This is a genomic window from Mycobacterium sp. RTGN6 (assembly GCF_033804605.1).
In the GTDB taxonomy this organism is placed as follows: domain Bacteria; phylum Actinomycetota; class Actinomycetes; order Mycobacteriales; family Mycobacteriaceae; genus Mycobacterium.
In genome coordinates, this window is the sequence record NZ_JAPZKZ010000005.1 from 1 (window position 1) to 55,546 (window position 55,546).

The window sequence follows — 55,546 nt, forward strand, 5'->3', positions numbered from 1 at the left end:
TGGCACTGCTGGCAAGACCACACCACCTACGACCCCACCCAGCATCGCGCCCTCCAAGCACTGCTCGACAGACCCCAACCGGGAGCGGCTTGACACAGGGCAACTCATGCGGTCGCACCCTTCGGCGCCAGCCCGATCAGCGTGTCGAGACCGGTGCGCACCGCACCCGCAAGCGGCCCGGGCACCAGGCCGAGCAGCCCGAGCGCGGGCCGCACCAGCGCGGGCGTGACGAGGGTGGCCAGCCGGCGGATGCGCAGCACGTCGCCACCTGCCCAGCCGGGATCGGTATCCGCCAAGTGATGCGGGTCGGCCAACCCGTCGACGGGACGCGGCTTGCCGCCCGACAACGACAGGGCGATGGCATGGTCGATGCCGACCAATCCGTCGGTCGGGTCAGGCACCAACGCGTGCAGCCCGTCGGCCGAGGCCATCATCGGATGATCAAGCGACTCAACGAGATCGGCAGTCAGGCCGCCTGGAACCGGCAACGCCGCCGCGGCGACACGCGAGAGCACCGACATGTCGACGCCGGGCACGGGAAGTCCGTGGCGCCACTTCCCCGACAGCCGAGCGTAGCTCAGCATCAGCTGACCGTACGTCGTCCGCTCCGGGCCGTGGATGTCGTAAGCGCCCGCGGGCACGCGCTCGTCGAGGGCCGCGACGAGGTAGTACAGCACGTCACGGATCGAGATCGGATCCATCGAGTTGGCCGTCCAAGGTGGCATGGGGATCACCAGGAACCGGTCGCCGACGTAGCGCAGCATCTCGAAGGACGTCGACCCCGCACCGAGGATCATCGCGGCCCCCAGCCAAACCACCTCGGGGCCACCGTCCACGGTCAACGCGTGCGCGACCTCGGCCCTGCTGGTGAGGTGTTCGGACAGCTCGCCGACGTCGGGCACGAAGCCGCCCAGGTACACGATCCGGCGGACTGCCGCGTCGCGCGCCGCCGACGCGACGTTGGCCGCGGCGCGGTTGTCGGCATCGCGGAAGTCCGGCTGCCCGATCCCGTGGACGAGGTAGTAGACGACGTCGACGGGACCTGCCACGCCGAACGCGCTGGAGACGGAATCCTCGTCGGCCGCATCGAGGTACACCGGTGTGACGCGGTCGAACCAGCCGAAGTCGGCGAGCCGGGCGACGTTGCGGCTGGCGACGACGACCTCGTGCCCTTCGCCGAGAAGTGTGCCAACGAGCCGCGAGCCGACATAACCCGTTGCCCCGGTCACCAGTATCCGCATCGACGTCACCGTACGGCTGTACCCGGAGCCGTTCCAGTGGAACCAGTGTGTCGCCGACCTCGCACGGTGAAGACTCCCGCGTATAGCGCAGCGAGGGCCGCGTCGGCGGCGCGGGTGGCATCCCGCCTCGTTAGCGGAGTCCGGCTGGTAAGCAACTGGTAGTAGAGCGGGGCCGACACCGAGCGAATGACGGCACACGCATCGATCCGACCCGACACCTCTTGGCGCGCAATTGCGGCGTCGATACACCTGGCCCACTCGGCGACGCGGCGCTCGTAGAACCCGGCCAACGCCTCGGCCGTGCGCGGGTCGAACGTCGCGGCGGCGATGATCGCCTTGAAGAGCGGCCCCTGGCGCGGGTCGGACAGAGTGTCGCGGACGAGTTGCGCACTGGCCCGCAGGTCGGTGCGCAGCGACCCGGTGTCGGCCCGCGCAACCGACTGGTCCGCCATGTCGGTGAGCAGGTCGGCGACGACCGCAGGCACTGAGCCCCATCGGCGGTAGACGGTGGACTTGCCAACTCCTGCCCGCTCGGCGATGACCGTGAGTTCCAATCCTGCGAGCCCGGATTCGACGAGCAACTCCTCGGTGGCCCGAAGCACTGCGCGGTGCACCTCGGCGGTACGACCACCGGGGCGAGCGGCGCCGGGACTCATCACGTCCACATCCTATCGGGAATATCATCCCGTTAAAGGCGTTGTGTCAGGAGATCAGTTAACGGGAAGATGATCCCAACAAGGAGGCGCACGTGGAGTATCGACGGGTTGGCGATTCAGGTCTGGTGGTGTCCGAACTGGGTTTTGGCGCAGCGACGTTCGGCGGAGTCGGTGACTTCTTCGGAGCGTGGGGCGACACAGACGTCGCCGCCGCGCGACGCATCGTCGACGTCTGTCTCGACGCGGGCGTCACGCTGTTCGACACCGCGGACGTGTACTCCGAGGGCGCATCGGAGGTAGTGCTTGGTGCCGCCCTGAAGGGCCGCCGCGACGACGTGCTCATCTCGACGAAGGCCGCGCTGCCGACCGGACCCGAGGACTGGGGTACCTCGCGCACCCGACTGCTGCGGTCCGTCGACGCGGCGCTGCGTCGCCTGAACACGGACCGCATCGATCTGTTCCAGCTTCACGGCTACGACGCCGCCACACCCATTGACGAGGTCGTCCACACGCTGGAAACCCTTGTCGCCCAGGGCAAGATCCGCTATCTCGGGGTGTCCAACTTCAGCGGCTGGCAATTGATGAAGTCACTGGCCATCGCCGACCGGCAGCATCGCACGCGGTACATCGCGCACCAGGTCTACTACTCGCTGGTCGGCCGGGACTACGAGTGGGAACTCATGCCGCTGGGCGCCGCCGAGGGCGTCGGCGCCCTGGTCTGGAGCCCGTTGGGTTGGGGCAGGCTGACCGGTCGCGTCCGCCGCGACACCCCGCTGCCGGCGCGCAGCAGGCTGCACACCACCGCAGAGGCCGGACCTCCCGTCGACGATGACCGCATGTTCGCGATCCTCGACGTGCTCGACGCACTCGCGGAGGAGACGGGCCGCACGGTGCCCCAATTGGCGTTGAACTGGCTCCTTACCCGCCCGACGGTGTCGTCGGTGATCGTCGGGGCGCGCGACGAGCGCCAACTCGTCGAGAACCTTGGCGCCGTCGGCTGGCGCCTCGACGACGCGCAGCGTGCGCGACTGGACGAGGTCAGCTCGACCGACGCGCCCTACCCGTACTTTCCGTACCACCGTCAGGAGGGTTTCGCCATGCTGAATCCGCCGCTGACGTAACGCGTTTCAGGAGTCGGCGGCGTTGCGGTGCATTTCACTCAGATGCTCGTAGACCAGCGCATTGGTGCGGTTGCCCGCCACCTCGTCATCGCTCAGCTCGCGCCGCACCTTTCCCGGCACGCCTGCGACCAGCGACCGTGGCGGAATGACGGCGCCTTGCGGGACCACCGCACCCGCGGCGACCAGCGACCCGGTCCCGATGACCGCGCCGTTGAGCACTATCGCGCCCATACCGATGAGGCAGTCGTCCTCGACCGTGCATCCGTGGAGCACCGCGTTGTGTCCGACGCTGACGCCGGATCCGATCCGCGCGGGGAAGCCGGGGTCGACGTGGATGGTCGAGCCGTCCTGAATGTTGGTTCCGTAGCCGATGTCGATGGGTTCGAACTCGGCCCGCAGCGTGACGGCGTACCAGACGCTGGCCTTCGCGGCGAGCCTGACGTCACCGAGCACGCTGGCGTTCGGCGCGACCCAGGATTCCGTGTGCAGTTGCGGGGCACGGCCGTTCACGGCCTTGATGAGTGGCTCGGGCATGGGCGCGATCTTAACCGCGGCCATCAACTGCCTTGATAGGTCTTGCGGTAACTCGACGGCGACATCCCCAGCCCGCGGCGCAGATGGTGTCGCAGGTTGCCGCCGGTGCCAAGGCCGCTGCGACGGGCCACCTCGTCGACGGGGAGGTCACGCGACTCGAGCAACTCGCGCGCCCGATCGACGCGCCGGTTGCGGATCCAGGTCCCCGGCGCCTGTCCGGTTTCCTCACGGAAGCGCCGATTGAACGTGCGCGGGCTCATGTTCGCGTGCCGCGCCAGCCGCTCGACGGTCAGCTCCTCGTCGAGGTGGCGCAACGCAAACTCACGAGTGGCCGCCGTCGAGGCGTCGTCGGCAGCAGGCACGTGCCGATCGATGAACTGGGCCTGGCCGCCCTCGCGCCACGGCGGAACGACGCAGTACTTGGCCACCGCGTTGGCCACCTGCGCCCCATGATCATTGCGAATGATGTGCAGGCACAAGTCGATTCCGGCCGCAAGGCCCGCGGAGGTAAGCACGTCGCCGTCGTCGACGAACAACACCTTCTCGTCGACGCGCACCGCGGGATGCAACCGTCGCAACGCGTCGGCGAACTTCCAGTGAGTGGTGGCGCGCCGCCCGTCGAGCAGGCCCGCCGCGGCGAGCACGAATGCGCCGGTGCAGATCGACACCAGTCGGGTGCCTGGCCGGATGGAGTCGAGCGCGGCGCGAACGTCCGGTGCAAGCACTCCGTCACGGCGCGCGGGCGCGTAGCGCGTGCCGGGGATGACGACGGTGTCGGCGGTGGCGAGCACCTCCGGTCCGGCCGCGGGGACGATGCCGAAGCCGCTGGTGGCCGGAACGGTGTCACGGGTCAGCGCAGCGGTGACGACGTCGTAGAGCGGATTGCCGTCGTCGTCCTCGGCGGAGCCCAGCAGCATCGGGGCGATCGCGGCGTCGAATCCGACGACGGGCGGAATAAGGAGGACCACGACGCGGTGCACGAGACCAGTTTGGCATGTTTTTGACGATTGGTGTCATTCATGCCACTGGCGCCGCGGGTGCTCGACACGCGATCGTGATTGGGTGACCGTCACCGGCGACACCGAGACCACGCGCACGCCCCGTCTTCACTGGGCCTGGGTGGTGGCCGCGGTCAGCTTCATCGCGATCCTCGGCGCCGCGGCCTTCCGCTCGGTGCCCGGCGTGATGATGAACCCGCTGCACCACGAGTTCGGCTGGTCGCACGGCACCGTCGGCCTCGCGATGTCGGTCAACATGACGCTGTTCGGACTCACCGCGCCATTCGCGGCCGCTCTGATGGACCGCTTCGGCGTACGCCGGGTGTTGGCCGTGGCGCTGGTGCTGATCGCGTCGGGTTCGGCGCTGTCGACGACGATGACCGCCAGTTGGCAGCTGGTCCTGTTCTGGGGCGTGCTGGTCGGGATCGGCACGGGCTCGATCTCGATGGGCTTCGTCGCGACGGTGTCGACCCGGTGGTTCGAGCAGCGTCGCGGCCTTGTCACCGGGGTACTGACCGCGGCGAGCGCGACGGGTCAGTTGATCTTCCTGCCCGTCGTCGCCGAGCTCACCACCCGGCACGGCTGGCGCTGGGCGTCGCTGGTCGTCGCGGCGGCCGCCCTGTGCGTGGTGCCGCTCGTCGTCGCGTTCATGCGCGACCGCCCGCAGGACGTCGGGTTGACCGCCTACGGTGCGACGACGTCGCAGCCGGAGGCCATCCCGACGGGCAGCTTCCGCGCGGCCTTCGACGGGCTGCGGATCGGCGCGCGGGTGCCCGCGTTCTGGCTGTTGGCGGGGAGCTTCGCCATCTGCGGGGCGACCACCAACGGGCTGATCGGAACCCATTTCATACCCGCGGCCAACGACCACGGCATGCCGACGACGGTCGCCGCCGGCCTGCTCGCCACCATTGGCATCCTCGACGTCGCGGGCACGGTGTGCTCGGGTTGGCTGACCGACCGCGTCGACCCGAAGCTGCTGCTCGTCGTGTACTACGCGGGCCGCGGGATCTCGTTGCTCCTGCTGCCGTCGCTACTTGCGCCCCACACGGAGCCGGGCACCTGGGTGTTCGTCATCTTCTACGGGCTGGACTGGGTGGCCACGGTGCCGCCGACGATCGTGTTGTGCCGCAACTACTTCGGCGCGAGGGCTCCGGTGGTGTTCGGCTGGGTATTCGCATCGCACCAGTTGGGCGCGGCCGTCGCCGCAGCGGCGGCGGGTTGGCTTCGCGATCGCAACGGCGACTACGACCTGGCGTTCTACCTCGCGGCCGGGCTCTGCGGTATCGCGGCGGTGTTGTGTCTGAGCGTGCGGAAGGCACCGGCCGAGGCCGTGTCAGCCTCCGCGTGAAGGTGTGGCCCACGTCACTGCGATTGGGGTAACTCCGTGCCCTGCACTTACCATTTCGGGGGCGCCGTGTCGGGGCGGACGCAAGGAGCAGATTTGCACCTGTATTTCGCCAATCCAGAAAGACGACACGTCGTTGAGAGAGCTGAGGAGCCGAACGTGAAGACTCGCACCAGCAAGACCTTGGGAGTTTCCGCCGCGATCGCTGCGATCGCCGTGTCACTCCCGCTGGCGATCACCGCCCAGGCCGACCCACCGCCCCCGGAACCCACCGCGATCAAGCCGCCGCCGGATCCGCAGGGCCCGGGCTGCGACCCGATCAAGGCCGACCTGGCCACCGCGGGCCTGACCTGGACGAACCTGGACACCATGCCCGTCGGCGCCGCGCTGGCGAAGATCCCGGCGATCAGCACGTTCACTGCGGCCGTCTCGGGCGGACTGAACCCCGCGGTCAACATCGTGCCGGTGCTGGAGAACGGTCCCTACGTGGTGTTCGCCCCGACGAACGACGCGTTCGCGGCACTGGATCCCGCTCAGCTCGAGGCGCTCAAGGCCGACCCCGCCGCGCTGACGAGCCTGGACTACTACCACGTCTTCCTCGGCCTGCTGGCCAACGACGACGTGCAGGGCACCCGCCCCTCCCAGCAGGGCACCGAGTTGACGGTCAAGGGCAAGGGCGGCGACATCAAGGTCAACGACTCGGCCAAAATGATCTGCGGTGCCATCCAGGCCAGCAACGCCAGGATCTACGTCATCGACACCGTGCTGGACAAGACCACCGGTGCTGAGGCGGCCGCTGCCGCGCGCGCCGGCACGACGCTGTCCAGCACTGCGACCACGACCACCACGACGAGCGCCCCGGCCCCGGCCCCCGCGGGCTAGTTCTTCAGCGATTTCGGCGCGCTTTCGGTCTCCTAGCGACCGGAAGCGCGCCGAAGCCGCTACAGGCCTAGGTCGCGGCCGATGATCTCCTTCATGATCTCGGTGGTGCCACCGAAGATGGTCTGGATGCGCACGTCGACGTAGTCACGGGCGACCTTGTACTCGTTCATGTAGCCGTAGCCGCCGTGCAGCTGCACGCAGTTGTCGACGACCTTCTTGCCGAGCTCGGTGCACCACCACTTGGCCTTGGAGGCCTGCACGGCCGTCAGCTCACCGTCGACGACGGCGCGCAGGCACCGGTCGACGTACTGCTCGGCGATCTCGAGCTCGGTGTCCATCTCGGCCATCAGGAACCGGTTGTGCTGGAACGTGCCAATCGGCTGCCCGAAGGCCTTGCGGTCCTTGACGTATTGCAGCGTCTCGTTGAACGTCGCACGCGCCCCCGCGACCGCCGCGATGGCTATGGAGAGCCGTTCCGAGGGCAGGTTCGTCATCAGGTGGTAGAAGCCCTTGCCCTCCTCCCCCAGCAGGTTCGCGCCGGGCACCCGCACGTTCTCGAAGTGCAGTTCGGAGGTGTCGGCGGCGTGCAGACCCATCTTGTCGAGCTTGCGACCGCGGCTGAAGCCTTCCATGCCGCGCTCGACGACCAGCAGCGAGAAGCCCTTGTGGCCGGCCTCGGGGTCGGTGCGGGCCACCACGATGACGAGGTCGGAGTTGATGCCCGCCGAGATGAATGTCTTGGAGCCGTTGAGGATCCAGTCGTCACCGTCGCGCACCGCGGAGGTCTTGATGCCTGCCAGGTCGCTACCTGCGCCGGGCTCGGTCATGGCGATGGCGCCGATCAGCTCGCCGGTGATGTAGCCGGGCAGCCAGCGTTCCTGCTGTTCGTCGTTGGCCAGGTTCGCGAAGTAGGGGCCGACGATGTCGTTCTGCAGACTCACTCCCGGCGTGGCCGGGCCGAACTTGCTGAACTCCTCGACGATCACCGCGTTGAACCGGAAGTCGTCGACGCCTCCGCCGCCAAACTTCTCCGGCAGGTTGAAGCCGATCAGGCCGTACTTCCCTGCGGCGACATACGATTCGCGGTCGACGAGCCGCTCGCTCTCCCACTTCTCGGCGTGCGGCGCGCACTCCTTCTCGAGGAACTGGCGCGCGGTCTCGCGCAGCTGCTCGTGCTCGGGCTCGAATACCAGTCGCTTCATCTTCTCTCCCTCACTTGGCCTGCCATACGGGCTCGCGCTTCTCGGCGAAGGCGCGTGGCCCCTCCTTGGCGTCCTCGGAGCGCAACACACCTCCGATCTCACGCATGGTCCTGCTCCAGCCGGGTTCGTCGCCGGTGATCACGCCGTCGTCGACGCCATAGGCGACACGCTTGCTCGCCCAAACGGCAAGCGGCGCATTGCCGGTGATGCGCTCGGCGAGCGCGAGCGCCGCGTCCACCACGGTGCCGTCGGGCACCACCTGGTTGACGAGGCCCCACTTCAGCGCGTCCGCCGACGACATCGGCTCACCGGTGAACAACAACTCCATCGCGACCTTGCGCGGCAGGTGATCAACGATGCGGAACACGCCCCCGGCCGCGGCGATGAGTCCGCGCTTCACTTCCGGTAGCCCAAACTTGGTGCGCTCCTCGGCGACGACGAGGTCGCTGGCCAACGCCAACTCGGTACCGCCGCCCAGCGCGGTGCCGTTGACGGCCGCGATGGTCGGCTTGTCGATGTAGTGCTGGACGTAGCCCGCAAAGCCCCACTCGCCGTGCTCGGGGTGAAACAGGTTCTCCCGACGTGATATCGCCTTGAGATCGGCTCCGGCGCAAAATGATTGGCCCGCACCGGTGATGACGACGGCACGCACTTCCGGATCGCGCTGCGCCGCGTCCAGCGCGTCGCCGACGGCGGTGCTGACCGCGGCATTGACGGCGTTGCGGGCCTCGGGCCGATTGATGGTGATGAGCGCGACGTTGCCCCGCCGCTCGACGAGAGCGGCGGGGGCGGTCGCGGTGTCCGGCTCCGTCACAGCAGTTCGAGGATGGTGGCGTTGGCCTGCCCGCCGCCCTCACACATGGTTTGCAGGCCGTACTGAATTCCGTTGTCCCGCATGTGATACAGCATGGTCGTCATGATGCGGGCTCCCGAACCACCGAGCGGGTGGCCCAGCGCGATGGCGCCGCCGTTGGGGTTGAGCTTCTTCTCGTCGGCGCCAATGTCCTTCAGCCAGGCCAGCGGCACGGGGGCGAACGCCTCGTTGACCTCGAACACCCCGATCTCGTCGAGCGAGAGGCCGGAGCGCTTGAGTGCCTTCTGCGTCGCCGGGATCGGCGCGGTCAGCATGATCACCGGATCCGCACCCGCCAGGACCGCGGTGTGCACCTTGGCAAGCGGCTTGAGCCCCAACGACTTAGCCTTCTCGGCGGACATGAACAACAGCGCCGCCGAGCCGTCGGAGATCTGACTGGAGTTGCCGGCGTGGATCACCCCGTCCTCCTTGAAGGCGGGCTTGATCTTGCCGATCGACTCGATGGTGCCGCCACGGCGGATGCCCTCGTCCTTCAGCACCGGGTTTCCGTCCTGGTCCTTGATGCCGACGATCTGGGCGTCGAACGCACCGGAATCCTGTGCGGTGGCGGCCTTTTCGTGCGACCCGAGGGAGAACTGGTCGAGGTCGGTGCGGCTGAAGCCCCACTGGTCGGCGATCATCTCTGCGCCAGTGCCCTGGTTGGGGGTCTGGGTGTAGCGGGCGCGGAACGCCTCGGGGTACGGATGCCCGCCGTTGGCCAGCGAGGCGCCCATCGGGGTGCGCGACATCGACTCGACGCCGCCCGCGACGACGACGTCGTAGTGGCCGGCCACCACGCCTGCCGCGGCGAAGTGCACCGACTGCTGGCTGGATCCGCACTGCCGGTCGACCGTCACCCCTGGCACGCTCTCCGGCCACCCGGCGGCGAGCACGGCGGTGCGCGCAATGTCGAGCGCCTGCTCACCGGCCTGCATCACGCAACCCCAGATGACGTCGTCGACGAGCGCCGGGTCGACGCCGGCCCGCTCGACCAGACCGTTGAGGACCTGGGCGGACAGTTCACCGGGGTGAACGCCCGACAGGCCGCCGTTGCGCTTGCCGACCGGGGACCGGACGGCCTCGACGATGACGGCTTCAGCCATGGGACTCTCCTTTGAATGTGATGTCCCCCGAAGGTAGAGGAACAAAGTTTACTAGGTCAACCTACTGGTTGGTAGGCTGGCGCCGGATGTTCGAGCCCGGCTCAGTCCATCCGACATGGTTTACTGAGTTGCATAGCTCGGGAAAACACTGTTTGGGAGATGTTGTGACGCGAAGCACACCGCTGGCTCCGATGATCGGGCCGGAAGGTGTCGCATCGCTGGCGGGCACGCAAATCCGCTCACCCAAGACCGCCGAGCTCGTCGCGGGCACGCTGCGCCGCATGGTCGTCGACGGCCAACTCACCGACGGCGACTTCCTGCCCAATGAAGCCGAGCTCATGGCCCACTTCGGTGTCAGCAGGCCCACGCTTCGGGAAGCCGTCCGCGTGTTGGAGTCCGAACGGCTCGTCGAGGTGCGCCGCGGCTCGCGCACCGGTGCCCGCGTGCGGGTGCCAGGGCCAGAGATCGTCGCGCGGCCCGCTGGTCTGCTGCTCGAGTTGTCGGGCGCGACCATCGCCGACGTCATGGTCGCGCGCGCAGGCATCGAACCGATGGCCGCGCGGCTGCTTGCCGAATCCGGCACGTCTGAGGCGTTCGACGAGCTGGAAAAGATGGTCGCCGAACACATCCCCGTCGGCTGGCAGTCCGATCGGCTGGCCCAGACGACGGGGGATTTTCACCGTCGCATGGTGGAGTTGTCGGGCAACGCCACGCTCGCGATCATCGCGGGCATGCTGCACGAGATCACCGTGCGGCACACCGCATTCGTCTTCAAGGAAGGCCGCCCAGTCTCGAAGGCGGACTACGACAAACTGATGCGGTCCTATGGTCGCCTGATGAAATTGCTGCGCGCGGGCGACGGCGCGGCGGCCGAGGCGCATTGGCGCAAGCACCTTGACGTCGCTCGAGAACTGTCGCTTCAGGGACTCGAGGACGTCAAGGTCCGCGACGTCATGGGCTGATCGTCGTCGCCGACCACGTCACGTGAACCGGCACGGTGTCGTCCCACGGCTGGCGCGTCACCATGTCGGCGACGTTGACGTAGCCGCGTTCGAACTCTCCGGTGGCCGCGTCGACGAGGCGATACTGCTGACGCTGCTTGTGGATTGGTTGCGCGTCGAGCAATAGCACCCGCACCTCACCGGGTTCGAAGTGGCATCGCTCGTGCAAGGCGGCGATGAGCTGCTCGTTGTGCATGTGCCCGTCCCCGAAGTTCCAGCCGATCGCGGTGCTGCAGATCCGCTCGCCGTCGGTGAGCGTGTAGTCGGCCTCGTGCTGCCCCGCCATCGCCCGGTGGGCGAGCGTGAACATCGCGCGGCCGTGCGTGTTGAACGAACGGAACGCATACCCCATGTACTGGTACATCTCCGCGGTTTCCTTGCTGCCGTAGAACTTCTCCATCTGTGCGGCGGGCATGCTGGCGATCGCGACGATGCCCTCGGCGATCTTCTGCTCGGCCGACGGCTTGAGGCACCACAGTGTGGTGTCCCAGTTGCCTGCGTAGTACCGCATCCCCGGCAGGAAGGAGACCTTGCGCGGGAACAGGTTTCCCAGTACCACGGTGCCCGCGACGACGGCGAACAACACGATCGGCCACGGACTCGCCACGTCGCCCAGCCCAACCCCGGCGTGCCCGACGAACAACGCCAGCACGCTGAACATCATGAAGACGTTCCACTCCAGCGGCACTCCCATCGGGATCGACGACAGGATGCCGAAGTGGAAGCACACCATCACGAATGCGGCGACGTACGTCGGCCAGCCGCCGCTGGAGAAGAACAGTACGAGCGGCACCAACCCCTCGATCGCCGTGCTGAAATGCGCCAGCCACCGGGACGCCCGGCCGGGGCGAAGATCGTCTGGGAAGTGCTCGAAGAAGCGACGCTTGATCCACCGTGGCCGGAACACGGGGTTGTTGCTCATCATCGTCGAGATGACGAACGGGAAGTGCTTGTTGAGCTTGGACGTCGCGGCGCCAATCCAGATGACGAGGCAGACGAGCTTGGCGGCGATGATGATGTCCTCGCCACTGAACAGGAAGCACGCCGCAAGCGCGGCGTACACCTCGCCGCGAGCGGCCAGGAAGATCACCTTGTCGCGCAGGCCGGCGACCGCCAGCAGACCGAGGATGGTCGCGGTCTGCCACACCGGCAGCACGCCCACCTCGGTGCCGAGTTCGGGAATGGGGCCGGTGCCGTCGGAGAAGATCGCGACGATCAGCATGACCAGCAGCGCCGCGTAGAGCAGCACGTCGAGCGGGGTGCGCGCGTCGCCCTTGGTCAGCGGAACCCGGTTGGGCCACGGTGGCAGCCGAATCGTCTTGGGCCGCAACCAGTACAGGACGGATCCCATCGGCGGGAAGAACCTGTTGTTCAGCGGCCCGAACCCGCAGCCCAGCCCGACGACCTCGAACAGCATCGTGTAGAGCACGACCTTCTGATAGACGATCGGCTCGGCGTACCAGGACGCCACGTTTGTGAAGCCGTCGATGTCCGTAGTGCTCAGCACGATCAGCCACGCGACGAGCACGTACAGCAGGATCTTCACCACGTAGAAGAGGTGCATGACGACGGGTGTTCCGAAGCCGACCTCGGCCCAGTGCCGGGCCATGGGGACGATCCGCTCGGCGCGCGTGCCCTTGCTCCACTCTTCGTAGTCGACGACGGGCGCGTCCTGCTTCAGAAATCCCATGCGGGCCAGACTAGAACGTGTTCTAGTCTGGCGGATTCACTTCCGGTTTCTCACCGCGAGCAGATGGAACTAGGCGGCTTCCTTGGGCGCGGGCGGGCGGAAGAAGATCAGTACCTGGCCGATGCCGCCCGCGAGTCCGAGGCCAACCGCGATGAGCAGGCCCCACCAGCCGTGCAGGTACTCGTACAGCGACGAGGTACCGAACAGCGCGTGGTCGAGGCTGAGCTTGCCCGCGCCGACGCCTGCGATCGCCACCGCGGTCACGGCGAGGACCAGGTTGTACTCCCAGCCCTCCTTGACAATGAAGAAGCCGTTCTTCCGGTGCACGGTCCAAGCCGCGGTGAACATCAGCGCCACGAACCCGGCGGCCGGGATCGGGGTGAGCAGTCCGACGGCCAGGCCCAGGCCAGCGGCCATCTCGGTGGTCGCCGCGGCGCGCGCGTGGAACATGCCCGGCTTCATGCCGATGCTGTCGAACCAGCCCGCGGTCCCGGCCAGCCCGCCTTTGCCGAAGAACTTGTTGTAACCGTGGGCGGCCATGGTCAGGCCAAGCACGACGCGAAGCACGAGGAGGGCGAAATCGTAGGCAGTCACGCAACAGAATCTAGGCCATCTGTTAAGTCGCTGCCCACCCCCTAGCCGAGCGCCGCCTCGAGCCGCTCGACGTAGGCGTCGAGTCCATCAACACCGACCGCCGACTCCGCGGCGTGCACGCTGATCGAAATCGTGTCGCCGACCCCGCACACGCAGTGCGTCAGCCCCATCATCGGTGACAAGCCGGGGAACGCCGCGAGTACGGCGACGGGGGCGCCACCGAACGCGAAGTCCGCCGCGCCGCCGTTCACGCTGGAGACCACGGTATTGCCGTTGACCGAGGCCAGTTGTACGTCGGGATCGAATTGCGTTATCCCCCATCGCAACAACGGTGCGGGAGTGGCCGCGAAGGCCATGTCCGCCGCACGCATCGCGGGGTGGTCGGCCCGTCGGCGGCGGACGTCGATGTCCCCGGCGATCCGATCGGACCGGGCCGAACCGTCCAGCTCCGGATAGAGCCCGATGCCCGCCGCGCCGAAGTGGTTGTACGACCGCCGCGGCGCCGACTTCGCCATCATCAGCTCCGCCCCCAGCGTGGCCGCATCGTCGCCGAGTGCGCGGAGGTGCTCGGAGAGCGCCGCCGATATCCCGGACAGGGCGGCCACCGTCACCGTCGGCGTCGACAACGCGGTGCGCGGACGGACGACGGTCCGCAGGCCACGCGTTCCCGTCGGACGGGTGTTGGTGCGCAGCGCCGGATATGGTGTGGCGGGCTGCGGCAAGTCGCCGGCCGCGGTTTCGGCGACGATCCGACGATGTGCCCGCGCCGCGCGAAACCCCAACAGCGGCAGCTGAATCGGCCCGACATTCCACGGCGTCACCTCGGGCATCGAACCGACTCGGCCGAACATCAGCGCGGCCGACACCGACGTGCGTCCACCGCCACCGAGCGCGTGCGAGATCTGCAGCACCGCCACCGAGCCCGGCCCCGATACCGTTGGCACTCCATCGACCGCCGGAAACACGTGCAGCCGCCAGGCCACCTCGGTCGCGTCCAGCTGATCGTCGATCAAGGGAATCGTCGCGGCCAGACAGCCCGCCCACGTGGTGTTCTCGAGGCGGTGCACCACGAACTGCGCGGCTTCGACGCCACGATCGGCCCACACCGGGTACCCCAGCCCGCCGAGATCGTCGACGCGCACGCACAGTTCCGCGCACCGCCCGGCCCGCTGCCGGACCTCGTCGAGCGCGTCGTCGAGGTCGTCTGGGACGCCCGCGAATCCGAACAACAGGAACGTGTCGTTTGGGATCTTCGCCGCAGTCCAGAACGTCTGCGCGTCGACCGGCGTCAGGCGATGCGCACTCATGGGCCAAGGTTAAGCTGCGGGCCATGCTTCCATCGGCGAGTAGCAACGGGGTGGTACTCGTCACCGGGGCGTCGTCGGGGATCGGCGAAGAACTCGTACGGGAGTTCGCGCGCCGCGGACGCGACGTCGTGCTCGTTGCGCGCAGCGCCGACAAGTTGACCGCGCTCGCCGCCGCGCTTGGCACGGTGGCGCACGTGCTGCCCGGGGACCTCTCCAAGCCTGCCGAGCGCGCCGGCCTGCCCGACCGGGTGGCCGAGCTCGGGCTCGTCGTCGACGTGCTGGTGAACAACGCCGGGCTCAGCACGCTCGGCCCGGTGGCCGAGTCGGATCCGGTGGCCGAGCTCAACCTCGTCGAAGTCGACGTCAGTGCGGTCGTCGACCTCTGCAGCCGCTTCGTCCCCGGAATGGTCGCGCGCGGGCGCGGCGCCGTGCTGAACGTCGGGTCGGTCGGCGCGTTCGGCCCGCTGCCCGGCCAGGCCGCCTACGGCGCGGCCAAGGCGTTCGTGCTGTCGTACACCCATGCGCTCCGGCAGGATCTGCGCGGCACCGGCGTCACCGCGTCGACGGTGTGCCCGGGCCCCGTGAAGACAGGCTTCGGCGAACTGGCGGGCTTCTCGGACGAGGAAGCCGAGGCGGCGTTACCGAAGCCGATGTGGGTCGCCGCCGACGAGGTCGCCAGGATCGCCGTCGACGGCCTCGCGGCAGGCAAGGCGGTCATCGTGCCTGGCATGTTCAACAGGGTCGGCGCTGCCGCGAATCACCTGCTGCCGCGCCGCCTGCTGCTTCCGATGGTCGCCCGCAGCCACCCAGGGCTGAAGAAGCGCTAGCTGGTCGTTACACCGGCTCGAACTTGGAGATCAGCCACTTGCCGTCGACCCTCTCCAATTCGACGCGCACGCTCGATGCGGTGGCCGACGGTGCGTCGGCACCAACGACGACGGTCTGGTTCACGAACACCAGCACCACCGCCTTCTTCTGATCGGCCGAGACCGACGCAGCGCGTGGCACGGTCGCGACCGCGGAGATCTGCTTCTGCTGAGCGCCAGGGATCACCACGTCGGCGATCAGCTTCTTGTAGTCATCCTTGAAGGTTCCGGTCAGCAGTGCCTGGGCGTCGGTCAGCTGCTGCTGGACCTTGTCGGGTTGGTACGACAACAGGGCGATCGTGCTGTCCTTGGCGACCTGGATGGACTCGATGCGCGCGTTGACGTCGTCGCTCGCCGAGTTGTCGACGAACTTGAGCCATCCGGCAGCCAACGCGAGGATCAGCGCGAGCGCCGGAATCACGCCGAATGCCGCGATCTTCGCCCAGTCGATGCGCTTGCGGTCGGGCTGCGCGGCGGCCGCGGTCTCGTCGCCAGGGGCGGGCTCGGTCGCCTCGTCGGGTTCGGTCGCGTCGTCGGCCTCAGCCGTCTCGACGTCCGTCGCCGTGCTGGCCTCGGCCAGCTCGGTCTCCTCGATCGCTGTCGACTTCTCGTCAGCGGTCGACTTCTCGTCAGGGGTATCTGTCACGGTACGAACTCCACGTTGGAAACCTTGGCCCCGTCGTCAACCTGCTCGACCCGAATGCGCATGCGCCAGGCGCGGGGGGCCTGCTCGGGCTGCCCGGCGACGGACGTGTTGACCGTGACGGCCACTAGCACCTCGGCGTCGGTCGGGATCTTCGACTCCTGCTGCGCGTCCGTCACCTCCAGCCCCGCTTCGGTCACCGTGCCGACGGACTTCGACTTGACCTGCTTGACCACCTCGGCGAACGGCTGAGCTCGCTGCTGGAACTCGTCGTAGAACGATCCGGTGGCGGAGTCGAGGATGCGCTTGACGTCGTCGTCGACGTGCTCGAAGTCGATCGTGGTCAGGTTCACCGCACCCTGCCTGCCGACCTGAAGGAACAGGCCGCGCTGGTCCTTCGCGACCTGCGCCTGGTGGGCGCGATACCCGAGCCAGCCGACGAGTCCCGACAAGGCCAGCACCGCGACGAGCCCGAGGATCAATGCCAGGCGGACCGGTGACATCGACCGTTTGGTCGCGACCGGGGCGTCACCGTCCTCGTCCTCGTTGGTTGCCTCCTCGTCGGCTGCGTCCTCGTCGTCGACGGTCGCATCGTCGGAAGCCTCGGTGTCGGACGCGTCAGCCTCGTCCGCCGGTTCGATGGGTTCGGCCGCGGTGTCCTCCGCGACGTCGCTCAACCCCCCGGCGGGGGCAGCAGCATCGTCTCCCATGTTTGCTCCTCTTTGGCATTACGGGCCAGATTGGACTGTGTGTACACATGTCCGTCGGGTCCAACGTACGTGCCAGTGGCTGGGTCGTATTCGGCGGCTGCGATTGGCGGCGCCGCCGGAGGGGGCGGTGGAGCGGCTTGCGCAGGTGGTGACCCCGGCAGCAACTGCGGAACGTCCTGCCCGGACAGCGTGGCGTTCGGATCGCCCTTCCAGTTGTAGCCGTCGTTGAGCGGCACGTAAGTCTCGTTGCTCTCGCACATCTGCCAGGTCGGGGCGCGTTTGCCCGGGACGGTCATGCAGGGGATGTTGCGCGCACCGCGGACGTTGAACGGCGCGTCTTGCGGGACTCGGCAGTAGACGTTGCCCGGTGGCCGGTCGGGGTAGTCCTCGAAGGTGGGCACCCGCTGCTGCTGGGCCGGCAGGAAGCCGGTGGTGCAGGGCGGCGGCAGCTGCTGCGGTGGCAACGGGATCGGCGCCGGGAAATTGGGGATCATCAGGTTCAGGTTGAAGACCAAGGCATCGCCTTCGTAGTCCTGTTTGGTGTTCCGCTTGTGCACGCCGACGGCCTGCGTGACGGCGGTGCCCTGCGGCAACAGCACCAGCAGCTGCTCGAGGCTCGGCTGGTAGGTGACGGCCACCTCGCCGATGCTGACCAGATTGGCCAGCACGATCGGCAGCGTTGGCCGCACCCGATCGAACAAGGCCTGCACCTCATCGGCGGCGCCCGGGCCCTTCTGCAGGATGCCGGCCACGGCTGGGTCCTGGCTCTGCAGCTGGCCGGTGATGCTCGCCAGGTTCGCCGCCCATGCCTGGATCGAGCCTGCAGTGTCGGTCTGGCTGTCCAGCACGGGTTTGGACTGGTCGATCAGGGTGGTCAGCGGGTCGAGGTTCTGGCGAGCGTCGATGGCCAGCGCGGTGCTGCCATTGACCAGCCGGCGAAGCTCCGGCCCGAGCCCGCCGACCGCGATGTAGGCCTCGTCGATGACCGTCTTCAGGTTCTCCCGAGGGATCGCCTCGAGACCGCGCGTCGTGTCTTCCAAGACCGCGTTGACATCCGTCGGAACCGTGGTGCGGTCCCGAGGGATCACATCGCCGTCCCTCAACTCCGGCCCCTGCCCACTACGGGGCACCAGCATGACGTACTGCTCGCCGACGGAGGACTGGCTGTGCACTTCGGCTTCGACGTCGGCGGGAATCTTGACGTCCGAGTTCAGCGACAGCACTGCCGCCACACCGCCATCCGTCAGCTCAACGCTATCGACCATGCCGACCTGCGCGCCGCGGTAGGTGACGTTGCCGCGTGGGTAGAGGCCACCGGTTTCGGGTAGCTCCACGGTGACGCGATACTCCCCGATTCCCATCATCGCCGGCAGCCGCATGTATCCGAACAACATGACTGCAAGCGCCGTGGTCGACACGACGGCGAAGATCGCCATCTGAATCAGGATCTGTCTCGTCAAAATCATGTCAGGGCCCCTGATCCAAGTGATACAGAGCGACCAACGGGTTGCCGGCGCCGTTCGGCGGGGCGCTCCCCGTGCACGGGCTGGGGAATTGGCCTATGGTGCGGCCCCACTGAAGCTCCAGCCACGTCAGATCGCACTCCCACCGCGATCCGGTGAAGAATCCGGAGTCGATGCGGCTCAACGTCAGATCGAGGATCAACGACAGGTTGGCGTAGTCGCCACGCATCCAGTTGGTCAGCGTCTCCTTGGGGAACGGGAACGTGGGCAGGAAGCTCAGCGCGCGGGTCAGCGCCGGGCCGGCGTCGGCCAGTGATTGCAGCACCGGGCCAAGATCTTTGAGCTCTTGGACGAGCGCTTCCTTGGTCTGGTCGACCGAGTCGGCAGCCAGCGCGCTGAACTTACCCAGCTGCGAGAGCGCCTCGGAGAGGTTGTCGCGCTGATCCCGCAGCACTGCCAGCGCATCGGGTATCGTCCGTAATGCCCTGTCCACCACGGGTTTCTGCTCAGCGATCTGACCGAACAGGTTGTTCAGGCTTTCCGACGCGGCGATGATGTCGCCCTTTTGGTCATTGAGATAGCCGATCGCCTTGTCGAGTTGCTCGATCAGGCTGCGCAAGTCGTTCTCACGGCCGGCGAAGGCGGTGCTCAATGCCTCGGTGATGTCTTGAATGTTGCCAATGCCACCGCCGTTGAGCACCACCGCAATCGCGGCCAACGCCTGCTCGGTGGTCGGATATGCGCCCGCCGAGCCCAACGGAATGACCGAACCCTCAACCAACTTGCCTTCGGGTGCAACGTCGACCGGTGGCTTCAGCTCGATGTGTTGTGACCCGAGCAGGCTGGTCTGTCCGACCTTGGCCGTCGCATTGGCCGGCAACTCCACGTTGCGGTTGAGTGTCATCGTCACCAGCGCATGCCAGCCCTGACGCTCGATCTTGCTCACCGTGCCGACATTCACATCGCCGACCCGCACGCGGGAATTCTGTTCGACGTTGTCGACGTCGGGCATCTGCGCCTGGATGGTGAACGAGCCGGGGCCCACACCCTGCACCCCGGGCAGTGGAACCGAGTTCAGCCCTTGCCAGCCGCACCCGGACACCGCGAGACCAAGCACCAGCATTCCCGCCGCGACGCGTTTCCACCTGGCCCACATCATGGTCCGACTCCCGGGGGCACCATGATCCCCGGCAGGCCGTCTGCCGGATTGGTCTCGATCGGCGCCTCTGCTTCAAGTGGCGGCCCGCTCGGTGCCGGCGCAGGAGCCTGCGCCTGCAGAGGCACTGCGCCGGGTGGTGGCTGTGGCGGTATGTAATCCGGCCGCATCCAGTCCTCGCTGTACGTGAGCTCATTCGGCCGCGTCGTGGCACCGACGAAGATGTTCTGCGTGAGGGGCAGGAAGTTGTATTGGCGGTTCTTGAAGACCGGCGCCAGGTACTGCACGCACAGCTTCGCCGACTGCTCGGCGCCAAGCCGTGACGCCGCCTGAATCGCGCCGCACATAAAGGAAATCGGATTGGCGAAGTTGTTGAGCATCGGCACGCTGCTCGCAGCGCCCTGGGCGGGTTGCCAGATGTTCACATAGTTCTGCAACGTGTTGGGCGCCACGTGCAAGAACTGCTTGACATCGGCGAGGCTGTCGTTCAGTGCCTGCGTCACCCCTGCCAACTTGTCCGACGTGGTGCCCAGCGCTTCGCGGTTCTCGGCCACGAACGTCTGGACCTCGGGAACGACAGCGTTGAGGTCGCGCACGGCGTTCGCGACTTCATCCGGGTTGTCCGCGAGCAGCCCCGTCACCGACGCCAGGTTCTGGTTGAGCTGGCGCATCAAGTCGGTGCTGTCCTGAAGCGCCGACACCAGAATCGCCAGATTCTTGATGGTCGAGAAGATGTCGGTGCTGTGATCGCCGAGAGCCGAAAACGCCTGCGACAACTTGATGACGGTATCGCGGATATTGGCGCCCTGGCCGCGCAGGTTGTCGGCGGTGGTGTTGATGACCGAACCAAGCGGGCTCACCCCGCCGGGCTCGGTCGGCTGCAACGTGTCGGCAATCTTCTCCAGCTGCTGACGGACCTCGTCCCACTCGACCGGCACCGCGGTTCGTTCGCGCGGGATGACCGCGTCGTCCTTCATCACTGGCCCAGTCGTGTAGACGGGGGTGAGCTGAAGGGCGCGTGCGGTCACCAGCGTCGGCGACAGGATCGCGGCCTTCGCGTCGGCGGGTACGTCGTATTTGTCGTCGTACCAGAAGGAGACCTTCACCTGGTCGGGCTGTGGCTCGATCGACGTGATTCTGCCGACCGGCACACCGAGGATGCGAACGTCGTCGCCGACATAGATGCCGTTGGTGTTCTGAAAGTAGGCAACGACATTCGTGCGGTTGATCGTTTCCGTGGTGCGAAGCAACACCACGACTCCCGCCACCAACAGAAGTGCCAGCGCGGCGGCTACCCACGTTCTCGCGTTGCGGATCATTGCCCGCCCTCCACTGGCGCGAGGGGCGGCGCCTCACCCGGTGCCGGCTCGAAAACGGGCTTCGGCGTAGGCGACGGTGTGGAATCCAACCCGGGTGGCGCCAGGTCCGGAGGTCCGGGCGGCGGACCGCCGGGCGGGGGCGCGGGCAGCGGCTCGCGGTAGGGATAGCAGCCAGTGGGCCCGGGCAACGGCAAGCCGGGCGGTCCGCATCCCTGATCGCCCGGGTTGCCGGTGATGGCGTCGGGAATAGTCAGATTCGGATCGCCGCCCTGCCCCGTCCGGGGGTAGGGCACCGGCAATGGCGGTGTCCCCCGCTGGCCGATCTGTGGGTCGCTACGTTCCGAAGGCAGCAGCACGTTGGGATCCAGACCGAGGTCGGAGAACGCTGCGTCGATGAACGGCTGCAGGAACTGTCCCGGCAGCAGATTCGCGACATAGGTCTTGAAGAAGGGCCCGGATGCGACCGATTCGCCGAGCGACATCGAGTATTGGGTGAGCAGGTTGAGCGACTTCTGCAGGCGTTCCTTGCGGTTGTCGAGGACCGTCAGCACGCCGTTGAGCTTGTCGAGTGCGGGTTTCATCGTCGCGCGGTTCTCGCCTATGAAGCCTTGCAACTGCTGACTAAGCGCCGAGACGTTGCCGGAGATCTGATCCAGTGCGGCGCTTTGGCTTTCGAGCGCCATCAGCAGCGCATTGGTGTTGGAGACGAGGCCGACGATCTGGTTGCTTCGCTCGGCCAGCACCGTCGTCGTCTTGTTGGCGTCGGTCAGCAGACCGCGCAGCTCTGCGTCGCGCTCATTGAGCGTTTCTGAGAACCGGGCCACTCCTTCGACCGCGATCCGTAGCTCCGGCGGAGTGTCGGAGAACGTCTCCGACAACACCCTCAAGGAGTCCGACAGTTGATCGGTGTTCAGACCGCTGATCGTGGTCGCCAACTCGCCCAGCGCATCCGGCAGCTGATACGGCGACGTGGTGCGATCCAATGGGATCGTGCCTTCCTGTTGGCCGTCGCCACGGGAATAGACCTCCAGGATCTTGGTGCCCAACAGCCCCTTTGTCTTGATGGCCGCCTCGGTGCGATCCCCCAGCCGGATGTTCTTTTTGACGGTGAACTTGATCAGCACCTGCGGACCGTCCAGCTCGATCGAGGTCACCTTGCCCACCTGGAAACCCGAAACCTGTACGCCCGCATCACCTGTGAGGCCGCCTGCCTCGGCGAAGTAGGCCGAGTACTCCTTGCCCTGATTGAGGAAGGGCAGCTTGTCGTATTGCAGTGCCCCCACCACGATGACGAAGGTGACCGCCAGCCCGATGGCGCCGATGATGAAGTGACTGCGTTCGCTGAAGGGCTTCACCTTGGCGCGCACCTCCCAGTGCTCTGGCCCGCGACCTTGACGTACACCGGCTGGCCACCTTTTCCGTTCAGCTTGAGCACGATGTCGCACAAGTAGAAGGAGAAGAAGTCGCCGTAAATGCCTTGGCGCGCAAGTGTTTGATACGCCTCCGGCAACGTGTTGAGCAGATTGTCGAAGTAATCGTGATCGGCCACCACGATGCCGGCGGCCCGGTCGGTTTCGGTAATCGTCTTCGCAAACGGTGGACGGGCCTGCGCGAGTAGGTCGGTGATGCTTCCGGCGGCGGCGTTGGTGTACGCCAGGCCGTTACTGATGTCCTCCTTGCGGGACGCGAGCCCCTTCACCAGTTCGGCGAGCGCGTCGACAGCCTTTGCGAATTGGTCGTTTTGGCCGCCCAGCGATCCCAGCACGACGTTGAGGTTGACGATGACCTGCCCGATCAGCTGATCCCGGTCGGCCAACGTATTGGTCAGCGCCGCGGTCTGAGCAAGGAACGAGTTGATGGTCCCGCCCTGGCCTTCCAAGGCGGTAATCAACTGGCCGGACAACGCATTTACCTGATCGGGATCGAGCGCCCGAAACAGCGGCCGGAAGCCGCCGATCAAGGCATCCAAGTCCAACGCCGGCGACGTGCGGGCCAGCGGGATCGTGTCACCCGCATTGAGCTTCTTGGTGCCGCCCGTACCTTCTTCCAGCGCCAGATACCGGCCGCCGATCAAGTCGTCGTAGCGGATGACGGCTCGGCTGCCCTCCGTCAAGACCACCGAATCGTCGGCGGTGAATTGAACCGCCGCCGTGGTGTCGGGTTGGATCTCAACCTTCTTCACCTGGCCAACCTCGACGCCCGCGATGCGGACGAAGTCGCCGTTCTCCAACCCGGTCACGTTGACGAACTCGGCGTTGTAGCTCTTGGCTTTCTCGCCGAATCGCAGCTGCCCGAAGACCGCGTAGAGCCCGAACACGCCCAGCAGGCAAACAGCCAGAAAGACGGCCAGGCGCAACGCGACGCCTCCCAGGCTTTCTCTCATGACTGGTTACCTTTCGTTGCTGTCGAGCTGCGAGCGGTCATGGTGCCGGGACCACCGCCGGCGGAAGAGGTATCGGCGGCAGTGGCGTCGGCTGCATCTCCGCGGGATGCGGGACCACGAACGGCTCCGTGCCCGGTGTCCGACCTGGGTCCCGTGGCGCCATCGGCGGAAGCGCCGGTGGTAGACCCGGCCACAATGGCGTGCCGTCCGGCGCGTAGAGGTCGGCTCCGTACGCGGGGGCGCCTGGATATGGAATCGGTCCCGGCGCAGGCCCGCCGAACAGGTTGCGAATGCTCGGCGGCTCGGGTATCGCACGGGTGGTGGGTAGGTAGTTGGCCCAGGCCGGGAAGCCGATGCCGGGGTTCGGCCGCCAATCCATGCCGGTGCCGAATCCGGTGTTGGTGACGAGATTGCGCACCGGCCAGTTCTGCGCGACATCCGGCAGCGAGCCGCAGCTTGGTTTGCCGCCCGGTCCGCCCCTGGCGCCGACGACCGGCAGGTTGTCCGGATAGTGGTACGGGTCGTCCCCGAGCGACAGGCCGGTGTCGAGCACGAGTGATCGGCCATTGCCGCCGGGCGCTTCGTAACCTCCGGTATCCAGCAGGGTTTTCGCGCCCACCAGCAGGCAGGTGTACTCCGGGTTGTACTTGTACAGCAGGTTGGTCGTCGGCTCCAGCACGTTGATGGCCTTGATCAGGTTGGCCTGATTCGGCGCGAGCAGACTGATACCGCTGTTGGAAAGTCCAATGGTGGCCAGCAGCAACGCATCCACCTGGCCGGCCTGCTTGACGACGGTGGTACTCGTTGTGCTGGCCGCATCCAGCGTGGCCAAAATATCTTGTGCCGCACCGCTATAGGCGTCGTTGAAATCCTTGAGCGCACGCCAGTCGGCTCGTATCGTCTCATTGCGCGGGTTCAGTTCGAGCAGAACCTGGTTGGCGTCGGTGGTGGCCTGACCGATCTTGTCGCCCTGTCCACGGACGCCTTCCGCGAGTGCGGACAGGGTGCTGTTGAGCTTGGCCGGGTCGATCGTGTCCAGCACGAGCACAACGTTCTCGAACACCGTGTTGACCTCGGTGGTGACGTTGCGCGACTTCAGTACCTGACCGGCCGCCAGCCGCTGCTGGCTGGGATCGCTGGGGTACACCAGATCGACGAACTTCGCACCGAACACCGTCGTGGCCCGAATCTGCGCCTCGACGTTAGCGGGAATGTGCTCGATCTGGTCCCGGTCAATCTCCAACTTCAAGGTCACCGGGTCCCCACCGCCGGTGATCGCGGCGACCCGGCCAACCTGTACGCCGCGCAGCTTGACCTTGGCGTTGGTCTCCATCACCAAGCCGGCCCGATCGGAGCTCAACGTGACCGGCACGGACCTCCGGAACGTCCCGCTGAACAACGCATACGTCAGCCAGATCAACGCGGCGACCACTAGCACCAGGCTGAGCGTCGCCCATCCGGGATGCAGTCCTTCGTCTCTGTCGTCCATTGCACTAACCAGCCAGATTGAAGTTGCCGGATTGGCCGTAGATGGCGAGCGACATCATCACGAGAACGAACGCGGCAATGATGAGTGACATGCGCACTGCGCGGCCGACGGCCTCGCCAACGCCGGCGGGACCGCCGCGTGCGGTAAAGCCGTAATAGGTGTGCACGAGCATGATTACCACGGCGAGGACCACGCATTGGAGGAACGACCAGACCAGATCGGTAGGGTTCAGGAACGTCCTGAAGTAATGGTCGTAAACGCCCGTGGACTGACCGTAGAGCACCGTCGTGCCGAACCGCGCCGCCCAAAATGCCGCCAGCACACCAATGCAATAGAGCGGGATCACGACAAGTAGGCCGGCCACCACCCGGGTGGAAGCGAGGTAGGCGACGCTGCGGATGCCCATCACCTCGAGCGCGTCGATCTCCTCGTTGATCCGCATGGCGCCGAGTTGCGCTGTGGCACCGGCCCCGATCGTCGCCGAAAGCGCGACCGCGGTCGTCGCGGGCGCGATCAGTCGCACGTTGAAGAACGCCGACGCGAATCCCGTCAAGGCCTCGACACCGATCTCGGAGAAGTCGGTGTACCCCTGCACGGCCACCAGCGCGCCGGTGGTGACGGTCAGGAATCCGACGATTGCGACCGTTCCGCCGATGATGATGAGCGCGCCTGCGCCAAGGCCCATTTGGGCGATCAGTCGGATCAGCTCGACGCGATATTCGGTGAACGCGTAGTGGATCGACCCCAGCGTGCGGCCGTAGAACTTGGTCTGCCTCCCAACGCGATTCCAGCCGTCGACCCAGGGGCGGGCCCGGCCTTTCAGCCACGGGAACTGGGAATGGGGTCTCGAGACGGTCACATCGTCACCTTTACGGCGACGGCGGTGGCGACGACGTTGATTGCGAACAGCGCCATGAAGGTGAACACCACGGTTTCGTTCACGGCGTTACCGACACCCGCCGGGCCGCCTCGCACGGAAATGCCCTTGTAGCAGGCGATCAGCCCGGCGGAGAGTCCGAACAACGCCGCCTTCAGCAGCGCGATCGTAACGTCGGCAGCGCCGATGATCAGGGTCAAACCGGATGCGAACGCGCCCGGTGAGACGTTCTGAATGTAGACGGTGAAGAAATAGGCGCCCGCGAGGCCGACGAGGATCACCGACGCGGACAGCGCCAGGGACACCAGCGTGGCGGCGAGCACGCGGGGAACCACAAGGGCCTGAATGGGATTGACGCCCATCACCCGCAGCGCGTCGAGTTCCTCCCGAATCGTCCGCGCACCGAGGTCGGCACACATGGCGGTGGCGCCGGCGCCGGCGACCACCAGCACCGTGACGATCGGCCCGATCTGACGCACCGTGCCGAGCGCAGCGCCGGTGCCGGAGAAGTCCGCGGCGCCGAACTCCGTCAGCAGGATGTTGAAGGTAAACGTGAGCAACACCGTGTACGGAATCGTCAGCATCAGCGTCGGCAGAATCGACACCCGTGCGACGAACCACGACTGCGAGATGAACTCCCGCCAGGCGAACGGTGGCTTGAACATCAACACGAAGGTGTCGAGCGCCATCGCGAAGAATCCGCCGGCCGCGCTGATCGGTTTGGCCGCATTCGTGGCGAGGGTGCCGGGCGCAACCATCAGCAGACCTCCTCTGCGCTGCACCTCAATGGCATGGGCCGATGGTCCCCTCCGACTAAACCCGATCGCTGGGCGAACCCCGTGATTGGTGACACAGGAACTCCGTGATGGTTACACAGGAAGAAGTCGAAGAACCGTACAACAGCGATTTCCACGCCAGCAACAGGAAGGCCGGGGCGTGACGTCCGTCACCGTCACCACGACCGAGGGTTCGGCGTCAGCAAAGCATCAACGAGTCGGCACTGCGCCAGGATCACGCACTACCGACTGCCGCCTCGAGCTCGGCGACCACGATCTTGCGCATGTCCATCATCGCGGCCGTAGCGGCTGACGCCCGCGCCGGATCGGGGTCCTCCACCAGTTCGTACAGCCGCTTGGGCACGATTTGCCAGCTCAATCCGTAGCGATCCTTGAGCCAGCCACACTGCGACTCCTCGCCGCCGTCGACGAGCTTGGACCAGTAGTAGTCGACTTCGTCCTGGTCCACGCAGAGCACTTCGAACGACACCGCCTCGGTGAACGGAAACTGTGCACCGCCGTTGATGCCGAGGAACCGGTGTCCGTCCAGGACGAAGGTGCCGTAGACCACCTCACCTGGGGTACCGGGACCGGCGTCGGTGTAGCGGACGAACGATCCGACGGACGAATTGGGGAAGACCGACGTGTAGAAGGCGGCGGCTTCTTCTAGAAGGTTGCCGTCGAACCAGAGACAGGGCGTGATGTTGGGCATGGCATGTCGACTCGGCCAAGCTCGGAAACTCATCGGGCGCAGTCTCGCGGAAGTCCCAAGCCAGCCCGGGGCCGGTTACGAACAGGCAAACCGCCTGGGTAACGTGCAGTGAGACGGCCGAGAGGATCCATGTGAGCACTGCGCACAGCACACCGCAGACCGTGACGTTCCGGGGCGTCGACGACCTCGCGCTGGTCGCCGACGAATGGAACCGCGACGACGAAGCGGCCCGGGAACGTCCGACCATCCTGATGCTGCATGGCGGCGGCCAGAACCGATTCTCCTGGAAGAACACCGGGCAGATCCTCGCTGACGGCGGCTATCACGTCGTCGCACTGGACAGCCGCGGCCACGGCGACAGCGACCGTGCCCCGGCGGCGGACTACTCGGTGGAGTCGCTGTGCGGCGACACGTTGCAGGTGCTGTATCAGATCGGCAAGCCGGTGGTGTTGATCGGCGCAAGCATGGGCGGGCTGACGGGAATCCAGGCCGCTCACGAAGCGGGCCCGGACTTAGTCGCCAAATTGGTGCTCGTCGACGTCGTGCCGCGGTTCGAGAAGGACGGCAGCGCGCGCATCCGCGACTTCATGTCCAGCGGTCTGCACGGCTTCGAGTCGCTGGACGAGGCTGCGGAGGCCGTCGCCGCGTACCTTCCGCACCGCACCAAGCCACGAAGCTCCGAGGGGTTGAAGAAGAACCTCCGGCTGCGCGACGGCCGCTGGTACTGGCACTGGGATCCGGCGTTCCTCACCAAGCCGCAGGACGACCCATTCGCGCGGATGGACAAGCTGGAGCAGGCGGCGATCAACTTGGAGATCCCGATCCTGCTCATCCGCGGCAAGCTCTCCGACGTGGTGAGCGACGACGGCGTCAAGGACTTCCTCGCCAAGGTGCCGCACGCGGAGTTCGCCGAGTTGGCCGATGCGGGCCACACCGCAGCCGGTGACGACAATGACGCGTTCAGCGAAGTCGTGGTGCAGTTCGTCTCCCGATGAGCGTGTGCGGCTTCAACTTCCTCGAACAACCCGAGCTGCCCGCCCCTGCGGTTTCCGCGGCGCAGGCCGAGCAATTGCTGGCCACCCACTACGGCATCACCGCGCGGGCGGAATCGCTTGGGAGCCAACAGGACAAGAACTTCCTGGTCTTCGACGCGAGCGGCGCGCATGTCGGCGTGCTGAAGATCGCGAACCCGGCGTTCAGCACCGTCGAACTGGAGGCCCAGGACGCGGCGGCGCAGCTGATCGCCAATGCCGAGCCAACGGCCCGCGTCTCGGTCCCCCTGCCGAACCTGTCCGGGCAGCCCTACACCGCGGTGGCGGGCCTGCTCGACGGCACGGCCCACGTCAGACTCCTGCGGTACCTGCCCGGGGGCACGTTGGTCGACGACGGCTACCTGTCTCCCGACGTCGTCGCGGGCATGGGTGAACTGGCCGGCCGGGTGAGCCGCGCGCTGGCCGACTTCGCCCACCCCGGCCTCGACCGCATTCTGCAATGGGACCTGCGCTACGGCAAAGCCGTTGTCGACGAACTCATTTCGCACGTCGCCGACACCGCCGCGCGTGGCGCGATCGCCGAGGCGGCCGCCGAGGCGTGGGCGCGGATCGAACCGCTGGCCGCCGCGCTGCCCCGTCAGGCCGTGCACCTCGACCTCACCGACGCCAACATCGTGGTATCCCGGTCGGACTCCGGCGCGCGGCATCCGGACGGGATCATCGACTTCGGCGACCTGTCCGATACGTGGGCGGTCAGCGAGCTGGCCATCACCATCTCGTCGGTGCTGGGCCACCCCGGCACCGGGCCGACCTCGATCCTCCCGGGCATCAAGGCATTTCACGCGGCCCGCCCCTTGACCGATGACGAGGCGCGGGCCGTGTGGCCGATGATCGTGCTGCGCACCGCGGTGCTGCTCGTCAGCGATGCCCAGCAGGCCGCACTCGACCCAGACAACGAGTACGTCACCGAGCAGACCGACGCTCAGTGGCGCATGTTCGAGCAGGCCACCTCGCTGCCGATCGACGTGATGACCGAGCTGATCTGCGGCGCACTCGGATTCGGCCAGGCGGTGGAGCCCCTCGGTGGCGCGATGCTCACCGGGTCGAACCCCGCATCCGTCGTCACGCTGGACCTGTCCCCCACCTCCTCGATGTTCGACGACGGGGTCTTCGGCGTGGCGGCCGAGGACGACGCCGCACGACGCGCCGTGCGGGCTGGGGCGGCGCTGGTGGTGACGCGCTTCGGCGAGCCGCGGCTGACGCGTGCCCCGTTCCTCAGCGAGCACGCCCCCGACGTCGTGGCGACCGGGGTCGGGCTGTGGCCCGCGCACTCCACCACGCTCGCCGCGCCGTGGCCGGGCGAGGTGATCCGCGACGGCGACACCGTGACGATCCGCGGCGATCATCACGTCGTGTCGGTGACCGACTCCGTCGCGGTGTCCGGCGACCGCGTCGAGGCAGGCGCGCCATTCGCGACCATCGACGAGGATCGGTGGGCGACCGTGACGGTGCGTCCCGTCGACGCCCCTGTGGCGCCGGCGTTCAGCCCGCCCGAACTGGCCGCGGGTTGGCTGGCGGTGGTACGCGACCCACGCCCGCTGCTCGGGCTGCCCGCAGTGGGAGCCACGGAAGAGCGAGACCTGTTGGTGCGCCGCGACAACAGCTTCGCGCGCGTGCAGGAGCACTACTACCGCGAGCCGCCCCAGATCGAGCGCGGCTGGCGGCACTACCTGATGTCGACTACCGGTCGGGTGTACCTCGACATGGTCAACAACGTGACGGTGCTCGGTCACGCGCATCCACGCGTGGCCGACGCGGCGAATCGTCAGCTGCGCAGGCTCAACACGAACTCACGCTTCAACTACGAGGCGGTGGTCGAATTCAGCGAGCGCCTGGCCGCCACGCTGCCCGCGCCGCTGGATACCGTGTTCCTGGTGAACTCCGGTTCGGAGGCAAGCGATTTGGCGCTGCGGCTGGCCATGGCGACGACGGACCGTCGCGACGTGCTCGCGGTCCGCGAGGCCTATCACGGCTGGACGTATGCCACCGACGCGGTCTCCACGTCGACGGCGGACAACCCCAACGCGCTCACCACCCGGCCGGACTGGGTGCACACGGTGGAGTCCCCCAACAGCTTTCGCGGAAAGTACCGCGGCGGTGACGTCGGTGGGTATGCGGCCGACGCCGTGCGGCAGGTCGACGACATGGCCGCGGCGGGTCGCGCGCCTGCGGCCTTCATCTGCGAGCCGGTGTACGGCAACGCCGGTGGGATGGCCCTGCCCGACGGCTACCTCGCCGACGTGTACGCCGCGGTGCGGGCCCATGGCGGACTGGCCGTCGCGGACGAGGTGCAGGTCGGTTACGGGCGTTTGGGCCACTGGTTCTGGGGTTTTCACCAGCAGGGCGTCGTACCGGACATCGTGTCGGTGGCCAAGTCGACCGGCAACGGCTATCCGCTGGGCGCCGTCATCACCAGCCGCGCCATCGCCGAGGCGTTCAGCGCCCAGGGGTACTTCTTCTCGTCGACCGGCGGCAGTCCGCTGTCGTGCGCCATCGGGTTGACGGTGCTCGACGTGCTCGCCGACGAGGACTTGCAGGGCAACGCATTACGGGCCGGTGAGCACCTCAAGGCCCGGCTGCTCGGGCTGCGCGAACGCCACCCGCTCGTCGGCACCGTCCACGGGACGGGGCTGTATCTCGGCGTCGAGCTCGTCCGCGACGTGGACACGCTGACTCCGGCGTCCGCGGAAACGGCGGCGATCTGCGACCGCATGCTCGACCTCGGCGTCGTCATCCAGCCCACCGGCGATCACCTGAACATCCTGAAGACCAAGCCGCCCTTGTGCATCGACGTCGCCGGCGCGGACTTCTACGTCGACGCGCTGGACCGGGTGCTCACCGAGGGCTGGTAATTGGCCTAATCTCGTCGAAGCTTGGCCTGATTCGTGCGGCGGCGCATGCGCGGGGTGCCCTACTGTCGACTCCGATGTCCGCCGTCCTGCTCATCGTTCACGTCATCGTGGCGATCCTCGCCGTCGGCCCGATTGCCGTCGCGGCGAGCATCTTTCCGCGCTACGTCGAGGCGCCCGACGTCGCAGGCGTCCTGCACCGGATCTGCGTCACCTATGCGGCGGTCGGCGTCGCGGTACCCGCGCTTGGCATCGCGACGGCGGTGTCGATGGGCGTAATCACCGACGCGTGGGTGCTGGTGTCGATTGCACTGACCATCGGTGCGGCGCTTGTCCTGGTGGCCGCGATCCTGCCCGAGCAGCGTGCGTCGCTCGCCGGTGGAGGTGTCGGCAAGCTCGCGATGACGACGGGCATCTTCAACCTGTTGTGGGTCGCAGTGACGATCCTGATGATCGTGCGGCCGGGTTCGACGACGGGCGTCTAGGCCAGGAAACGCAGCACTCGTGCCACCACGGCATCAGGTTGTTCGTCGACCAGGAAGTGCGACGCCCCTGGCAGTTCCTCCACCGTGAGCTCGTCGGCGTAGGCCTGGTGACCGTCGAGCAGCGCTGCGTTCATGTTGGGGTCGTCGCCACCGAAGATGATCAACGTCGGCGTAGTCAAGCGCATGGAGCGGTACCGGCCCGCCAGCACGCGGCCGAAGATCGGCACGATGAAGTTTCGGTAGAGCGCCGAACCCGCTCTGGCCCGGTCACGTTCGCGGTACTGGCCGACGAACAGCTCGCGGTCGCCGGGACTGAACGCCGTGGGGTCCGAGGTGTAGTTGTCGAGCAGGTGGTGCGCCAGCGGTTGGCGGCCGCGGCGCAGCAGCGCGGGACCGAGCACCGGGGTCGCGATGGCGTACTGGAACCAGAGCCGCGGAAACGCCGCAAGCAGGCGTGGCTGAAACCGCACGAACGGATGCGGAATCGCAAGGGACACATACCGTTCCACGCGCTCCGGATGCTGTAGACACAGCAAGAATCCAACGAGTGCACCCCAGTCGTGGCCGATCACTCGCACGCGGTCGAGTTCGAGCGCGTCGAGTAGCGCGACCACGTCGGCAACCAGTTGATCGGCGCCGTATCCCGTCCTCGGCGCGTCGGTCCAGCCCGCGCCACGCAGGTCGGGGGCGATCACGCGGTAGTGCTCGGCCAGCGCGGGCAGCACCTTCGACCAGCCCCACCAGTGCTGAGGGAATCCGTGCAGCAGAAGCAGAGGCTCGCCATCGCCGGCCTCTGCGACGTGCATTCTGAGGCCGGGCAGTTCGACGAAGCGATGGGTGACGCCGTCCAGATCGGGCGGCGTCGACGCGGTCATGGCGTCGAATCTGCCACGCCGAGCTCGAAGGCGAAATAGGCCCGCGCGATGTGCTTGAGCTCGTCGGTCGGCACGTCCCGGATGACCTTCTGCGCGCCGAGCCCGTCGATCATGATGAGCAGTCGCCGGGCGGCGACGTCCGAATCGGTCACCGCGAACTCCCCCGACTCGCGTCCGGCGCGGACGACGTCGCCGATGCACGCCAACCAGTCGTCGGTCAGGGTGGCCGCCTCGGCGGCGAGGGTGGGATTGCGCCTGCCGAGGCTCCACGCGTCCAGCCACAGCGCGCTGGCCTCGTCGCTGACGTCGTCCAGCACGTAGTCCATCAGCGCGCCGATCTTGTCGGTGGCAGTGGCGGGAGGCCCCATCCTGACGCGGGCCTCGTCGAGATCGGCGACGGCGGCCGTGCGGAACGCGGCGGCGATCAGCTGCTCGGCGGACGAGAAGTAGTGGCTGACCAAGCCCGGAGTGACGCCGAGGTCGGTCGCGACGCGGCGCAGCGTGACGGCGGACAGGCCTTCGGTGCGGCTGATCTCCACGGCCTTGGCCAGCAGTTCTTCGTGGCGTTCAGCGGGCAGCTTGCGCTTCGCGTCCCGTGCGGCGGCTGCATCGATGGTCAAAGGTCGCTCCTGCTCTTGACGAATCCCGATTCTTATTGAACACTACATCAACACTATTGAACTCCCCATCAACAAGGCGAATCGAGCAGACATGACCGCCATCGCAACCCAGCCCGCCGAGGTGTCGGCCGACGACCACGTCGGCGCCATCGAGACCGCAGGCGTCGAGTACCTCCCCGAAGCCGCCCGCGACTCGCGGCCGCGCAATCTCGGGGCCGTGTTCCTCGGCGCCAACCTGACGTGGACGAACGTCGTGTTCGGCGCGTTCGCGATCCTGTTCGGTCTGTCGTTCTGGCAGACCGTCACGTCGATGGCGGTGGGTACCGCGGTCGGCACGCTCGCCGTGCTCCCGACGGCCGTCATCGGCCCCCGAACGGGCACCAACATGACGGTCTCCAGCGGCGCGTTCTTCGGCATCCGCGGCCGGTTCATCGGGTCGGGTCTGGCGCTGGCCATCGCCCTTGGCTTCGCGGCGGTGACGGTGTGGACGAGCGGCGACGCGATCGTCGCGGCCGCTCACCGACTGTTGGGCACGCCCGCCACCCACCTCGTGCACGCGGTCGCCTACGCGGTGGTGGCGGCGCTCATGGTGACGGTTGCGCTGTACGGGCACGCCACGATCGTCGCGATGCAGAAGCTCGTCGTGCCCATCGTGGGCGGGCTGATGGTGCTCGGCTTCTTCGCCTTCGCGGGCGCGGTCGACGTCAACGCACCGGGCGGCGAATACGCGCTCGGCGGGTTCTGGCAGACGTGGACGTTGTCGGCGGTGCTCTTCGCGGCGGCGCCGATCTCGTACGGCCCGACGATCGGCGACTACACCCGACGCATCTCGTCGATCCGGTTCAGCGACAAGCAGATCTGCGTGGCGCTCGGCATCGGCATGTTCGTCGGCGTGATGCTGCCGAGCCTGTTCGGTGCCGTCACGGCGTTGAGCTTCACCAACCCGACGGACTCGTATCTCGACGATCTGGTCAACGCGTCGCCGGGGTGGTTCGTACTGCCGATCATCGTGATGTCGGTGTTGGGCGGGCTGAGCCAGGGCGTGCTGTGCATCTACGCGAGCGGCCTCGACCTGGAGGGGGTGGCGCCACGGCTGAAGCGCACGCAGACCACCGTCATCACCGCGGCCGTCGCCATCGTGCTGCTGTACCTCGGCGTGTTCGTCTTCGACGCGGTCGAGTCGGTCACCGCGATGACCGTTGCGCTCAACGCCGTCCTGGTGCCGTGGGTGGCGATCCTCGCGATCGGCGCGCTGACCACGCGCTCCTACGATCCCCTCGATCTGCAGGCCTTCGCCGACGGGCGTCGCGGCGGCCGCTACTGGTTCTCCTCCGGCTGGAACGTGCCAGCCGTGACCGCATGGGCCGTCGGTGCGACGTTCGGCGTGCTGACCGTGAACACCGAGCTGTACGTGGGGCCACTGGCCGAACTCGCTGGGGGCGTTGACCTCAGCACGGTGGGCTCGGCGGCGTTGGCGGGCTTGATTTACGTGACGTCGGTGCGTTTCATCAAGGGATGACATCGCCCAACGAGCTCGTCACCGAATTCTGCAAGCTGTGGGCGGCCCCCGACCCCGACCAGATCGCAAGCTACTTCACCGATGACGGCGTCTACCACAACATTCCGATGCCGCCCGCGGAGGGACGCGAGGCCATAAGGGAGGTTCTGGACGTGATGCTGAACGGATTCGACGGCATCGACTTCCAGGTGCACCGTCAACTCAGCCACGGCAACGTCGTGATGAATGAGCGGACCGACAGGATGCGGCGCACGGGCGGTGGCGAGATCGCCCTGCCCGTAATGGGCGTGTTCGAAGTGCGCGACGGCAAGATCGCAGTGTGGCGCGACTATTTCGACCTGGCGACGGTCACCGCCGCCCTCAGCTGAGCCGACTACCCAACAGGACGGGCTCGGCTAATCCCACGGCCATTCCGGTGGTGCGGGGCCGCCGGGTTCACCAATAGCGTTGTCCCGCGGGCATTTCGGGTCGTCGGGGGGTCGGAGGAGTCGTTCGGGGCGGTGGTAGTAGTTGACTCGGGCTTGGCCGGTGTCGAGTTGTGGTGGGGGTGTCCATTCGACTTCGCCGCGGGAGTTGATCGTGGTGCTCCAGCCCCCGGGCCCGACCATGCGATTGTCAGGTCCGCAGGCCAGGGCGAGTTCGTCGACGTTGGTGTTGCCGCCCTCGGACCAGTCGCGTAGCGCGTGGTGGACCTGGCTGCCGTAGGCGCCGACGGCGCAGCACGGTTTGGTGCAGCCCCCGTCGCGGCCGATGAGCATGATCCGCTGCGCTGGGGAGGCGACGCGTTTGGCACGGAACAGATTCAGGGCCTGTTCGGTGGCGCCGTCGAATACCGCCAGCCAATGATGGGCGTGGGAGGCCAGTCGGATCACGTCACCGATGGGCAACATGGTGCCGCCGCCGGTGACACCGACACCGGCGCGAGATTCCAGGTCTTGCAGGGTGGTTCGGATGATGATCGAGGTCGGTAGCCCGTTGTGTTGGCCGAGTTCGCCGCTCTCGAGCGCGTTGCGTCCGACGGCGACCAGGGCGTCGTGTTGGCGCTGCTCGCGGGTGCGGTGGTCGGTGTCGATCTGCTGCTGCGACGGGGTCCCGCTGACACAGGGTTGGGGGTCCTCGGGGTTGCACATGCCCGGTGCCGCTGATTTGGCGAAGATGGCCTCGTAGGTCGCCCACGCTTCGGGAGTGAGGTTTCCCGTCACCTGGCGCAGGCCGTCGCGGCCCTGGGGGCCGACCTTGAACCCGCGTTTGCGGGCGCGTTCGGTGTCGTCGGGTTCGGGTCCGTCCTGATCGAGCAGGAACAGCACCCGGTCGGCGGCCTTCTTCAGCTCGGCAGGACCGACGCCGACGGCGAGGCGGACCAGATCGGTCTCGATCTGCTCACGGGTGGGTGCGTCGACGAACGCCGGGATCCGGCCCATGGCGTCGCGGATCTTGTCCACGTGTTCGGCGTTGATCAGCCCCGCTCCCTGCGCTGCCGCAGTCGCCTCCAATACGGGTGCCAGCGGTTGTCCGGTCAGCGCCTGGCGCGGGCCCAACACCGCCGCTTCGGCGAGCCGGCGGCCGGCTTCGGCGGTGGAGAGGCGCCACCGGATCCGCAGTACCTCGTTCCAGGACTTGGCGCCCATCGCCTTGGCAGTGGTCTCGGTCTGCAGTCGGGCCAGCCCACGGTGCCATTGGGTCGGCAACTCGCACGACAGCGTCTCGATCTCGTCGAGGAATTCGAGCAGTTCAGCGTCGGTCTGGCGCTCGAGGTCGCAGTCGGCCAGTGCGGCACGCAACGCTGCCACCGCTTCCCGGACTGCTGTCCCCGACATGATTCGAACATACGTTCGCACACCGACAAGAATTCGCCGAATGTGACTACTGAAACTGAAGTGACAGAAGAGTTTTCGCCGATCATCGACACTGCGGTGAGATCGTCGCGCTGGCCGAAAGTGCGATCTCCCCGCAGTATCGGCGGAGCCGTGGATCCTCGGCCGCCAGACCGAGCGGTTGCGTCGCAGCACCGCGGGCCGCTTGGCAGGACCAAGTAGTCGCGACCCGAGCTTGTCGAGAAAGCAAGTAGTTCCCTACGGGTCGGATTGGGTGCGGAATCAATCAGTGTCGTAGCGCCAGATCAATCGAGCTCGAGGAGATCCCGTGCCCAGTGAGGCTCGCAGTTCAACGGTTACCCGCAGGGTCCGGGCGGCAGCGGCCCTGGATCACTAGATCCGAGCGACGGTGATGAATCCCGACGAGTACGAGGCGGCGCTACGCCGCCTGCCCGAAGCGCACTCGCTGGCGCTACGCCTGCACGACGCCGGAGTGACTTGCGACGTGATCTCCAGCTATTTGCACATAGAACCCGAAGGCTTCGCCACCCTGCTCGACCTGGCTCGAAGAAAACTGGACACGGCGCTCAGCAAACCGCCGCACCCAAAACCCTCGTCGCCCCGCCCTTAAAGGAGTGCCGCGACGCGAAAGACACCCTTGGCGCGTGCAGAGCCGGTCGGACAGCCCGAAGCGTCTGCACCACACCGGTGCGTTGAGCGCGGCGAGTTGATTGCCCGTCGAAACCAAGTAGTCGCGCGCGTTGACGGGCCGAAATCCAAGTAGTGCCCTACGGGGCAGTTCCCGCACAGTTGCGGCGACCATTCCGGGTGTCGATAGCGATGTTTGCCACATTGGAGGTCATTCATGAGCCCGCACCGGATCCGAAACCGTGCCAAGGCCGAGCAAGCGCGGGCCACCGCGCGCCGACGCCGCGAATCGAACGGACATCCCCGCGTCACGACATGGCTCGGGGTGGGCGCATTCACGCTCGGGGTGGGTGCGGCATTGACCTGCGGAGCGGGCGTCGCACACGCCGACGAATCGAGCGCGGGCGCCAGCAGCAGTGACACCACTTCGGAGTCGGCGAGCTCGAACACCGGGTCGACCGGCACCGCGCACAACGCGACCGACACCACCCAGCCGCCGACATCGGTGACGGCGACTACCAATACCGACACCGACTCGACCGGTTCGGCGCCGAAGGCCGGCGGCGCTACCGCCGCGGCCACGAACACGACTACCACGACCGGTGCAACGTCGGTGTCGGTTAGCACGAACACCGGGTCGATCGACAACTCTCCCTCCGACACCAACGACACCGATTCGGCTCCGGCGACGCCGACCCACAACGACTCGTCAACGCCCTCGGTCCCGGCGACGGTGACCGCATCGAGCACGCCAAGTACCGCGGCGTCGGCGCTGATCGTCACGCCGAGCACGCCGCCGAACACCACCACGACGGAGTCCGGACTGGTAGTCCCGACGGAGTCCGGACTGGTGGTCCCGACGACTCCCGCACCGGTGGTGGTCGAGTTGCCGTTCGCCGCGTTCATGTCGTTCACGCAGCGCGAGCTGGATTCGACGACCGCCAATCGCGTTGCGGCCGCGACGGTGGCACAAGCCACTCCTACCGCCGCCGGGTTGCCGTTTGATCCCGTGCCGTTGTTCGGCGCGGTCATCTATCAGCCGATCCACACCGTGGGGCAGCTGTTCATCGCCAGCCCGTTCGGGGTGGCCTTCGACGTCTTCGTCAACCCCTTCTCCCAGGCGCTGATCGGTCAGAAGTTGATCGGCAACGGCGCCGCCGGCGTGTCGGGCGGAACCCTGATCCAGGCCAGTGGCGGTGCCGGCGGGCTGTTGTTCGGCGACGGCGGGGCGGGCGCGACCGACGCCACCGGGGTGGGCGGCGCTGGTGGAGCCGGCGGCTGGTTCTTCGGCAACGGCGGCGCGGGTGGGCTCGGCGTCAACGGCGGCGCCGGCGGGGCCGGTGGCGCCGGGGCGGTGCTGATGGGCTACGGCGGCGCAGGCGGCGACGGCGGAGCGGGTACCGCGGTTGCTCCAGGTGGGGCGGGCGGAGCCGGCGGAGCGACGGGTTTGCTGTTCGGTATCGGGGGTGCGGGTGGGGCCGGTGGAGCCGGTAGTGCTGGCGCCCAAGGACTTTCGGGTGCCGTCGACGGCGGGAACGGCCAGGCTGGCGGGGCGGGCGGAGCCGGCGGGGCCGGTGGGGCCGGCGCGCTGTTCCTCGGCAGCGGCGGGGCCGGCGGAATCGGCGGGATCGGCGGAGTCGGTGGGGCCGGCGCCAACGGCACCAGCGGGGTGGCCACCGGCGTGGCCGGCGGAACTGGAGGGAACGGCGGGGCCGCCGGTAACGGCGGGGGCGGCGGACAAGGCGGACAGGGCGGCTGGTTCGGCCTGCAGGGTATGGGCGGGGTCGGTGGCGCCGGCGGCAACGGCGGGGCGCCCGGTGACGGCGGCAACGGGGCGCAGTCGGCGATTTCTGGCGTTGCCGGCGCCGACGGCGGCGACGGCGGAAACCCCGGCGCGGGAGGGATCGGCGGGATCGGCGGGGCCGGCCTCATCGCGGGGGCCGACGGCGCGGCTGGGAGTACACCCACCAGCGGCGGCAACGGCGGCAACGGCGGTCACGGCGGTCACGGCTTCGTCTTCAGCGGCCAGGCCGGCGGGGCCGGCGGTAAGGGCGGCGACGGCGGGGCGGTCGGCAACGGCGGATCCGGCGGCAACGGTGGGTTCGGCGCCCACGGCGTCTACCCGTCGTCAGAGCCTGGGCAGGACGGCGGCTCCGGTGGCGCCGGCGGTGACGGCGGCGCCGGCGGCAAGGGCGGAACCCAAGCCGGTGACGGCGGAGTCGGCGGCAAGGGCGGCAACGGCGGCTACGGCCAGAACGGCACCGCGGGCACCAACGGCGCTGACGCCACCTTTGGCGGCGGTACCGGCGAGGACGGGACCGACGGCGGGGCCGGCGGTGACGGCGGCGGCGGCGGCGAGGGCGGAGCCGGCGGCGCCGCACCGGCAGGTCAGGCCGGCGCACAAGGTGACGGCGGGGCCGGCGGAGCTGGCGGCAAGGGCGCGGCCGGCGGTGACGGCGGCAACGGCGGCGACAACCCGGGCTCCTTCGGCGGGGCCGGCGGCAAGGGCGGCGATGGCGGCGACCCCGGCGCCCAAGGCCTTGGCGGCAAGGGCGGGGTGGGATCGATCACGGGTCTGGATGGCACCAACGGCGGCACCGCGACCAGCGGCGGCAACGGCGGCAACGGCGGCGCGGGCGGACCGGGTTACTCCTTCAACGACACCGTCTTCCCCGGGGGCAGTGGTGGGGCCGGCGGCAACGGCGGTTCGGTCGGTAACGGCGGTGACGGCGGTGTCGGCGGTGGTGGCGTCATCGGCCTCACCGGTGCCACTGGAGCCACCCCGGGGGCTACCGGCGGAGTCGGCGGCGACGGTGGACTGGCCGGCAACGGCGGAGCCGGCGGCAACGGCGGCGCGCTGGCCGGTGACGGCGGCGACGGCGGACAAGGCGGTACCGGCGGACAGGGCGGTACCGGCGGCACCGGCGCGGCTGGCGCGACCGGCGCCACCCCAGGTGCCGACGGCACCGACGGCGGCGACGGCGGCCAAGGCGGTACCGGAGGACAAGGCGGCAACGGTGGAGCCGGAGGCACTGCAGCTGCGGGCGTGGCCGGCAGCACCGGGGCCGGCGGGGACGGCGGCCAAGGCGGCACCAGCGGCGAAGGCGGCACCGGTGGCACCGGCGCCACCGGCACCTTCACCGGCGACCCCACCGGGGCTGGCGGTGACGGCGGCGACGGCGGCGACCCAGGACAAGGCGGCGCCGGCGGAACCGGCGGAACCGGATCCACCACCGGAAGTACCGGCGCCGGCGGCAGCAGTGCGACCAGCGGAGGCAACGGCGGAACCGGCGGCAAAGGCGCTGACGCCGTCACCCCCGGCGGCAGCGGCGCGGCCGGTGGCGACGGCGGCGACGGCGGAGCGGTCGGCAACGGCGGCACTGGCGGAACCGGAGGCAAGGGCGGCATCGGCACCACCGATTCATCCACGCCAGGCGCGGCCGGCGGCCAGGGCGGCATCGGCGGCATCGGCGGGGTCGGCGGCAACGGCGGCAGCACCTCCGGTAACGCCGGCAATGGCGGCACCGGCGGAGTCGGCGGAACCGGTGGAGCCGGGACGACGGGCGCCTCCGGCGGCACCGGTGTCGAAGGCCTCGATGGTGGGCTCGGCGGCGGCGGCGGCACGGGCGGCCAAGGCGGAGCCGGCGGCAACGCAACCAACGGGCAAGCCGGCGCACAAGGCGCCGGTGGGGCCGGCGGCACCGGCGGAACCGGAGGCGACGGCGGCAACGGCGGCAACGGCGCCGACGGCACCAACTCGCCCAATCCATCCGACAAGAACGGTAAGGGCGGTATGAACGGCGGGGACGGCGCAGAGGGCGGCGGCGGCGGCGCCGGCGGCCAAGGGTCCAGCACCGGGGCAACCGGTGCAGCCGGCTCCATGGGCAACGGCGGCAACGGCGGCAACGGCGGCAACGGCGGCTCGTTCATATCCGGCGGCAGCGGCAACGGCGGCGGCTTCGGCGGCTCCGGCGCCATCGGGGGCAGGGGCGGCAACGGCGGCAACGGCGGCGATAGCACCATCGGCGGCTTCGGCATCGGTTTCGTCGGCGGCGGCGGCGGCAACGGCGGCCAGGGCGGTAGTGGCTACGTCGGCGCAGGTGGCGCAGGCGGTAGCGGCGGCAACGGCGGCCGTGGCTCAACCCTCAACCTTACGAGTTCCGGTGGCGGTGGCGATGGCGGTGCGGCCGGCAAGGGCGGCAAGGGCGGCGACAGTAGCGGCACCGCGGGCGGCGCCGGCGGTGCGGGCGGTACCGGCGGCCAGGGCGGCGACGGTGTCTTCGCGCCGGGCGGATCGAGCACCGTCGGCGGCGTAGGTGGAGCGGGCGGGAACGGTGGCGGGGGCGGGACCCGATACGTCGACCTCGTGCCCTTCCCCGGCCAGGGTGGCGTGCCCGGCGCTCCCGGTAACGACCCGACCGGCGTCTTTGGAGTCATCGGCGGCGACGGTGGAAGCGGCGGAACGGGCGGAGCCGGCGGTGTCTAGGCCGTCGCCAGGCTCGAGACGGTGAGTTAGGCCGCTAGACCGATCGCGCCAAGCCAGGCGCAAAGGGTTCGGCAGTTCGGGCAGGCCGTCGAAACCAGGTAGTGGCTCGCATTCGCGGGCCGAAACCCAAGTAGTGCCCTACGGGGAACTTCCCGCGCAGCGGCGACAACCATTCCGGGTGTCGATAGCGATGTTTGCCACACATTGGAGGTCATTGATGAGCCCGCACCGGATTCGAAACCGTGCCAAGGCCGAGCAAGCGCGGGCCACGGCGCGGCGGCGGCGCAACTCGGGCAGCGATCCCCGCGTCCTGATCTGGCTGGGAGCGGGTGCGGTCACGCTCGGGGTCGGCGCGGCACTGGTCAGTGGCGCGGGCGTGGCGCACGCCGATTCGAGCGAGGGCGCGACGAGCAGCGGCAGCACTTCGGAGCCGGCGAGCACCAAGACCGAGTCGAGCGACTCGACCAAGAACAGCACCGACACCGACAGCACGAACAGCAGCCCCTCGGCCGCCTCCGCGAGTGCGAACACCGCGTCGACCAACTCCCCGAGTAGCACCAACACGACCAGCGGCGCCACCTCCGTGTCGGCGACGACGACCACCGGATCAACCAGAAGCTCGACCGAAAGCACGTCGAACGAGTCCGCTGCCGCGTCAACGACCAGCAACACGAGTACGTCGGGTTCGGCAACATCCACCGCCAGTAGCACTTCGACGGCCACTGCCGACATCACGGCAGGCGCGGATGCCACCGCCGGGTCGACAAGCGATACCGACACGCCCGATCAAGACGCGCTGACGCCCTTTGTCACTGCGGCCGACGGCACGACGGGATCGGCCACACCGAGCGCGCCGACGGTCAGTGCGCCGCCACCGTTGATCGTCGTGCCGCCGGCCTCGTCGACGATCCACACTGGACTGCTGGTCCCGACCGCACCCGTGGATCCGGTGGTACCCCTGCCGTTCGAGGTGTTCACGTCGTTCACCCAGCGCGACCTGGACTCGACGACCGCCAATCGGTTGGCGGCGGCGAACGTGGCACCGGCCAGCCCCGTCGTCGGATTGCCCTTCGATCCGGTGACGTTGTTCGGGGCGGTCATCTATCAGCCGGTCCACACCGTTGGGCAACTGTTCATCGCCAGCCCGTTCGGGGTGGCCTTCGACATGTTCATCGACCCGATCTCCGTGGCGCTGATCGGCCGGGAGCTCATCGGCAACGGCGCCGCCGGAGTCGCGGGCGGAACCCTGATCCAGGCCAACGGCGGTGCCGGCGGATTGTTGTTCGGCGACGGCGGTGCAGGCGCGACCGACGCCACCGGTGCGGGCGGCGCGGGTGGAGCCGGCGGCTGGTTCTTCGGCAACGGCGGCGCCGGTGGGCTCGGCGCGAACGGCGGCGCCGGCGGAGCCGGTGGTGCGAGCGCGTCGCTCATGGGCTACGGCGGGACGGGCGGCAACGGCGCGAGCGCCGTCACCGCGGGTGCTGCCGGCGGTGCGGGCGGGGCCGGTGGAGCGACGGGCTTCCTGTTCGGCATCGGAGGCGCGGGCGGTGACGGCGGAGCCGGTGCTGCTGGCTCCCAAGGACTTTCGGGTGCCCTCGACGGTGGCAACGGCCAGGCTGGCGGGGCAGGCGGAGCAGGCGGGGCCGGTGGGGCCGGCGCGCTGTTCATCGGCAACGGCGGCAAGGGCGGGACCGGCGGGATCGGCGGAGCAGGCGGCAACGGCGGATTCGCCAAGTACGGCGTCGACGCAACGGCCGCGGGCGAAGCGGGTGGCGCTGGCGGAAACGGCGGGAACGGAGCGGCCGGCGGCAAGGGCGGGTCCGGCGGAAACGGCGGCAGGAGTGGCCTTTTCGGTATCTCGGGCCTCAACGGAAGCGGCAGTAGCGGCGGCGACGGCGGGAACGCCGGGGCACCCGGTGATGGTGGCGACGGAGCTGTCGGCGACAGCACGCACCTCGACGGCGGCGCCGGCGGCAGCGGCGGGAATCCCGGCGAGGCTGGAGCAGGTGGGCTCGGCGGTGCGGCAGGCATCGGTGGTACCGGAGGCAGCCTTGGCGCCGACGGCATCACAGGCCTCGCGATTACCCGCGGCGGCAACGGCGGCAACGGCGCACGCGGCGCACGCGCCACCACCCCGGGTGTGAATGGCGGAGCCGGCGGGGCGGGCGGCAACGGCGGCGCCGTCGGCAATGGCGGCAACGGTGGACGCGGCGCTGACGGCGCAGCCGGTGATGACGGAACCAACGGTGATGTCGCGGGCTCTTCGGGAACCGCGGGCAAGGACGGTGGCGCCGGCGGTGTCGGCGGTGCCGGTGGTCAGGGCGGCTCGACCTCCGGTAACGGCGGGGCTGGAGGGTTCGGCGGTGCCGGGGCGGTTGGTGGCAAGGGCGGCAACGGGATTGACGGCGCGGGGGGCCTGTCCGGTGTCAATGACGGCGCGGGCCAAGCCGGCGGCGACGGGGCCAACGGCGGACACGGCGGGGCAGGCGGGGCGGGCGGCAACGGCGGCACTGCGCTCGGGGTGGGCACCGCAGGCGCCAACGGCAATGGCGGGGCAGGCGCGAACGGTGGAGATGCTGGCACACCCGGCGATGGCGGCGACGGCGCGGATGGTGACAGCACCAATTCCGCCGGCGGCAAGGGCGGCGACGGCGGTGACGCCGGCGTCGCCGGCGTAGGCGGGTCCGGCGGCGCGGCAGGTACGGGCGGCACCGGCGGGATTCCCGGCACCGACAGCGTCGCTGACACTGGCCAAGCGGTCACCAGCGGCGGCGACGGCGGCACCGGCGGCCAAGGCGCCGACGCCACCGCCCCCGGCGCGAAGGGTGGAACCGGTGGGGCAGGCGGCAACGCCGGCTCGGTCGGCAATGGCGGTACGGGCGGTGACGGCGGAAGCGGCGCAGCCGGCGAGGACGGCACCGACGGCGCCGCGGCGGGCGATTCGGGTACCGAAGGCAAGGTCGGTGGGTACGGCGGCTACGGCGGGGCAGGCGGTCTGGGCGGCTCGACCTCCGGCAATGGCGGGGCGGGCGGTTCCGGCGGGGCGGGTGCGGTCGGCGGAAGGGGCGGCAACGGTGTTGACGGCGCAGCCGGTGTGTCCGGTGTCGACGATGGCGCCGGACAAGCCGGCGGCGGCGGGGCTGACGGTGGTCGCGGCGGGGTGGGCGGCAACGGTGGCAACGGCGGCGGCGCCCTCGGTGCGGGCGGCTCAGGTGTCAACGGCAATGGCGGGGCAGGCGCGCAGGGCGGCGCCGCCGGCAAACCTGGCGACGGCGGTGATGGCGCTGACGGTGACGCCATCAATCCCGCCGGTGGGAAGGGCGGTAATGGCGGTGACCCTGGCCTCGCAGGCATAGGCGGGACCGGCGGGTTGGCTGGCTACGGCGGCACCGGCGGTAGCGCAGGCACCCACGGCATCGACGGCGTCGTGGTGACCAGCGGGGGTGACGGCGGCGACGGCGGCGACGCCACGACCGCCAGCGGGAAGGGCGGGGCCGGCGGTGCGGGCGGCAACGGTGGAGCCGTCGGCGACGGCGGCAGCGGTGGCAACGGTGGCAACGGCGCGACCGGCGCGACCGGCGTCAACCCGCCGCTCATCGGCGGCGCGGCCGACGGGAAGATTCCGGATCCTCCGCGGGTCCATCAAGGGGTCGGCGCCCTCTTCGGCGAGCAGGGCGGCAACGGCGCGGATGGCGTGCTCCCGGGCCAGGTAGGCGGTCACGGCGCGTACGGCCAAGAAGTGCAGGTGGGCATCGGGGATGCCAGTGGTGGCCCCGGCGGCAACGGCGGTGACGGCGGTGACGGCGCGCCAGGAGGGAACGGCGGCAATGGTGCCGACACACTCATCAACTTTGGTGCCGTTTATGGCGGCAACGGCGGGCAAGGTGGTGACGGCGGTGCCGGCGTGGCCGGTGCCCAGGGCGGCGAGGGCGGGGTCGGCGGAGCCGGCGGACTCGGCGGGTCGCAGTCCGGCAACGGCGGCAACGGGGGCACCGGCGGAGCGGGCGGCACCGGCGGCCTTGGCACCGTAGGCGCTGCCGGTGGCTCGGGCGGCAACGGCGGCTATGCCGTATTCATGGACATCAACACACCAATACACAAGGGCGGAAACGGCGGTCCCGGCGGGGACGGCGGTACCGGCGGTGCAGGCGGCACCGGCGGAACGGGCGGCAATGGTGGAGCCGCAGGTACCGCTCAAGGGTTGGGAGTCGATGGGGCTCGCGGTGGCGGTGGAGCGCCTGGCCTCGGCGGCAGCGGTGGCGGCGGCGGCGCCGCTGGTGCGGGTGGCGAAAGGGGCTCCTGGAAGAACCGCTTCGGAAGTGAGGCCAGAGACGGCATCGACGGGCCCAAGGGTGACGCCGGTGCGGTCGGCGCGACCGGGCAGGGAGGCATATCCGGCGACGCAGGCTGAGGCACCGGCTACCGCGTCGACCCGCCGCCGCGGTGAGCCGTCGGCCTCCGAGACTGCGAATCTAAGCGAGCAGCGGGACACCCTCGTGCGGCTCGGGCAACAGGATCTCGAACATGGCCCGACGGGTAGCGACCAGTTCGACGGTCCCGAAGTCATTGCTCGACAACCGAACCCGGCACGTCGCCAACGCCGAGTTGTAGCAGTACTTCGTGTGCCCGGTCGTGTCGAAGTACGTCAACCCGATGACGTCGGACGGCTCGGCGGTGAGCTCGCCCTCGATCGTCGCACCGTCTACGCGCGCCCCGAACGACGAGGTAAACGGCCGGTATTCCCCTCTGGTGTGGCGGGTTTCGAGCACCGAGCGAACGGCGAACTCCCTTTCGCCATGGCGCAATACGAACAACGTCGCCGCAGGCAGGGTGATGGGCCCGACGGCTGCGCGTGCGGTGACGAGCTCCAGGCTGGTCTCAGGCGCATCGTCGAACCCGCACACCTGACCGAACGCATACGACGGGGTGTGCCGTCGGCCCCAGTTGTGGTTGACGCTCCCCCGCCACCCCGTCACGTCGAGCCGACCGCCGAAGTCGACCGTGCCGTCGAACGTGGCGAGCGGGTTGCGGACCATCGTCTTCGCCGTCGGGAACTTCGCCCGGTAGCCCCGTTCGGTGAGCAGCATCACGGGCTCGGCCGTCCCCGGAGCGATGCGCAGGTCCCACGTCGCCGCGCGGCCGTCGACGGCGAGCTGCCCGCGCACGGCGGTGTCGTCGATGGTGGCCTCGCCGATCCGCGCCGCCCATTCGTGATACCGGTACTCCGAGTCGGCGAGCGGATGCCCCACCTTGATCGCCCGGTGCCCGGCGCCTTCGGGGTCGAACACCATCAGCCACACGTCGGCCACCGACTCGCCCCTCGTCGGGAGCAACAACGTCTCGCGCAACCAGAGCGCCTGCGGCGCGTCCGGATGGTTCGCGCGCACGAAACGACTCTCGTAATAGGGGGCTTTGACGGCCATCACCGGTTCAGCATCCAATACTTGTCCCGTGACGGTAACCACGATCGCGCTTTACGTGCTGGGCGGCATCGTCGCGATCGAGGCCGTCGTGATCGTGGTGCAGTCTCGGCGACTGGCCCGTCGCACCGAGGAACTCGCCGAGGCGCAGCAAAAGGTGGACACCCGCGCCAACCTGCTATCGGGCGGCCGGGAAGCGGTCAAGCAGATGTGGCAGACGGCCAACATCATCCGCAAGGAGGGCCTGGGCGCGGCGGTCCGCTCGTCGATCGAGGACCTCGCCGACTGGGCCGAGGTGGAGCGTCCCGACCTGGCCCGGCTCGCACCCAACGGACGCCTCGCGATCCTGTTCTCCGACATCGAGGAGTCGACGGCGCTCAACGAACGCATCGGCGACCGGGCCTGGGTCAGGTTGATCGACCGCCACGACAAGATGGTCGGCAGGCACGTCAAACGTCATCACGGATACGTCGTGAAGAGCCAGGGCGACGGGTTCATGATCGCGTTCGCACAGCCCGAGGAAGCAGTGCGGTGCGGCGTCGACCTGCAGCGCGAACTGCGCAGGCAACCGAACGGCATCCGCGTGCGCATCGGGATTCACGCGGGCAAGTCGGTGCGCCGCGGCGACGACCTGTTCGGCCGCAACGTGGCGCTGGCCGCGCGGGTGGCAGGGCAGGCCGAAGGTGGCGAAGTGCTCGTCAGCGAGCCGGTGCGCGAGGCGGTCGGAACCTCCGACGACGTTGCCTTCGACGAAGGCCGCGACGTCGAGCTCAAGGGCTTCAGCGGAACTCACCGGCTGTACACGGTGGCGCTGTAGCCGCCCCTATTCGGGCTGGCCGGCCTCCGCGAGCCGCTGGTGCAGCCGCGCCCGGATGTCGTCCGGGGTGTACGACTTCCGCTTGCGCTGATCGCGCGCCACCAGCACTCCACCGGCCATTACGCCGGCGACACCGGCCAACCCAACCCACTTCCAAATGCCTCGCATGGACAAAGTCTGCCTAAGCTGCCCACGTGAACGCGAATACGGTGACGTTGGACCGCGCGCTGTCCGAGACGCGGACGGGGGACATCTGGCTGTTCCGCGGCGACTCGGGCCCCGACCGCGCAATCCAGACCTTGACCAACGCGCCGGTCAACCACGTTGGGATGACCGTCGCCATCGACGACTTGCCTCCGCTCATCTGGCACGCGGAGCTCGGTCAGAAGCTGCTCGACGTCTGGACCGGGGATCATCACCGCGGCGTTCAGCTGCACGATGCCCGCGAGGCCGTCGAGCAGTGGATGGTGCTCTACGAGCAGAAGTGCTGGCTGCGCCAGATGACCCCGTATGCGACCCGGGAGCAGGAGGACAAGCTGTTGCGCGTGATCGCGCGCATGGACGGCACGCCGTTCCCGACGACCGCCGGGGTGCTTGGACGCTGGTTCCGTGGACGGGTCCCCACGGTGAACGACTTCACCCGCGGCATTCCCGTCGTCGACGACAAGGTGCGCGAAGTCAGCCAGCGGAGGAAGGCCAAGAAACGGACCGTCGGTTTGGAGGCGGCCTATTGCGCGGAGGTCGCCGCCATCACCTACGAGGAGATGGGCCTGTTGGCGACGGACAAAGATGCGAACTGGTTCGATCCTGGCAAGTTCTGGAGCGGCGACACGCTGCCACTCGCCCCGGGTTATCAACTCAGTGACGAGATCTCCGTCGTGCTCTAGGAACCGGAAAGCGTCCGGTCAGCAGCCGCCGCGGCACACGGTGTCGACATAGACCGTTCCGCCTGGGTTGGACGGCATCAGTCCGTGGACCGCCCCGATGGTGCAGTCCGACAGGTCACCCTGAGCGCCGTTGATCTGAACGCTGTAGCCCTGGGCCTTCAGGTCGGCGATGGTGGCGTAGGCCGCGCCGGTTTCCGCCTCTGCCGTTGCGGCCAATCCGAGTCCCGCCGCGGCCATCGCGCCGGTCACGACGGCGGTGACGATGAACTTCTTCACAATCCTGCTCCTTCGTTGTCGCCCAACAGGGTGCCCGCGCCCTTGACGCGTGCAGTGGCTAGTGACCATTCAGCCATCGACCGTTACGTCCGACAACGAACGAAACAGTGACATCCTCCCATCTGGAACGCGTTGGAAAACGCTAGGTGGACAGTTCATTGCGTGTCCCGCGCCGCCGTGTGTTCCTGCTAGCAGGAGGGTCGGAATGGGCGTCAGCAGTGACGACACCGGATCGCGTGCGCGCCAGGATCTGAGGTAGTCCAAAAAGGACGTCTCAGCACACCGGAGGACATCATGAAGACAACGCTCAAGTTCGTTACGCCGTGGTTGGCCGCAGCCGCAATCGGTGGAGCGATCGCACTCGCCCCCGTCGCCGGCGCCGCCACCGTCACGGCGACGACCGCCAACACGTCCGTCCTCGCCTACGAGGGCACCTCTCCGCTCGTGCCGTATGGCCCCGATCCCCAGGTCCCCCAACGGCTGGGGTACATCGACTCGAACCACGACGAAGCCAACACCTCGAACGGTCAGGTGGATCTTCCCTTCTGAGGGCGGGTTCAGTCTCGGTGATACACGACGTTGACGACGGTGCCGTCGGGTGCGCGCACGAAGAACCGGCGCACGCCCCACGGCTCCGTCGTCATCGGATGCACGATCTCGTAGCCGAGGCGCTGGGCTTCCTCGTAAGCGCCCTCGACATCGTCCGTGTGTACGGAGATGACCGAGTCCTCTGGCGCGGTCGCATCGCCAGTCACCAGCTGGACGTTCACCCCGTTCTCAGGCGACGTGTAGCGGGCCACCCACCCCATGTTGAACTCCTCGGTCTCCAGGCCGAGGAACTCGGTGTAGAAGCCCTTCGCCGCCTCGATGTCGGCCACCCGTAGGTTGGCCGTGATGCGTTTGGCGCGCATGCGATTTCTCCCTTCGTGCAGGACTAGCCGACAAGGACTACCCACGCGGGCCCACGTTGAACCGGGGCCAAACCTTCTATGCGAAATCCCTTGAGAATCTTCCAAGAACGCGGTCCTACATTCATGTTGTCAACAACCCAGCGGTCGACCGAGACCGCGAAACTTCAAGGGAGAAAACAACATGAACGCAACACAACCGCTCAAGAAGATCATCGTCGGGGCACTGCTTTCGGGCGGCGTCGCACTCGCCGGATTGGGCATGACCGCGGGCGTCGCCCAGGCCGCCCCCGACCGGCCGGGCCCGACGATCGACATCTCGGACTGGGGTGGCCCCATCGTCGAGTGCAACCGCTGTGGCCAGACCCTCCCGGGCGGAGTCGACGTCTCGCTCCCCGGCGGCTTCAAGCTGCCCGGCGCACAGCACTAGGCCGCCACGAAGTCACCTTCAGCCCGCCATCGGCTAGCCGGTGGCGGGCTGAAGCTTGAGCCACGTCAGCCCTCGAACGACTTCACTCCGACAGCCGCGCAGACAGCCTTCAAGCGCTTGTCCCTCGTCCACAGTTGGGCACCGCCGACCACCGCCACCGCCGCCATCAGATGGACATCGACCGTACTCAGACCCCGCCCCCACAGCCGCCGTCGATCAGTCAGGTGAAGGACTTCGTAATGATCGATCGTCGGGAACTGATACAGGTTGGCGAGCAGGTCGAGCACCACGTCGCGTTGCTTTATCGAGCCGAGGGCCATTTCCTCGACTACCAATGGGTGGCAGCCGATTTGATCGGCACCTAGTAGTTCGACGAGCCCGACTCCGTCGCGTGCAGATGGTCGATCCAAATCGCGGTGTCGACCAGGATCATTCGACCGATTTGCGCCGACGAGGTGCGGCCGCCGCCCGTGAATCCGTTCCACCGAGTGCGGCGAGTCGCCGAGCGCTTTCCACACGGATGAGTGTCTGCAACCCCTGCCGGAGCAATGCGACGTTCTCATGAACGCCGGTCAGTTCGGCTGCCTTTGCCAGCAGCTCGTCGTCGATGGTCACCGTCGTTCTCATCGGACACCTCTCCGCGCATCATTGATGCAATCCACGATGCCACGCTTCCGCCAATGCCGCTGCAGCTACTGCTGACCGATCCACGGAACGCAGACGTTCAATCAAACTCCGTGGCGCGTCGCTGACGTGACGGTTAAACGCCGCCGTCGGACAACTACACGGCCTAGTCTGGGGGCCTCGGGCGTCAAGCAGTGGTGCTCGCGACGGATCGCCCGACGGTGATCACGCCTTCGAGTGAAAAGGAGGCGTGAATTGGCTTCCCCGCTACCCGAGTCGTCCTGTGCTGGTTCGGGATTGCGCCACCGGCCGGTCGAAAACCATTGCGTGACTGGTCCAATCATCGGCGCCGTACTCGATGACTCCCCGCATCACCGGCTGGGGTCATTCTCAACGCTGTCGCGCTTTCCGCGATGGCGTCGTCGTTCATCCCGATCATGTGAGAAGAGAGGACCACGATGACCACTTCAGCAGAACAGGGCAACGGTCAAAGATCTGCGGCGAAGAACCCCTACGGCGGAAAACCAGGCAGCGGGATCAGCCTGCCGCCCTATTTCCGGCCGACCCCCAGCGTGGTGAACGCAAGCAACTACTACCCGGTCGGCGAGAAGCTCGGCCCGGACGAAATGCGGATCTCCTTCATGGGAAGTTGCCCCTTCCCGCCGCGGCGCGACCAGGCCGGCACCAGCATGATGGTCGAACTCGGCAACGGTGACCGGTTCTTCTTCGACCTGGGCTCGGGCTGTCTCCGAAACATCGTCGCCATGCAGGTGCCGATCATGGCGGTCAACGACATCTTTCTGTCGCATCTCCACGTCGACCACTTTGCGGACTTGCCCTACCTCTATTGCTTCGCGCCCTGGCTGCTGCGCTGGAAGCCGTTGCGGGTGCATGGCCCCTCGGGACGTACGCCGAAGGACGGCACGAAGGCCATGATCGAGGGCATGAAGCAGATGACCCACTGGCATACCAAGTCCTTCAAGGCATCTCCGGTAGGCGACGGGTATGAGGTTGAGGTCAACGAGTTTGACTGGAAAGACGAGAACGGCCTCTGCTACGACAAGAACGGCGTTCAGGTTCGGCACTGGCCGCGCTCCCACGTAATGGACGGGGCCAGCGCCTATCGGCTCGACTGGAACGGCATGTCCTTCGTGTGGACGGGTGACGGCCGTCCGGACCAACTAACGCTGAAGTACGCGAAGGGTGTCGATGTATTCGTCACCGAGATGCAGGCCGACCTGGGAAGTCTCTCGGAAGCACGGATGGGGATACCTCAGCTCATTGGCAATACGACAATCGACAGTGCCCACACCGTCCCGTACGCGGTCGGATATCTGCTCAACCAACTCAAACCGCGGCTCGGAATGGTCACTCACCTCGAGTACGACACCGGGACAGCGCCGGAGATGATCGCCGGCGTCCGGACGCACTACGACGGGTGGTTCGAATTCGGATTGGATGTGACGGTCGTGAACGTCACCAAGGACGCCATCTGGGTTCGGGATGCCGTGTTACCCGAGGCCGCCAATCCAGCCCGACCCGATCCGGCGCTGCTGCTGAGTCCAGACCAGCTTGAGAAGCTCAAATCCCCTGACGGACAAGCGGAACCGCTGGAAATTGTCTTCCCCGACCCCGAGTACTATCGCGATGCGATCCAGGAGCAGGCGACGCGCGACTTGGAGATCGACCCGGCGTTGTACTACCCGCCGGAGGTGTATCGGGAACAGACCCCTAACTTCCCCAAGAACTTCCGCATGAAGCTCGGCTGAAGTACTTCCCGGGATACCCATGCAACCGTTGGACTGCGAGGCAATCGACCACGACCTGGGCACCGGGCCGGCGGCTATTCCGGTGACGGTGTTGACCGGATTTCTGGGTGCGGGCAAGACGACGCTGATGAATCGGATCCTCAGTGGTGATCACGGGCTGAGAGTGGCGGTTCTGGTCAACGACTTCGGGTCGCTCAACATCGACGCCGAGCTGATTGTCGGCGTGGAATCCGATGTGATCAGCCTGGCCAACGGCTGCATCTGTTGCACGATCCGCGACGATCTCATCGAGACCACGATGGCAACGATCAACCGTCCCGAGCGGCCGGAATACATCCTGCTCGAAGCCAGCGGGGTGGCCGATCCTTCGGCGATCATGGTGACCTTTGGTGCGGACTGCTTCCGCGATCGCATCCGGCTGGACAGCATCATCTGTGTGGTGGACGCCGAACAGGTGTTGGCCGTCCCCGAGTTGATGGAACTCAAGATTCGTCAGATGGCCTTCGCCGACATGATCATCCTGAACAAGGTGGACCTGGTGGATCGAGCCCGGCTCGACCAGATCAGAGCGTGGCTCGACAGCCGCTTTCACCGCTACCGGCTCGTCGAGGCCAGCCACGGCGACGTGCCATTGGAGGTCCTGCTCTCAGTCGGGCGCTTCGACCCGGCGCAAGCGGACCTCCCGATGCACGCCGTCGAAGACCACCACGCGCACGACCCGTCGAACACTTTCAGCTCCTGGTGCTACGAGAGCGAGCTTCCCGTATCGCTGGAGGCATTGCGGGAAGTGATGCGCCAGTTGCCATCTGACATCTATCGAGCCAAGGGCGTCATCTACACATCGGACGTGCCAGAACGCCGGGCTGTGCTGCAGGTGGTCGGCAAGCGGGTGGACATCTCGCTATGGGATGCCTGGGGGGAGCGCACGCCGCGCACGCAGCTCGTCGTCATCGGCGGCGGTGGCATCGACACTGCATCGCTGCAGGTCCAGTTTGAGCTGGCGCTGGCCGCGAACCAAACGACCACGTCGTAATCACACGGTCCCGCGGGCGGCCCACGCGGTAGCGGTGACGGTGAACGGCCCCTTACCCAGTCGTTCGCGAGCCACCGATTCGAGACGTGGGCGAGCATCGTCATCGAGTCGCCCGACGTAGTCACCGGCGGGACCTACACCGAATGTGTATGGCTCCCACCACTCCTCGAACGTCGGGTGCACGACATCGACTGCAATCGAATCTTCTTCCACGTCGCGCAGGCCCGCAGTTTCGAATAGCTCAGTCAGGTGCCCCATGTGCGCCCCGGAGAGGAGTGCTTCATCCTCAGCATCGGGGTCTATCACGTGCACTGCATCCCAGAACGGGGCCAGTGCGCCGGTCGGCCCGTCCCACACGCATGCTGCGACAACACTGCCAGGCCGAGTCACGCGCGCCATCTGCCTGACGCCGACTACTGGATCCGTCATGAAGTGCACCACCAATTGCGCGAGCGCAGCGTCGAAAGCGGCAGTGTCGTAAGGCAATTCCTCCGCCGTACCTAGACGTGCGCTAACGCCTGGGAAGCGCGCGCTGATCGCGTCGATGAACGGCGGTGATGGATCGATCGCCGCGACCTCGGCTCCGATCGACAGCAAGTGTGCGGTCAGCGCGCCCGGTCCACAGCCGACGTCGTGCACCTTGTCGCCCGCATCGACCTCGGCAAATGCCACGAAGACCTCCGCGAGAGGCTCGGCGTATCGGCCCATGAAACGGGCATAGGCCTCCGGCGGAACGGCAAAACTCACCGTGCAATGCTAGATCGCATACCGCGTCATCGAGCCAATTCGTCGTTCCGGTTGAACTCGACGGACGGCGCGCGGTCACACCGATGGCAAACGCGGTTGCGCTGCGTAGCGTCACATCTTCTGCCGCTATATGGTGAAGCGGAACTCCTCCACCTCCCGACGTCGATAAACGTCACGATAGCCCTGGATTGATAACCTTGTGGCGATGAAAGGGACGTCGGACGAGGGGCCCTTCTATCACGGCACAAAGGCCGAATTGCGGCCCGGAGACCATTTCACCGCCGGATTCCGTTCCAACTACCGGCCAGAAATCGTGATGAATCACATCTACTTCACCGCGTTGCGAGACGGCGCGGGCCTCGCCGCTGAACTCGCCGCCGGCGACGGATTCCCGCGGGTGTACGTCGTCGAACCGACCGGGGAGTTCGAGAACGATCCGAACGTCACCGACAAGAAGTTCCCTGGCAATCCGACCCGCTCCTATCGCAGCAGGGAACCACTCCGAATCGTTGGCGAGGTCACCGACTGGACGCGACTGACACCCGAAGCTCTCAAGATGTGGCGAGACCGGCTGGCCGAAGACCGTCTGGATGGCAGCGCCGAAATCATCAACTAGCTCGTCCCCTTCCGCACAGGCCGCCTCCGCTGCGGAAACACCTAGACGTTGAACCGGAACTCCACCACGTCGCCGTCCACGTTGACTACTTCTGTTCCTCCAACAGGTGGGCATACGGGTCGGCCTCGCCACCAACGGATTCCGGCATCGGATAGTAGGTCTTGATGAGCAGGTTCCCGTCATCGTCCCAGGCGAACGTCTCGATGCTGTGTGCCATCTGCACGTTGGGCTCGGTGCCGAAGTGGTTCTCGCACACCCACGCCATCTCGTTCCCGTTGACCTGAACCGTGATCATGTTGATCTTGAGGATCGACTGGAACGTGTCGAAGGCGTCCGACGTAGCGGCTGCGAAACCGCGTTTCTCCTCGGTTCCGACTGGGTCGAACATGCGAACCTCGCTGGGGCAGATGGTGCGCCACGATGCCACCCACGCGTCCTTCTTGCCCGCATTCCACAGATCGGCGTGCTTGGACGCGTGCGCCAAGCGGGCCTTCCGGCTCGGTACCTTGCTCATCTCTGCCCAGCTCCGTTCCCATCAACGTGATGGTCACGATAGCTGGACACTTGTCCAGTCGTAAGGGCCTACTTCTTCGGTTGCTGACTAGACGTTGAACCGGAACTCGACCGGATTACGCCGCCGAACAACGTCATCGACTCTGATGCACCACCAACAGATCTGGACGCAGTTCCACCAAATCAGCACCACCGAAGGCGTTCGACAGATCCTCGAGGCGAGCTTCGACGAGGTTG

At 67.7% G+C, this 55,546-nt stretch carries 55 protein-coding genes and 1 pseudogene (1 of these 56 cut by a window edge); 20 read left to right on the forward strand and 36 right to left on the reverse strand.

Annotated elements, in window-relative coordinates; all coding sequences use genetic code 11:
- Positions 1-104: 104 nt before the first annotated feature.
- The gene (locus tag SLQ33_RS13555) at positions 105-1,241 is read right to left on the reverse strand and encodes an NAD(P)H-binding protein (protein ID WP_319454381.1); all 1,137 of its coding nucleotides are present in this window, start codon (positions 1,239-1,241) and stop codon (positions 105-107) included.
- A gap of 5 nt (positions 1,242-1,246) precedes the next feature.
- The gene (locus SLQ33_RS13560; protein WP_319454737.1) at positions 1,247-1,897 is read right to left on the reverse strand and encodes a TetR/AcrR family transcriptional regulator; all 651 of its coding nucleotides are present in this window, start codon (positions 1,895-1,897) and stop codon (positions 1,247-1,249) included.
- A 92-nt stretch (positions 1,898-1,989) separates the two neighbouring features.
- Here SLQ33_RS13560 and SLQ33_RS13565 point away from each other — a divergent pair, with 92 nt between their 5' ends.
- Positions 1,990-3,018, forward strand: a complete 1,029-nt coding sequence (locus SLQ33_RS13565; RefSeq protein ID WP_319454382.1) for an aldo/keto reductase — start codon at positions 1,990-1,992, stop codon at positions 3,016-3,018.
- A gap of 6 nt (positions 3,019-3,024) precedes the next feature.
- Here SLQ33_RS13565 and SLQ33_RS13570 read toward each other — a convergent pair whose 3' ends face one another.
- Both SLQ33_RS13570 and SLQ33_RS13575 read right to left on the reverse strand, forming a co-directional pair.
- On the reverse strand, positions 3,025-3,552 hold the full coding sequence (locus tag SLQ33_RS13570) for a gamma carbonic anhydrase family protein (protein WP_319454383.1): 528 nt from the start codon (positions 3,550-3,552) through the stop codon (positions 3,025-3,027).
- A 23-nt stretch (positions 3,553-3,575) separates the two neighbouring features.
- Positions 3,576-4,532, reverse strand: a complete 957-nt coding sequence (locus SLQ33_RS13575; RefSeq protein ID WP_319454384.1) for a GlxA family transcriptional regulator — start codon at positions 4,530-4,532, stop codon at positions 3,576-3,578.
- An 82-nt stretch (positions 4,533-4,614) separates the two neighbouring features.
- Here SLQ33_RS13575 and SLQ33_RS13580 point away from each other — a divergent pair, with 82 nt between their 5' ends.
- On the forward strand, positions 4,615-5,898 hold the full coding sequence (locus SLQ33_RS13580; RefSeq protein WP_319454385.1) for an MFS transporter: 1,284 nt from the start codon (positions 4,615-4,617) through the stop codon (positions 5,896-5,898).
- A gap of 156 nt (positions 5,899-6,054) precedes the next feature.
- Complete coding sequence (locus SLQ33_RS13585) at positions 6,055-6,777, forward strand: fasciclin domain-containing protein (protein ID WP_319454386.1); 723 nt, start codon at positions 6,055-6,057, stop codon at positions 6,775-6,777.
- A gap of 59 nt (positions 6,778-6,836) precedes the next feature.
- Here SLQ33_RS13585 and SLQ33_RS13590 read toward each other — a convergent pair whose 3' ends face one another.
- From SLQ33_RS13590 to SLQ33_RS13600, 3 genes are read right to left on the reverse strand one after another with little or no spacing between them, the layout of a single operon-like run.
- On the reverse strand, positions 6,837-7,979 hold the full coding sequence (locus tag SLQ33_RS13590; RefSeq protein ID WP_319454387.1) for an acyl-CoA dehydrogenase family protein: 1,143 nt from the start codon (positions 7,977-7,979) through the stop codon (positions 6,837-6,839).
- Between the two features lie 10 nt (positions 7,980-7,989).
- On the reverse strand, positions 7,990-8,793 hold the full coding sequence (locus tag SLQ33_RS13595; RefSeq protein ID WP_319454388.1) for a crotonase/enoyl-CoA hydratase family protein: 804 nt from the start codon (positions 8,791-8,793) through the stop codon (positions 7,990-7,992).
- Positions 8,790-9,935: a thiolase family protein gene (locus SLQ33_RS13600; protein ID WP_319454389.1), complete on the reverse strand. Its 1,146-nt coding sequence runs from the start codon at positions 9,933-9,935 to the stop codon at positions 8,790-8,792. The genes SLQ33_RS13595 and SLQ33_RS13600 overlap by 4 nt, the downstream gene beginning before the upstream one ends.
- Before the next feature lie 164 nt (positions 9,936-10,099).
- Here SLQ33_RS13600 and SLQ33_RS13605 point away from each other — a divergent pair, with 164 nt between their 5' ends.
- Positions 10,100-10,897, forward strand: a complete 798-nt coding sequence (locus SLQ33_RS13605) for a FadR/GntR family transcriptional regulator (protein ID WP_319454390.1) — start codon at positions 10,100-10,102, stop codon at positions 10,895-10,897.
- Here SLQ33_RS13605 and SLQ33_RS13610 read toward each other — a convergent pair.
- The 3 genes from SLQ33_RS13610 to SLQ33_RS13620 all read right to left on the reverse strand — a co-directional run bounded on the left by SLQ33_RS13610 (position 10,887) and on the right by SLQ33_RS13620 (position 14,527).
- Positions 10,887-12,626, reverse strand: a complete 1,740-nt coding sequence (locus tag SLQ33_RS13610) for a DUF3556 domain-containing protein (protein ID WP_319454391.1) — start codon at positions 12,624-12,626, stop codon at positions 10,887-10,889. The two genes, SLQ33_RS13605 and SLQ33_RS13610, sit on opposite strands and share 11 nt — an antisense overlap.
- 69 nt (positions 12,627-12,695) lie before the next feature.
- Positions 12,696-13,220, reverse strand: a complete 525-nt coding sequence (locus SLQ33_RS13615) for a DoxX family protein (protein WP_319454392.1) — start codon at positions 13,218-13,220, stop codon at positions 12,696-12,698.
- Between the two features lie 41 nt (positions 13,221-13,261).
- Entirely contained in the window at positions 13,262-14,527 is a 1,266-nt protein-coding gene (locus SLQ33_RS13620; protein WP_319454393.1) for a WS/DGAT domain-containing protein, read from the reverse strand.
- Between the two features lie 23 nt (positions 14,528-14,550).
- On the opposite strand from SLQ33_RS13620, the gene SLQ33_RS13625 reads away from it, so the two are divergent.
- Positions 14,551-15,354 (forward strand): SDR family oxidoreductase, encoded by an 804-nt coding sequence (locus SLQ33_RS13625; protein ID WP_319454394.1) that lies wholly within the window; start codon positions 14,551-14,553, stop codon positions 15,352-15,354.
- A 7-nt stretch (positions 15,355-15,361) separates the two neighbouring features.
- Here SLQ33_RS13625 and SLQ33_RS13630 read toward each other — a convergent pair whose 3' ends face one another.
- The 11 genes from SLQ33_RS13630 to SLQ33_RS13680 all read right to left on the reverse strand — a co-directional run bounded on the left by SLQ33_RS13630 (position 15,362) and on the right by SLQ33_RS13680 (position 26,921).
- Positions 15,362-16,039, reverse strand: a complete 678-nt coding sequence (locus SLQ33_RS13630) for a hypothetical protein (RefSeq protein ID WP_319454395.1) — start codon at positions 16,037-16,039, stop codon at positions 15,362-15,364.
- Positions 16,036-16,746 (reverse strand): Mce protein, encoded by a 711-nt coding sequence (locus SLQ33_RS13635; protein WP_319454396.1) that lies wholly within the window; start codon positions 16,744-16,746, stop codon positions 16,036-16,038. The genes SLQ33_RS13630 and SLQ33_RS13635 overlap by 4 nt, the downstream gene beginning before the upstream one ends.
- Positions 16,710-18,212, reverse strand: coding sequence for an MlaD family protein (locus SLQ33_RS13640; RefSeq protein ID WP_319454397.1), 1,503 nt, complete (start codon positions 18,210-18,212; stop codon positions 16,710-16,712). The genes SLQ33_RS13635 and SLQ33_RS13640 overlap by 37 nt, the downstream gene beginning before the upstream one ends.
- 1 nt (position 18,213) lies before the next feature.
- A complete protein-coding gene (locus SLQ33_RS13645; RefSeq protein ID WP_319454398.1) occupies positions 18,214-19,368 on the reverse strand; it encodes a virulence factor Mce family protein in 1,155 nt (384 codons plus the stop codon).
- Positions 19,365-20,684, reverse strand: a complete 1,320-nt coding sequence (locus SLQ33_RS13650; protein ID WP_319454399.1) for a virulence factor Mce family protein — start codon at positions 20,682-20,684, stop codon at positions 19,365-19,367. Before SLQ33_RS13650 ends, SLQ33_RS13645 begins: the two co-directional genes overlap by 4 nt.
- Positions 20,681-22,039: an MCE family protein gene (locus tag SLQ33_RS13655; RefSeq protein ID WP_319454400.1), complete on the reverse strand. Its 1,359-nt coding sequence runs from the start codon at positions 22,037-22,039 to the stop codon at positions 20,681-20,683. Before SLQ33_RS13655 ends, SLQ33_RS13650 begins: the two co-directional genes overlap by 4 nt.
- A complete protein-coding gene (locus SLQ33_RS13660) occupies positions 22,036-23,067 on the reverse strand; it encodes a virulence factor Mce family protein (protein WP_319454401.1) in 1,032 nt (343 codons plus the stop codon). The genes SLQ33_RS13655 and SLQ33_RS13660 overlap by 4 nt, the downstream gene beginning before the upstream one ends.
- Positions 23,068-23,104: 37 nt before the next feature.
- Positions 23,105-24,556, reverse strand: a complete 1,452-nt coding sequence (locus tag SLQ33_RS13665) for an MCE family protein (RefSeq protein WP_319454402.1) — start codon at positions 24,554-24,556, stop codon at positions 23,105-23,107.
- Positions 24,557-24,560: 4 nt separating this feature from the next.
- A complete protein-coding gene (locus tag SLQ33_RS13670; RefSeq protein WP_319454403.1) occupies positions 24,561-25,415 on the reverse strand; it encodes an ABC transporter permease in 855 nt (284 codons plus the stop codon).
- Entirely contained in the window at positions 25,412-26,191 is a 780-nt protein-coding gene (locus SLQ33_RS13675) for an ABC transporter permease (protein ID WP_319454404.1), read from the reverse strand. The genes SLQ33_RS13670 and SLQ33_RS13675 overlap by 4 nt, the downstream gene beginning before the upstream one ends.
- A 253-nt stretch (positions 26,192-26,444) precedes the next feature.
- Positions 26,445-26,921 (reverse strand): VOC family protein, encoded by a 477-nt coding sequence (locus tag SLQ33_RS13680; protein ID WP_319454738.1) that lies wholly within the window; start codon positions 26,919-26,921, stop codon positions 26,445-26,447.
- 131 nt (positions 26,922-27,052) lie between these two features.
- On the opposite strand from SLQ33_RS13680, the gene SLQ33_RS13685 reads away from it, so the two are divergent.
- From SLQ33_RS13685 to SLQ33_RS13695, 3 genes are all read left to right on the forward strand, one after another.
- Positions 27,053-27,916, forward strand: a complete 864-nt coding sequence (locus SLQ33_RS13685; protein WP_319454405.1) for an alpha/beta hydrolase — start codon at positions 27,053-27,055, stop codon at positions 27,914-27,916.
- Positions 27,913-30,825, forward strand: a complete 2,913-nt coding sequence (locus tag SLQ33_RS13690) for an aminotransferase (RefSeq protein WP_319454406.1) — start codon at positions 27,913-27,915, stop codon at positions 30,823-30,825. Before SLQ33_RS13685 ends, SLQ33_RS13690 begins: the two co-directional genes overlap by 4 nt.
- 74 nt (positions 30,826-30,899) lie before the next feature.
- Positions 30,900-31,307 carry a hypothetical protein gene (locus SLQ33_RS13695; RefSeq protein ID WP_319454407.1) on the forward strand — a complete coding sequence of 136 codons (408 nt, stop codon included), beginning with the start codon at positions 30,900-30,902 and terminating at the stop codon, positions 31,305-31,307.
- On the opposite strand, the gene SLQ33_RS13700 is transcribed toward SLQ33_RS13695, so the two are convergent.
- On the reverse strand, positions 31,304-32,182 hold the full coding sequence (locus SLQ33_RS13700; RefSeq protein WP_319454408.1) for an alpha/beta hydrolase: 879 nt from the start codon (positions 32,180-32,182) through the stop codon (positions 31,304-31,306). The two genes, SLQ33_RS13695 and SLQ33_RS13700, sit on opposite strands and share 4 nt — an antisense overlap.
- Complete coding sequence (locus SLQ33_RS13705) at positions 32,179-32,802, reverse strand: TetR/AcrR family transcriptional regulator (protein WP_319454409.1); 624 nt, start codon at positions 32,800-32,802, stop codon at positions 32,179-32,181. The genes SLQ33_RS13700 and SLQ33_RS13705 overlap by 4 nt, the downstream gene beginning before the upstream one ends.
- 91 nt (positions 32,803-32,893) lie before the next feature.
- Here SLQ33_RS13705 and SLQ33_RS13710 point away from each other — a divergent pair, with 91 nt between their 5' ends.
- Together SLQ33_RS13710 and SLQ33_RS13715 are read left to right on the forward strand one after the other, a co-directional pair.
- The gene (locus SLQ33_RS13710) at positions 32,894-34,321 is read left to right on the forward strand and encodes a purine-cytosine permease family protein (protein ID WP_319454410.1); all 1,428 of its coding nucleotides are present in this window, start codon (positions 32,894-32,896) and stop codon (positions 34,319-34,321) included.
- Complete coding sequence (locus tag SLQ33_RS13715) at positions 34,318-34,689, forward strand: limonene-1,2-epoxide hydrolase family protein (protein WP_319454411.1); 372 nt, start codon at positions 34,318-34,320, stop codon at positions 34,687-34,689. Before SLQ33_RS13710 ends, SLQ33_RS13715 begins: the two co-directional genes overlap by 4 nt.
- Positions 34,690-34,716: 27 nt before the next feature.
- Here SLQ33_RS13715 and SLQ33_RS13720 read toward each other — a convergent pair whose 3' ends face one another.
- Positions 34,717-36,138, reverse strand: coding sequence for an HNH endonuclease signature motif containing protein (locus SLQ33_RS13720; protein WP_319454412.1), 1,422 nt, complete (start codon positions 36,136-36,138; stop codon positions 34,717-34,719).
- A gap of 409 nt (positions 36,139-36,547) precedes the next feature.
- Here SLQ33_RS13720 and SLQ33_RS13725 point away from each other — a divergent pair, with 409 nt between their 5' ends.
- Positions 36,548-36,766, forward strand: coding sequence for a hypothetical protein (locus SLQ33_RS13725; protein WP_319454413.1), 219 nt, complete (start codon positions 36,548-36,550; stop codon positions 36,764-36,766).
- Here the strand turns inward: SLQ33_RS13725 and SLQ33_RS13730 are convergent.
- Entirely contained in the window at positions 36,763-37,689 is a 927-nt protein-coding gene (locus SLQ33_RS13730; RefSeq protein ID WP_319454414.1) for a hypothetical protein, read from the reverse strand. The genes SLQ33_RS13725 and SLQ33_RS13730 overlap by 4 nt on opposite strands.
- Between SLQ33_RS13730 and SLQ33_RS13735 the strand changes: the two genes are divergently transcribed.
- Positions 37,634-41,269 (forward strand): PE family protein, encoded by a 3,636-nt coding sequence (locus SLQ33_RS13735; RefSeq protein ID WP_319454415.1) that lies wholly within the window; start codon positions 37,634-37,636, stop codon positions 41,267-41,269. The genes SLQ33_RS13730 and SLQ33_RS13735 overlap by 56 nt on opposite strands.
- 138 nt (positions 41,270-41,407) lie before the next feature.
- Here SLQ33_RS13735 and SLQ33_RS13740 read toward each other — a convergent pair whose 3' ends face one another.
- Positions 41,408-42,049, reverse strand: a complete 642-nt coding sequence (locus tag SLQ33_RS13740; RefSeq protein WP_319454416.1) for a hypothetical protein — start codon at positions 42,047-42,049, stop codon at positions 41,408-41,410.
- Positions 42,050-42,055: 6 nt separating this feature from the next.
- Entirely contained in the window at positions 42,056-42,370 is a 315-nt protein-coding gene (locus SLQ33_RS13745) for a hypothetical protein (protein WP_319454417.1), read from the reverse strand.
- A 64-nt stretch (positions 42,371-42,434) separates the two neighbouring features.
- Here SLQ33_RS13745 and SLQ33_RS13750 point away from each other — a divergent pair, with 64 nt between their 5' ends.
- Positions 42,435-45,680, forward strand: coding sequence for a PE family protein (locus tag SLQ33_RS13750; protein ID WP_413467656.1), 3,246 nt, complete (start codon positions 42,435-42,437; stop codon positions 45,678-45,680).
- A 61-nt stretch (positions 45,681-45,741) separates the two neighbouring features.
- Here the strand turns inward: SLQ33_RS13750 and SLQ33_RS13755 are convergent, their stop codons facing one another.
- On the reverse strand, positions 45,742-46,692 hold the full coding sequence (locus SLQ33_RS13755) for a hypothetical protein (RefSeq protein ID WP_319454419.1): 951 nt from the start codon (positions 46,690-46,692) through the stop codon (positions 45,742-45,744).
- A 28-nt stretch (positions 46,693-46,720) separates the two neighbouring features.
- Here SLQ33_RS13755 and SLQ33_RS13760 point away from each other — a divergent pair, with 28 nt between their 5' ends.
- Positions 46,721-47,506 (forward strand): adenylate/guanylate cyclase domain-containing protein, encoded by a 786-nt coding sequence (locus SLQ33_RS13760; protein ID WP_319454420.1) that lies wholly within the window; start codon positions 46,721-46,723, stop codon positions 47,504-47,506.
- Positions 47,507-47,512: 6 nt separating this feature from the next.
- Here SLQ33_RS13760 and SLQ33_RS13765 read toward each other — a convergent pair whose 3' ends face one another.
- Positions 47,513-47,674, reverse strand: coding sequence for a hypothetical protein (locus tag SLQ33_RS13765; RefSeq protein WP_319454421.1), 162 nt, complete (start codon positions 47,672-47,674; stop codon positions 47,513-47,515).
- A gap of 26 nt (positions 47,675-47,700) precedes the next feature.
- Here SLQ33_RS13765 and SLQ33_RS13770 point away from each other — a divergent pair, with 26 nt between their 5' ends.
- On the forward strand, positions 47,701-48,393 hold the full coding sequence (locus SLQ33_RS13770) for a guanylate cyclase (RefSeq protein ID WP_319454422.1): 693 nt from the start codon (positions 47,701-47,703) through the stop codon (positions 48,391-48,393).
- Between the two features lie 18 nt (positions 48,394-48,411).
- Here the strand turns inward: SLQ33_RS13770 and SLQ33_RS13775 are convergent, their stop codons facing one another.
- Positions 48,412-48,669: a hypothetical protein gene (locus SLQ33_RS13775; protein ID WP_319454423.1), complete on the reverse strand. Its 258-nt coding sequence runs from the start codon at positions 48,667-48,669 to the stop codon at positions 48,412-48,414.
- A 294-nt stretch (positions 48,670-48,963) separates the two neighbouring features.
- On the opposite strand from SLQ33_RS13775, the gene SLQ33_RS13780 reads away from it, so the two are divergent.
- The gene (locus tag SLQ33_RS13780) at positions 48,964-49,218 is read left to right on the forward strand and encodes a hypothetical protein (RefSeq protein WP_319454424.1); all 255 of its coding nucleotides are present in this window, start codon (positions 48,964-48,966) and stop codon (positions 49,216-49,218) included.
- Positions 49,219-49,226: 8 nt separating this feature from the next.
- Here the strand turns inward: SLQ33_RS13780 and SLQ33_RS13785 are convergent, their stop codons facing one another.
- Complete coding sequence (locus SLQ33_RS13785; RefSeq protein ID WP_319454425.1) at positions 49,227-49,580, reverse strand: VOC family protein; 354 nt, start codon at positions 49,578-49,580, stop codon at positions 49,227-49,229.
- Positions 49,581-49,761: 181 nt separating this feature from the next.
- Here SLQ33_RS13785 and SLQ33_RS13790 point away from each other — a divergent pair, with 181 nt between their 5' ends.
- Complete coding sequence (locus tag SLQ33_RS13790) at positions 49,762-50,007, forward strand: hypothetical protein (RefSeq protein ID WP_319454426.1); 246 nt, start codon at positions 49,762-49,764, stop codon at positions 50,005-50,007.
- A 65-nt stretch (positions 50,008-50,072) separates the two neighbouring features.
- Here the strand turns inward: SLQ33_RS13790 and SLQ33_RS13795 are convergent.
- Together SLQ33_RS13795 and SLQ33_RS13800 are read right to left on the reverse strand one after the other, a co-directional pair.
- Positions 50,073-50,440 (reverse strand): annotated as a pseudogene (locus tag SLQ33_RS13795) (type II toxin-antitoxin system VapC family toxin).
- A complete protein-coding gene (locus SLQ33_RS13800; protein WP_319454427.1) occupies positions 50,437-50,634 on the reverse strand; it encodes a type II toxin-antitoxin system VapB family antitoxin in 198 nt (65 codons plus the stop codon). Before SLQ33_RS13800 ends, SLQ33_RS13795 begins: the two are co-directional and overlap by 4 nt.
- A gap of 455 nt (positions 50,635-51,089) precedes the next feature.
- Between SLQ33_RS13800 and gntH the strand changes: the two genes are divergently transcribed.
- Both gntH and SLQ33_RS13810 read left to right on the forward strand, forming a co-directional pair.
- Positions 51,090-52,400, forward strand: a complete 1,311-nt coding sequence (gene gntH, locus SLQ33_RS13805; RefSeq protein WP_319454428.1) for a guanitoxin biosynthesis MBL fold metallo-hydrolase GntH — start codon at positions 51,090-51,092, stop codon at positions 52,398-52,400.
- A 19-nt stretch (positions 52,401-52,419) separates the two neighbouring features.
- Entirely contained in the window at positions 52,420-53,433 is a 1,014-nt protein-coding gene (locus SLQ33_RS13810) for a GTP-binding protein (RefSeq protein WP_319454429.1), read from the forward strand.
- On the opposite strand, the gene SLQ33_RS13815 is transcribed toward SLQ33_RS13810, so the two are convergent.
- Complete coding sequence (locus tag SLQ33_RS13815) at positions 53,434-54,180, reverse strand: class I SAM-dependent methyltransferase (protein ID WP_319454430.1); 747 nt, start codon at positions 54,178-54,180, stop codon at positions 53,434-53,436.
- Positions 54,181-54,385: 205 nt separating this feature from the next.
- Here SLQ33_RS13815 and arr point away from each other — a divergent pair, with 205 nt between their 5' ends.
- Positions 54,386-54,796, forward strand: a complete 411-nt coding sequence (gene arr / locus SLQ33_RS13820) for an NAD(+)--rifampin ADP-ribosyltransferase (RefSeq protein WP_319454431.1) — start codon at positions 54,386-54,388, stop codon at positions 54,794-54,796.
- A gap of 85 nt (positions 54,797-54,881) precedes the next feature.
- Here arr and SLQ33_RS13825 read toward each other — a convergent pair whose 3' ends face one another.
- Entirely contained in the window at positions 54,882-55,310 is a 429-nt protein-coding gene (locus SLQ33_RS13825; protein WP_319454432.1) for a hypothetical protein, read from the reverse strand.
- 133 nt (positions 55,311-55,443) lie between these two features.
- On the reverse strand, positions 55,444-55,546 hold the final stretch of the coding sequence (locus tag SLQ33_RS13830; protein ID WP_319454433.1) for a DUF5615 family PIN-like protein. It continues 257 nt past the right edge of the window; only the last 103 of its 360 coding nucleotides appear in the window; its start codon lies off the right edge, out of view — the gene reads right to left on this strand; the stop codon is at positions 55,444-55,446.

What these genes read in the sequence shown, in the direction of transcription:
- SLQ33_RS13560 (WP_319454737.1), bottom strand. Translation starts at nt 1,897, where the DNA reads ATGAGTCCCGGCGCCGCTCGCCCCGGTGGTCGTACCGCCGAGGTGCAC.
- SLQ33_RS13650 (WP_319454399.1), bottom strand. Translation starts at nt 20,684, where the DNA reads ATGATCCGCAACGCGAGAACGTGGGTAGCCGCCGCGCTGGCACTTCTG.
- SLQ33_RS13720 (WP_319454412.1), bottom strand. Translation starts at nt 36,138, where the DNA reads ATGTCGGGGACAGCAGTCCGGGAAGCGGTGGCAGCGTTGCGTGCCGCA.
- SLQ33_RS13640 (WP_319454397.1), bottom strand. Translation starts at nt 18,212, where the DNA reads ATGATTTTGACGAGACAGATCCTGATTCAGATGGCGATCTTCGCCGTC.
- SLQ33_RS13825 (WP_319454432.1), bottom strand. Translation starts at nt 55,310, where the DNA reads ATGAGCAAGGTACCGAGCCGGAAGGCCCGCTTGGCGCACGCGTCCAAG.
- SLQ33_RS13590 (WP_319454387.1), bottom strand. Translation starts at nt 7,979, where the DNA reads ATGAAGCGACTGGTATTCGAGCCCGAGCACGAGCAGCTGCGCGAGACC.
- SLQ33_RS13665 (WP_319454402.1), bottom strand. Translation starts at nt 24,556, where the DNA reads ATGGACGACAGAGACGAAGGACTGCATCCCGGATGGGCGACGCTCAGC.
- gntH (WP_319454428.1), top strand. Translation starts at nt 51,090, where the DNA reads ATGACCACTTCAGCAGAACAGGGCAACGGTCAAAGATCTGCGGCGAAG.
- SLQ33_RS13690 (WP_319454406.1), top strand. Translation starts at nt 27,913, where the DNA reads ATGAGCGTGTGCGGCTTCAACTTCCTCGAACAACCCGAGCTGCCCGCC.
- SLQ33_RS13570 (WP_319454383.1), bottom strand. Translation starts at nt 3,552, where the DNA reads ATGCCCGAGCCACTCATCAAGGCCGTGAACGGCCGTGCCCCGCAACTG.
- SLQ33_RS13555 (WP_319454381.1), bottom strand. Translation starts at nt 1,241, where the DNA reads ATGCGGATACTGGTGACCGGGGCAACGGGTTATGTCGGCTCGCGGCTC.
- SLQ33_RS13745 (WP_319454417.1), bottom strand. Translation starts at nt 42,370, where the DNA reads ATGACCGCCCCGAACAACGTCACCGGATCGAAGGGCAATCCGACGACG.
- SLQ33_RS13725 (WP_319454413.1), top strand. Translation starts at nt 36,548, where the DNA reads ATGAATCCCGACGAGTACGAGGCGGCGCTACGCCGCCTGCCCGAAGCG.
- SLQ33_RS13790 (WP_319454426.1), top strand. Translation starts at nt 49,762, where the DNA reads ATGAACGCAACACAACCGCTCAAGAAGATCATCGTCGGGGCACTGCTT.
- SLQ33_RS13675 (WP_319454404.1), bottom strand. Translation starts at nt 26,191, where the DNA reads ATGGTTGCGCCCGGCACCCTCGCCACGAATGCGGCCAAACCGATCAGC.
- SLQ33_RS13620 (WP_319454393.1), bottom strand. Translation starts at nt 14,527, where the DNA reads ATGAGTGCGCATCGCCTGACGCCGGTCGACGCGCAGACGTTCTGGACT.
- SLQ33_RS13645 (WP_319454398.1), bottom strand. Translation starts at nt 19,368, where the DNA reads ATGATGTGGGCCAGGTGGAAACGCGTCGCGGCGGGAATGCTGGTGCTT.
- SLQ33_RS13700 (WP_319454408.1), bottom strand. Translation starts at nt 32,182, where the DNA reads ATGACCGCGTCGACGCCGCCCGATCTGGACGGCGTCACCCATCGCTTC.
- SLQ33_RS13785 (WP_319454425.1), bottom strand. Translation starts at nt 49,580, where the DNA reads ATGCGCGCCAAACGCATCACGGCCAACCTACGGGTGGCCGACATCGAG.
- SLQ33_RS13800 (WP_319454427.1), bottom strand. Translation starts at nt 50,634, where the DNA reads ATGAGAACGACGGTGACCATCGACGACGAGCTGCTGGCAAAGGCAGCC.
- SLQ33_RS13680 (WP_319454738.1), bottom strand. Translation starts at nt 26,921, where the DNA reads ATGCCCAACATCACGCCCTGTCTCTGGTTCGACGGCAACCTTCTAGAA.
- SLQ33_RS13780 (WP_319454424.1), top strand. Translation starts at nt 48,964, where the DNA reads ATGAAGACAACGCTCAAGTTCGTTACGCCGTGGTTGGCCGCAGCCGCA.
- SLQ33_RS13710 (WP_319454410.1), top strand. Translation starts at nt 32,894, where the DNA reads ATGACCGCCATCGCAACCCAGCCCGCCGAGGTGTCGGCCGACGACCAC.
- SLQ33_RS13755 (WP_319454419.1), bottom strand. Translation starts at nt 46,692, where the DNA reads ATGGCCGTCAAAGCCCCCTATTACGAGAGTCGTTTCGTGCGCGCGAAC.
- SLQ33_RS13660 (WP_319454401.1), bottom strand. Translation starts at nt 23,067, where the DNA reads ATGAGAGAAAGCCTGGGAGGCGTCGCGTTGCGCCTGGCCGTCTTTCTG.
- arr (WP_319454431.1), top strand. Translation starts at nt 54,386, where the DNA reads ATGAAAGGGACGTCGGACGAGGGGCCCTTCTATCACGGCACAAAGGCC.
- SLQ33_RS13730 (WP_319454414.1), bottom strand. Translation starts at nt 37,689, where the DNA reads ATGAACGCGGCGAACGGCAACTCGACCACCACCGGTGCGGGAGTCGTC.
- SLQ33_RS13600 (WP_319454389.1), bottom strand. Translation starts at nt 9,935, where the DNA reads ATGGCTGAAGCCGTCATCGTCGAGGCCGTCCGGTCCCCGGTCGGCAAG.
- SLQ33_RS13810 (WP_319454429.1), top strand. Translation starts at nt 52,420, where the DNA reads ATGCAACCGTTGGACTGCGAGGCAATCGACCACGACCTGGGCACCGGG.
- SLQ33_RS13715 (WP_319454411.1), top strand. Translation starts at nt 34,318, where the DNA reads ATGACATCGCCCAACGAGCTCGTCACCGAATTCTGCAAGCTGTGGGCG.
- SLQ33_RS13750 (WP_413467656.1), top strand. Translation starts at nt 42,435, where the DNA reads ATGTTCATCGACCCGATCTCCGTGGCGCTGATCGGCCGGGAGCTCATC.
- SLQ33_RS13635 (WP_319454396.1), bottom strand. Translation starts at nt 16,746, where the DNA reads ATGGGAGACGATGCTGCTGCCCCCGCCGGGGGGTTGAGCGACGTCGCG.
- SLQ33_RS13695 (WP_319454407.1), top strand. Translation starts at nt 30,900, where the DNA reads ATGTCCGCCGTCCTGCTCATCGTTCACGTCATCGTGGCGATCCTCGCC.
- SLQ33_RS13610 (WP_319454391.1), bottom strand. Translation starts at nt 12,626, where the DNA reads ATGGGATTTCTGAAGCAGGACGCGCCCGTCGTCGACTACGAAGAGTGG.
- SLQ33_RS13765 (WP_319454421.1), bottom strand. Translation starts at nt 47,674, where the DNA reads ATGCGAGGCATTTGGAAGTGGGTTGGGTTGGCCGGTGTCGCCGGCGTA.
- SLQ33_RS13625 (WP_319454394.1), top strand. Translation starts at nt 14,551, where the DNA reads ATGCTTCCATCGGCGAGTAGCAACGGGGTGGTACTCGTCACCGGGGCG.